Origin of the sequence: Mesorhizobium sp. M1143 (assembly GCF_040318435.1) — a bacterium.
Lineage (GTDB): Bacteria > Pseudomonadota > Alphaproteobacteria > Rhizobiales > Rhizobiaceae > Mesorhizobium.
Genome location: NZ_JAMYMJ010000045.1, coordinates 1 through 47,638 on the forward strand (window position 1 = coordinate 1; position 47,638 = coordinate 47,638).

The following is a 47,638-nucleotide window of genomic DNA, read 5'->3' on the forward strand; positions in this document are numbered from 1 at the left end:
CCATTTGCAGCACGAAAGCCATGACCGGCTGCAGGCAAGCGGGCGGCGGCTTGCCGACCGCGCCGGGGCGCGGGCAAATTTCACCGGCGCCGATGTCGACGTGGTCGCCATGGCGGCGGTGCGCGCGACGCGCGAAGGCACGGTCAAGCAAGGCCGCGAAACCCTGCCGGTGATCATCGGCACGCCGCTGAAGGGCGAGAAGATCAACGGCGAAACCTTTGATGGTAATGCCGAAACCGCCATATTTCCCGGGGACTTGCCGGAGAAAATTGACGCGGTTTTCGACGTTTCCGAAGCCGACCACCGGCAGAGCAGCGACGATCCGGCGATCCGTTTCGTGCGCTTTCGCCCGCCAAAGCTCGAACGCACCGCTGAAGGCGTCACGCTGTCGCTGCCGCATATCAGGCTCGACCGCGCCTTGCAGTTCCTGATCGGAGACCATCTGGCATGACCGCGCCCCGCAGACCGGCAGCTTTCCGCATCGAGCCGGAGGCCGAACCGAAGCAGGAAACGCGCCGCCACCATGCCGAGCCGCCGGCACGCAAGTCGCGCGCCGTCGTCCTGCCGGCCGAGATCGATGTCTTCAACGAACCCGACATTGTCGCCGCCGAACCGCCGCCGGCGACCGCGCCGCGCAGGCGCTCGCTGTTTGCCAGCCTGTTTTTCGGCGCGGTCGGCGTGCTGGTTTCGCTCGCCGTCGGCCTGTGGACCGACCAACTCATCCGCGACCTGTTCGAGCGCGCAGAGTGGCTGGGGTGGCTGGCAGCGGGAATGGCCGCAATTGCCGTGTTGGCGCTCGCGGTCGTGCTGGTGCGGGAATTCCTGGCTATTGCCCGGCTGGCCGAGGTCGAAAAACTGCAAAAGCGGGCGCTCGATGCCGTGGCGCGCGACGATCCGAAGGCTGCAAGGGCCGTCGTCGAAGAGCTTTCGGCCTTTGTCGCTGCGAAACCCGAAACCGCGGCCGGCAGGCGCTCCCTGGCCGAATTGCGCGGCGAGATCATCGACGGCGGCAATCTGGTGCGACTGGCCGAGGCCGAGATTCTCGGGCCGCTCGATGCGAGAGCCAAGGTGATGATCCTCGAAGCAGCCAAACGCGTGTCGCTGGTCACCGCCGTCAGCCCCCGCGCACTCGTAGACGTTGCCTATGTCGTGTTCGAGGCCGGGCGCCTGATCCGCCGCTTGTCCGAACTCTACGGCGGCAGGCCGGGCACGCTGGGCTTTTTCCGGCTGGCGCGCAGCGTTCTTGCCCATCTGGCGGTGACCGGCTCGATCGCCGTCGGCGACAGCTTCGTCCAGCAGATCGTCGGCCATGGCCTTGCCGCCCGGCTGTCGGCGAAACTCGGCGAAGGCGTGGTAAACGGCATGATGACGGCGCGTATTGGCATTGCTGCCATGGAGACGGCGCGGCCCCTGCCCTTCATTGCCGGCAGGCGGCCGGGTATGGGCGATTTCCTGTCGGCGCTGACCTCGTTTGCGGCCAAAAAAGAGAATGAAGCACCCGCCTCAAGCAAGTGAACGCCCTCTCGCGGTCACCAAGCATTAACCAATCTTGTTCATGGTCGTCCAACAACAGCCTCCTTGTTGCCGGGTGTCGTCTATGAAAAGCGTAATCTTGTCCTGCGTCCTGCCCCTGGTCGCGCTTGCAGCACCTCTGGGCCCGACCGGGAAAGCCTTTGCAGCCGAGCCCGACAAGCAGTTCTTCCGCACCGTTGAAGGCAAATGGGTCGGCCCGGGCGAAATCATCGCCGGCAAATACAAGGGCACGAAGTTCACCTGCAGCTTCGACGGCTCGACGCCGGACAACAAGACCGGCATGACGCTCGATGGCGACTGCCGCGTCGGTGTCTTCACCCAGAAAATGTCGGCGACCGTCGAGCGCAAGGGCCGCGACTACAAGGGCAATTTCATGGGCGGCGCCGCGGGGTCGGGCCTGGACATCATCGGCGGCAATGTGGTCGATGCCCGCAAAGTCGTCTTCACCATCAACCGCAACCAATTGCGCGGCGTCATGCAGGCCCGCATTCCCGACGACAATTCGATGACGGTGACTATCGCCGTGCGCGTCGACCAGCAACTGGTGCCGGTCATCGGTATGAGCCTCAAGCGCGTCGACGCCGTCGAAGTCGGCTCCATCGCCAAAAACTGACTCTCAAGCGGTTCCCCGAAAAAAGCGCGGAACGGGGTTGCACTGCGCGATAGCTGAGCGATTCCGCTCAGCTCGATGTCGGGAAGTGACAGGCCACCTTGCGGCCAGGTTGGCGCTCCTCAAGCACGGGCCGCTCGGGGCGGCACCTTTCTGCCGCGACCGGACATGTGGCGCGCAACCGACGAAGTCAGCGTCTCCGATGGCCCAAGCCACAGCAAGGCCGACGTGTCAGGGGTCCTGTGCGTGCCGGCGGTCCTCCGTGTCAGCGCGATGCGCTTTAAGAACACCAGCAAAAAAGGCGGCGGCTACTCGAGCCACCGCCTTTCTCAATTTCCGAACGAAGAATCAGCCCTTGATGGCGGCCGTCAGCTCGTCATAGGCCTTGCAGGCGTCGGCCGGCGTGGTGGCGCCCTGATATTTGGTCGTCACAGCCTGCACCTTGGCGGTCAGGTCGGCGGCCTTGGTCGGATCCTTGGTGATCGCTTCCTGCAGCGCGGCGGTCATTTCCTGCGCCTTCTTGGCCGCGATTTCCTGCGTGCATTCAGGCGCCTTCGAACAGGCCGATGCGGCAAGCATGGCGACACCCACGCCGACGAGCAAAAACTTCTTCATGTCAGTCATTCTCCTCACGAAGGCAGAACTTGATCGTCGCTGCCTTCCAACGGCCGAAGCCTGGCGTCCCATAGCCGCCGATTGCGGCAAAACGCAACGTGTGCGGCGCATAAACTTGTGCAGCGCTGCTGCAACGGCGCGGACGGCCTGATTGAGGCCGCCCGTGTCAGACGAAGCAAGGTTTCAGCCACGAGGCTGCAGCAGCGCCAGTGCGGCCGTCGCCGCGGCAAGGACGGCGGTTAGGGTCAAAGGCCCCGTAGCGCCATAGGTGTCCACGACATAACCGCCGACAACCGCACCGACGGTGATGGCAACCTGGAAGGAAGTGACCATCAGGCTGCCTGCTGCTTCCAGCGCATCAGGCGCCGCGCGGGACATATTGGTCGGCAGCACAACCGGCGCCATGCCGAAGGCGAAGCCCCACAGCGTAACAAAGCCGAAGGCAACGCCGGTTTGCGCGCCCCAAAGCACCAAAGCGAGTGCCGAAAACGCCATCAACGCGGCGGTAACTGCGAGGGCCATGTGGATGTTGGTGTCGGCCAGGCGGCCACCGGCAATATTGCCGATCACAGCGGCGATGCCGAACCCGAGCAGCGCCAGGGCAATCGGCCCGGTTGTGAGGAGCGTCACCTGTTCGAGGAAGGGGCGCACATAGACCGAGCCGGCAAAATGCCCGGTCATCAGCAGAACAATGGCAAGCATGCCGAGTTGGATGCCACGCCGCCGTGTCAGCCGAAAGACGTCTGCAAGGCTGTTGCTTGCCGCCGCAGGCAAGGTCGGCAGGCTGAGAAGCTGCAGCAGCATGGCAAGCGCGGCCAGCCCCGCCGTCATGGCCATCGCGCTGCGCCATCCCAGCCAGTCGCTGATCAACGCACCCATCGACGGCGCGGCGATGGTGGCGAGCGAGACGCCGAGGGTGACGATCGCCATGCCTCGACCTGTCGCATTGGCGCCGACCAGCCTCGACACGACGGCAACCGAAAGTGCCCAGAAAGCGCTGAGAGCAATCCCCAGCCCGGCCCGGCCCAGCAACAACAGCCAGAAATTGGGCGCCAGCGCCGCAAGAATATTGGAACCGACCGCCAAGGCCATGAGGCCAACCAGCACCGCCTTGCGGTTCAATCGGCCGATGAGAACATTGCTCAACATGGCCGTCACGGCGCCAACGGAAGCGGTGGCGGTGACGACCTGTCCGGCAGTTCCCTCGCTGATGCCGAGATCGCGCGCCATCGGCGTCAACAGACCTGCCGGCAAGAACTCGGCTGACACCAGGGCAAAGCTGGTGGCCGCCAATGATAGGACCGCAAACCATGTGGCCGCGCTCCACGCGGCTGGTGCATCGGCATCAAGGCCGATGGCGGCGTCTTCAAGCTGTAGTGTTGTGTCAGTCACGGAAAGATCTCCACAGTTGGAGATCTTAGATAGGCGAGTCCGTCCGGATGTTATGTACCTTAAAATCCGAAATTCATATCCATTCGTCCGGGAATTGTGCGACGCACAACGCCTGGCGAGACATTGGTGATGCGCTTGAACGCGCGGGCGAAGGACGCCTCGGAATCATAGCCCAGACGGGTAGCGACTTCGGCAACCGACAAGCCGTTTTGGCCCAGTAACTCGCGGGCAAGCTGCATTCGCAGGCGGGCGAGATAATGTGCGGCACCCTCCCCCAATACCGCGCTGAAGCGCTCGGCGAAAATCGAACGCGATTGGCCTGCCACGCCGGCGAGGCTTCCCAGCGTCCAGTTGTGGCCGGGGTCGCGGTGCATGGCCGCCAGAGCGCGGCCTATATGGGGGTCGCGGATGGCTGCGAGCCAACCGGTGGTCGAGGCGCCGTTGCAATTGACCCAGCAGCGTATGAGCCTGGCTGTCAGCAAATCCGCCATACGCGACAGGATGGTGGCGCTGCCCATCTGCGGTTGCGCGGCCTCCACCGTCATGGCCGCCAGCAAAGGGCCGACCATCGGGTCATTGCCGGCCACGTCGCAACCCTTGATGAGAGGCGGCATCAACGTGACCAACGGATTGAGCGCATAGGAGCCGAGAGACATGGAGCCGCAGAAAAGGGTGCTTGTCGCGCCCGTTCCCTGCCGTATCACTTCGCAAACGTTGCCGCCCAACTTGATCACCTGGCAGCCCTCGAGCGAGTCGCCCACCACGTCCGGCGCACTCGCCAGCCGATGGGCGATGCCTTGCGGCAGCAGCACCAGATCGCCATCGCGCAACTCCTGCCAGCCTTGCGCTTCGGTGTGAATCCAACATGGACCCTGGCCGACAAAGTGAAAACGAAGCAGTTGTTGTTGCGGAAAGTCTATGCTCCATGGGTGCCGGAGTTCGCAGCGGCCATAGTTGACGCCACTCAAGCGAAAGTCTTGCAGAACTTCGCTGAGCGCATCCATCGGGATATGTGGCAGCGGCGACGGCCGGGACGAATAATCAGGCATTTGTCAGATATAAATACCGGCCGTCCGACAGGCAAGCGCAGACTGTTGTTCCACCGGGGAATCGCTGCCGCGGCACCCTACCCATCCTGGCAGGCTTCCCGCCCTTGCCTCCCGCTCCCAGTGCATGCAAGGAGTGCTGTCGGACACAGGGACAAGAGGCATGGCAGCGGAAGCATCGGGCAGCGATCTCATTCAGGTGGTGGCGCTGCTTGCCGCAGGCGTCGTCGCCGTTCCGATCTTCAAACGCATGGGGCTGGGCTCGATCCTCGGCTATCTCGCCGCGGGCGTGGTCATCGGCCCGTTCGGTATTGGCATTTTTTCCGAATCGGAAGCCATCCTGCATGTCGCCGAACTCGGCGTGGTCATGTTCCTGTTTATCATCGGGCTGGAGATGCAGCCGTCGCGGCTATGGGGCCTGCGCCGCGAGATTTTCGGCCTCGGCGCGCTGCAGGTCGGCGTCTGCGCATTGCTGCTTACCGGTGTTGGTCTCGCCGGCGGCTTTCCGATCGCGCAATCCTTCGTTGCCGGTGCCGGCTTCGTGCTGACCTCGACGGCGATCGTCATGCAGCTTCTGGAAGAGCGTGGCGAGATGGCCAGCCCCAAGGGCCAGCGCATCGTATCCATCCTGCTGCTCGAGGATCTGGCAATCGTGCCGCTTCTGGCGCTGGTCGCCTTCCTGGCGCCGGGCGGCGCCGAGATGACCCTGCAGCAGAGGCTGGCCGAAATCGGCATCGGTCTTGGCGCCATCGTCGGGCTGGTGGTGGCCGGCCGCTATCTGCTCAATCCGTTCTTCCGCATCCTGGCCGACGCCAAGGCGCGCGAGGTGATGACGGCGGCAGCACTTCTGGTCGTGCTGGGGTCGGCGCTGGTCATGCAGCTTTCCGGCCTGTCGATGGCGATGGGCGCGTTCCTGGCCGGCGTGCTGTTGTCGGAATCGACTTTCCGCCACCAGCTGGAGGCCGACGTCGAGCCATTCCGCGGCATCCTGCTTGGCCTGTTCTTCCTCGCCGTCGGCATGTCGCTCGACCTGCATGTGGTGGCCGACAACTGGCGGCTGATCGCCGTCTATGTCGTCGCCTACATGGCGATGAATGCGCTCGGCATCTACCTCGTCGCCCGCTTGCTGAACAGCGGTCATCGTGAAGCGCTGGAACGCGCCGTGATCATGGCGCAAGGCGGCGAATTCGCCTTCGTCCTCTATTCGGCCGCGGCGGCGGTTGGCATCATCGACAGCCGGGCCAACGCAACGCTGACCGCGATCATCATCATCTCCATGGTGCTGACGCCGCTGGCCATCATTGCGCTCAAATATGTGACGCCGCGCGACGAGCAGTCGCTTGAAGGCGTCGACATCGCCGACGGCCTTACCGGCAGTGTGCTGGTCATCGGCTTCGGCCGTTTCGGCCAGATCGCCAGCCAGCCGCTTTTGTTGCGCGGCATCGACGTGTCGATCATCGACAATGATGTCGAAATGATCCAGGCGGCCGCCGATTTCGGCTTCAAGGTCTATTATGGCGACGGCACGCGGCTCGACATTCTGCGCGCCGCAGGTGCAGGCCGCGCCCGCGCCGTGCTGATCTGCGTCGACAAGCCGGACGCCGCCGTGCGCATGGCGGAACTGATCAAGGCGGAGTTCCCGCTGCTGACTGTCCTGGCGCGTGCCTTCGATCGCGGCACCGCGCTGTCGCTCATCCGCGCCGGGGTCGACTTCCAGCTGCGCGAGACCTTCGAATCGGCCCTGGTCTTCGGCGGTTCCGCGCTCGAGGTTTTGGGCGTCGAGCCGGAAGATGTCGCCGATGTCATCGAGGATGTGCGACGGCGCGACAATGCCCGACTGGAGACGCAGCTGGCCGAAGGCGTCCGCGCCGGGCAACGTTTCCTCAGGGGCAATACCGGCACGCCGATCCCGACGCCGCTGACGCAACCGCGCCGGCCCGGCCAGGCTCTGAACGAAGAGACGGCCGGCGTGCTGCACAAGCCGGAGCCCGCCGATCAGGGGGAAAGCTGATGACCGCATTGGATGAGCGCGCGCTCGCCGTCACAAAATTCTGGCGCGAGGCCGGCGAAGACGCGTGGTTCGAGAAGAACGACGCCTTCGACGCGAATTTCCGCAGCAGGTTTCTCGACCTGCACTTTGCCGCCGCGCGGCGCGAGTGCGACGCATGGTCGGAGCATGCCGAGGGTTCGCTGGCGCTGATGATCCTGCTCGACCAGTTTCCGCGCAACTGCTTTCGCGGCTCAGGCCATATGTACGCCACCGATCCGCTGGCGCGGTATTTTGCCGCCAAGGCGATCGCTGCCGGCCACGACCTTGCGCTGGAAGAAAACCTGCGCGTCTTCCTGTACCTGCCCTACGAACATTCGGAACTGCCCGCCGACCAGGACAGATCGGTCGAGCTCACCACCGCCAGGGCGCCGGAGTATGTGAAATACGCCATCGAGCATCGCGACATCATCGAGCGTTTCGGCCGCTTTCCGCACAGGAACAAGATGCTTGGCCGCGAGACGACGGCGGACGAACAGGCATTTCTCGATGGCGGCGGATTTTCCGGTTAACCCAGCCACCAGTCGCGGCCGGATGCCAGTCGCTCTATGCCTGATGTATCGACGGCGCTGAGCCGCGCGCTCACGCTCCTGCCGCCCACCGCCAGATCCGGCGCGATCTCGGCCAGGGGCGCCAGAACGAAGGCGCGCTCCAGCATCCGGGGATGCGGCACTTCCAGCCCGGTTTCGTGGATGATGCGGTCGCCGAACACCAATATGTCGATGTCGATCAGGCGCGGACCCCAGCGCTCCTCGCGCACCCGCTTCAGCTTGCGCTCGGCCTCGAGGCAGAGGTCGAGCAGCGCCCTTGGCGCCAGCGCGGTCGAGATTTCGGCAGCGGCGTTGAGGAAATCCGGCTGGTCGAGCTTGCCCCAGGGCGGCGTGCGATAGAGCGAGGAGACGGCGATGACACGCGTGTTCTCGTCGGCGTCCAGCAGGCGCAGCGCCGTGGCCATCGAGGCCGAGGGATCGCCGAGATTGCCACCAAGGCTGAGATAGACCGTGTTTTTGCTACTCTGGCCAGACAACGGTCACCTCGACGTAATCGAGCACGCCGGGCACCGGTGCGTTGGGCTTGCGCACGGTGATCTCGGCCTTCCTGATCTGCGGAAACCGTGAAGTCAGCGCCTTCGCCACTTCGAGCGCCAGCGCCTCGATCAGGAAACGGCGATGTCCAGTGACGATCTTTTCAATCACCGTGAAGGCGATGCCGTAATTGACGGTGTCCTCGATGGAATCATCCTCCAGTGGGCGGCTGGGCTCGACCGTCAACTCGGCATCGACATAAAAACGCTGGCCAAGCGCCTCTTCCTCGTCCAGCACGCCGTGCCGGGCAAAGAAGGCGCAGTTCTTCATGCGGATGACGTACATTTCTTAGTGTCCTGGCATTTCTTGGTGTCCTGGGCTCAGCGTCCTGGCTTTTCACGCGCCAGCATAGCATCGGCGACGGCCAGTGCGTCCATGTTGATTGCGACATCGTGAACGCGAAACAGATCGGCGCCCTTCAGCCTCAGGATGACACTGGTGGCTGCCGTCCCGGCGGCGCGCGCGCCGGCTTCGCGGCCGGTGACGGTGCCGATGAAGCGTTTTCTGGAGGTGCCGGCCATCAAGGGAAAACCGAGCTCCTTAAGCTCGGAAAACCGCGCCATCAGGTCGAGGTTTTCCTCAGCCGTCTCCTTGGCGAAGCCGAAGCCGGCATCGAGTACGATATGATCGTCCGCAACGCCGCTGCGCCTGGCGATTTCCAGCGAAGCCTTGAGGAACAAAAACTGGTCGGCGATGACGTCGGGCAGTTTTTGCCGCTCGCGCCCGGTATGCATGATGACCAGTCCGGCGCCGGTCTCGGCGGCGACGCGGGCGATGCCCGGTTCGCGCTGCAAGCCCCAGACATCATTGACGATATGCGCACCGGCGGCGACGGCGAGGCGCGCGGTTTCCTCGCGATAGGTGTCGACCGATACCAGGGCTTCGCCTGAAACGGCGAGTGCTGCGATCACCGGCAGGATGCGGCCCTGCTCTTCTTCAGCAGTTACGGGCGATGCGCCAGGGCGCGTGGATTCCCCGCCGATGTCGATGACGGCGGCCCCCTCTTCGACCATGCGGTGCGCCTGAGCCACAGCCTGATCAGGCGTGATGAACAGCCCGCCGTCGGAAAAACTGTCCGGCGTGACGTTGAGAATGCCGACCACAATGGCTTTCTCGCCAAGGTCAAGATGGCACTTATGCGCCAGTTGCCATCGCCTTGTCGTCATTGTCCTTCAACCATGTGTCTCATTGGCATGTGGCTCATTGGCATGTGGCTCATCGAGCGCTTGCAATCCATCAACGATGCGTGATCGGTGGAAGATCAATTCCGTTGCGCCGGCAACGGCCGTAAAGCAAGGTGAGTGAAGAGGCAACATGATGAAACGACCCCTGCTCTGCGCCCTGATGCTGGCTTTGACCGTCCTGCCGGCGAATGCTGCCAATCTGGTGAAGACTTACAGCTATTTTGCCATCGGCGGCAGCACGCTCGATGACATCGAGACGCAATTGTCGAAGCATGGACCCGAGGTGAAAAGCACCGGGATGCGGCATCCAGGCGCCACCCAGATGGCGTTCACCACCCGCATCAGCTACGCGCAAACCGCAGACACCTGCCGCATCGCCAAGGCCGCCGTTACCGTCAAGGTCAAGGTCATCCTTCCGGAGTGGCGCAGGCCGCGCAAGGCCGATCCCGATGTCAGGCTGTTCTGGGACACGCTGTCGGCCGACATCAAGCGCCATGAGGAGCGTCATGTCGAGATCGCCAAGAACCACGGCCGTCTGCTCGAAGACGCGCTGAACGCGAGCTTTGCGCAAAAGACCTGCGCCGGGGCCAAGGCGAAGGCGGCGCAGATCACCGCGGCCGAACTCGCCAGGCATGACCAGGACCAATTGCGCTTCGACCGCGTGGAAGGCGTGAATTTCGAAAGCCGCATCCTGCGGCTGCTGCGCTACCGCATGCAGCGCGTCGAGAACGGCCAGCTTCCGCCCGGCTGAAACACGGACTGATACCAAGCCAATTCTGCCGAAACATGAGGCCAGCCCCAGAAAATTTTCGGGCATAGGTCGAAATCGGCCTATACGGGACGACATATGTCAGGCTCGCAAGATATGTCAGGCTGGCAAGGCGCGAGCTTCGAAACACCAGATCAAGACCAATTGAGGCGGCGTGTAGCGGAGCGGCCATTTGGCGCCGCGCAATCGCTCTCGAACGTTATGGATGAACTGATATGGACCAGGCTGTCGACAAGCCGGACGGGGTGGCGCCCGCCGCGCCGCTGACGGAAAGCGAGAAGAACGTCATCATCGCCGGCATCCTTTTGTCGATGCTGCTGGCGGCGCTCGACCAGACAATCGTCGCGCCGGCCATGCCGACCATCGGCCGTTCGCTCGGCCATGCCGACTACCTGCCGTGGATCGTGACCGGCTATCTCCTGACGGCGACGGCCATGGCGCCGCTCTACGGCAAGATTTCCGACGTCTATGGCCGCCGGCCGACCGTCTATGCGGCGATCCTGATCTTCCTTCTGGGATCGCTGGTCAGCGCCATGGCCCCCAACATGTTCGTGTTGGTTGTCGGCCGGGCGATCCAGGGTGCGGGCGGCGGCGGCCTGTTCGCCCTGGCGCAGATCGTCATCGGCGACCTGGTGCCGCCGCGCGAACGCGCGCGTTATGCCGCCTGGATTTCGGGCACCTGGGCGGTCGCCAGCATCGCCGGGCCTTTGCTCGGCGGCGGATTTGCCGAACATCTGCATTGGTCGCTGATCTTCTGGATCAATATCCCGCTCGGCATCTTGGCCATGGCCATCATCAACAAGCCGCTGCGCAAACTGCCGGTCGCCGCAAAGCGGCATCGCATCGACGCGCTGGGCGCGCTGCTTCTGGTGGTGGCGACGGCATTGCTGCTTTTGGCCCTCAACTGGGGCGGCAGCGCCTATCCATGGGCCTCGCGCGAGATCGTCGGCCTGCTGGCCTGTTCGGCGGTCTTCTGGGGTGCGTTCGCGCTCAGGCTGATGCGTGCGGCCGAGCCGCTGATTTCGCTTGAAGTGCTGAGCAATCCGATCGTGCTTGCCGGCACGGCGTCGATGTTCCTGCTGCAGGCCGCCAATATCGGCCTGTCGGTGTACCTGCCGGTCTATCTGCAGTCGATCATCGGCCTGTCGGTCAGCCAGTCGGGCCTTGCCATGCTCGGCCTGCTGCTCGGAACGGTCGCCGGCGCGACGTTCAGCGGCCGCACGATACCGCGCTTCTTCCACTACAAGCGTATCGCCATGGTCGGCGTTCTCTTCGCCATTATCTGTCTTGGCGTGCTCAGCCTGGTCGCCGGCCGCGCCTCGCTGCTGGTGGTCGAGCTCTTGACCATCTGCATCGGCCTTGGAAGCGGCACCACCTTCCCGGTCGCCACCGTATCGGTGCAGAACGCCGTCGATCGCGCGCATCTCGGCGTTGCCACCGGCGTGCTGACCTTCCTGCGTTCGCTGGGCAGCGCGCTCGGCGTCGCCATGCTTGGCGCCGTCGCGCTCGGCTATGGCCTGCCGCTTGCCGGCGAAGGCGCGCCGGCTGCCGGACAGATCGTCTCGGCGACGCCCTTCATGATGATCTTCCTTGCCGCGGCCGTTACGCTCGTGCTGGCGCTGATGACGCTGGCGCTGATGCCGGAGAAGTCACTGCGCGGCCGCGACGAGGCCGAGGCGCCGGTCGTTCTGGTGGAGTGATCCGGAAAGCGCTGTAGGACCTACTCCACGACGCCGAGCTTCTTCTGCAGGCTGGTCGACGACGTCGTGTACTGGAAGACGATGCGCTCACCGGGGCTGATGATGCGCTTGGCGGCCTGCGCCATCAGCGCCACCTCGTGAAAACCCGACAGGATCAGCTTCAGCTTGCCTGGGTACCAGTTGATGTCGCCGACGGCAAAGATGCCTGGCACCGAAGTCTGGAATTTCTCGGTATCGACCGGGATGAGGTTCTCATGAAGGTTGAGCCCCCATTCGGCGATCGGGCCGAGCTTCATGGTCAGGCCGAAGAACGGCAGCATGCGCGTGCACGGCACCTCGATGTCGCCGTCAGGCCCGCCCTTGATGATAGCAGAGGCCAGCTCGCCGTCGGCGCCGGTCAGGCCGCTCACCTGGCCGACCCGGAACTCCAGCTGCTTCATCTCCTGCATGGCATACATCTTGTTGACGCTGTCGGGCGCCGCCCTGAATTCCGCGCGCCGGTGGACCAGTGTCACGCTTTTTGCCACCGGCTGCAGGTTCAGCGTCCAGTCGAGTGCGGAATCGCCGCCGCCGACGATGACGAGGTCGTGGCCGCGGAATTCCTCCATACGGCGCACCGAATAGAAGACGCTCCTGCCCTCATAGGCCTCGATGCCGGGAATGGGCGGCCGTTTGGGCTGGAACGAGCCGCCACCGGCGGCGATCACCACCACCTTGGCTTCGAACACCTCGTTCTCGTCGGTGGTGACCCGAAATGAGCCGTCGTCAAGCTTTTCCAGGCTGGAGACCATGCGGTTGAAGGTAAAATCCGGCTTGAACGGGTGAATCTGCTCGAGCAGTCTGTCGACCAGGCCTTGCGCCGAGATCGATGGCCAGCCTGGAATGTCGTAGATCGGCTTTTCCGGATAGAGTTCGGCGCATTGGCCGCCCGGTCGGTCGAGGATGTCGATCAGATGGCACTTCATGTCGAAGAGGCCAAGTTCGAACACGGCGAACAGGCCGACCGGACCCGCCCCGACGATGAGTGCGTCCGTCTTGATTACATCGGTCATGCCAGGCGAGCCTCATTGTCAGACTGGGGCGAAACTGGCGCGAGACTGCATGAGCATTGGCCCGCTGCCAAGCGGCGGCGGGAAAAATCAGATGGTACGGGAGATCAACCCTGGCGAGCCGGCACGCGCACGACCAGGCCGTCAAGCGCGTCGCGCACCTTGATTTGGCAGGACAGCCGCGAGTTCGGCTGGACGTCATAGGCGAAGTCCAGCATGTCCTCTTCCATCGCCTCCGGCTCGCCGACCTCGGCCGTCCAGGCTTCGTCGACATAGACATGGCAGGTCGCGCAGGCGCAGGCGCCGCCGCATTCTGCCTCGATGCCCGGCACCGCGCTACGGATCGCATTCTCCATGACGGTCGAGCCGTTTTCGGCCTCGACATCGAAAGGAGTGCCGTCATGGGCAATGAAGGTCAGCTTGGTCATTTATCACCTGAAGGGAGTCCCAGCCGAGATAATCACTCCACCGGACAAGTCAACTGCGGCGCGAAAGCGCCGCTTTGTGACGTTTTTTCGGAAAGCTGGCCAAAGCACGCCCTGGCCCCGTCGATTCATCCCGGTGGCCGCTGCCGAGCGGCAGCCATTACCGGCTGATGGCGGCGATGAAATCGCGCACTTCCTCGATCAGGGTGCCGAGGCGCTTGAGGATGCGCGCATCTTCCGGCTGCTGTTCGATCGAGGTGGCGCAGTCGGCGATGGCAAAGGCGCCGACCCCGCGCGCCGAACCTTTCAGCCCATGCGCCAGAAGCAGTCGCTCCCTGACATCGGCATCGACTATTCTGTCGCGGACGGAAAGCGCCTGCTGTACGAACAGCGCCAATACCTCCTGTTCGAGGGCGCGATCGCCCATAGTCTGACGGGCCAGATGGGCCAGATCCACTGGGCGCGAACGGGCCGGTCCCGACGCATCGCCGCCCGGCATTGAGAAGGCAATGCCGCTTTCACCGCGTACCAATTTGAAACTCCTTGTGCCGATCGCCGAAAAAACTAGGCGATTTCCGTCGCCAACGCGTTAATGAATGGGCTGGAAAATTGTTGCCGTTGAGGCGGTTAGATCACGTTGTCGTTAACCTTATATTTAAAGTTTTACGTATCTCGCGGAATGCATGTTTTCTTTACCCCTGTGTGTCATTACGATACGAAGGTCCATTTTCAGCCTCCTGCGTGGGATAAGACGAGCCAGAATCAGGCAAAAATAAGAAGTCCCTCGGCAGCTAGTACAGGGTAGCGAAGGCATGGCGAAGAAACCAACGACGACCAGAACTCTCGACAGCGACGTAGCCAGGGAACTCGAAAAGGCACTAGACCTCGATCTCAGCGGAGACGGCAGCGGCGATCTCGATATCGCGGCGTCGATGGAAGATCTGGAAGCGCAGATATCGCAGGCCGCGGACGAACTGGCGCGCGAAGGCCGCCCCCAGAAGCCCGCCCCCGCTCAAAACGCGCCCGTCCAACAAAACCAGAGTGCGAAGCCGGCAGCCAAGCCCGCCGAGCTGCGCCCGGTCGAATCGCGCAACAGCGCGCAGCCAGCCGGCTTCAAGCCGGCAAACGATGACCGCCAGAAAGATTACAAGACGCTGCTGCACAGCCTCAACCGGCGCGCGTCTAGCACGATCTATTGGGTCGTGGCGTTCGTGTCGCTGGCCTGGATCGCCGGCGCCGGCGGCCTCGCCAATCTGCTGTTTGGCCCCAGCATCTGGAAAATTCGTACGTTCGATCAAATCCTGGCCCGCCCTGAACTGATCGGCCTGGCGATCGCGGCAATCATACCGGTCGTCCTGTTTTGGGCCTTCGCGGCGATGATCCGCCGCGCGCAGGAAATGCGCATTGCCGCGCAATCGATGACGGAGGTGGCTTTCCGCTTGGCGGAGCCGGAAAACCTCGCCCAAGACCGCGTGATGATGATCGGCCAGGCCGTTCGCCGTGAAGTGGCGGCGATGGGCGAAGGCATCGAGCGCACGCTGGCGCGCGCCGTCGAGCTCGAAACTCTGGTCCACAGCGAGGTCAACCAGATCGAACGCTCCTATTCGGAGAATGAATCGCGCATCCGGTCGCTGGTCGACGGGCTGGGCAGCGAGCGCGAAGCCGTCGTCACTCATGCCGAGCGCGTGCGCGCCTCGATCACCGGCGCGCATGAAACGCTGAAGGACGAGATCGGCGCCGCCTCCGACATTATTCGCGACTCTATCCTCAACGCGTCGACCAAGCTGTCGATGACGATCACGAATTCCGGCGACACACTGATCGACCGCATCAATGAAAGCTCGATGTCGATCTTCGATTCCGTCGAAACCCGGCTGGATTCAATCACCGACAGGCTGTCGACGTCGGGCGAAGCCTTTGCTTCGCTGCTCGACACCCGCATCGCCAAGCTGACGGACACCACAGACGGCCTGACCCGGTCGCTGACCGACCTGCTCGACGACCGCACCACCGGTATGGTGTCGCTGCTCGGCGGCGCCGCCCGCACCCTGAGCTCGGAATTCGAGTCCAGCCTGAACGGCATCGAGCGGACGCTGGCCGAGCGCGGCCAGGCGCTGATCAGCGAATTTCAGACCCGCGCCGAAGCACTCGATACCGGCACGCAGAAGCTCAACGCCGCGCTCGAGGCGCGCGCCCGCCAGATCAACGAAACGCTGGTCGAGCGCGCCCGCGAGATCGCCCACACCTTTGCCGAGAGCAAGGATCATTTGTCGGCCATGATCGATCAGGGCAAGACCCAGATCGGCGCCGACATGGCCGACATCGTCTCGTCGACCTCGTCGATGCTCGAAGCCCGCGCCAGCGATTTCGCCGGCCGGATGGAAGCCGCCCGCCATGTCGTGTCGCGCTCATTCGACACCGACATCCAGCGTCTTGCCGATGCCCGTGTCGGCATCGAGGACGCCGTCGAAAACCACAGCCGCAAGCTGTCCGAAAGCCGCGAACGCATGGCGGCTGCCATGCAGGCGGACCTGGCGAAGTTCGCCGAGGGCCGCGCCGGCATCGATGCGGCCGTAACGAACCAGGTGCAGAAGCTGGCCGAAGGCCGCAACCTGATCTCGCGCGCCCTGGAAGAGGATCTGCGCAAGGTCAACGAGTCGCGCGCCGCCATCGACGCGTCGCTGGGCAGCCATCTCGAGCGGCTTGAAGAAGGCCGCAACCGGCTCAACCAGGCTTTGCATGAAGACTCCGGAAAACTTGTGCAAGCCCGTACGATCATTGACGAAATGGTCGCCGGGCATGTCGGTAAGCTGGCCGAAGGCCGCAACATTCTGTCGCGCGCCCTGGAAGCCGATCTCGGCAAGCTCGCCGACAGCCGCGCCTCGATTGACGGGCTGGTCGCCGGCCAGGTTGAAAAGATCGCCGAAGGCCGCGCCATCCTGACCAAGGCGCTCGAAAACGACATTATCGGCATCAAGGGCGTGATCGAGAGCCACTCTGCGAAACTGGCCGAGGATCGCACCGAACTCAGCAAGGCGCTGGAGAACGACCTGTCCGGCATCAGAGGCCTGCTCTCCGACCATTCGAGCCGGCTTGCCGACGATCGTGGCCTGTTGTCACAGACGCTCGAGGCCGACCTCGCCAAGCTCGCCGAGAGCCGGTCGAGCATCGACGGGCTGGTCGCCGGCCAGGTCGAGAAGCTGGCCGAGGGCCGCGATATCCTCAAGCGCGCGCTCGAAGCCGACCTCAACACCATCAAGGGCGCCATCGCGGGTCATTCCGACAAGGTGGCGGAAGAGCGCGGTCAGCTTTCCAGGGCACTGGAGGCCGATCTGCAGAATGTGAACAGCCTGATCGCCGACCACTCGAACCGGCTTGTTCAGGATCGTTCGACGCTATCCCAGGCGCTTAAGGATGACCTTCAGAATGTGAACAGCCTGATCACCGACCACTCGAGCCGGCTTGTCCAGGATCGTTCGACGCTATCCCAGGCGCTTCAGGACGATTTGCACAATGTCAGCGGCATCATGGCCGATCATCAAAACAGGCTCGTCCAGGACCGTTCGGCGCTCTCAAAGGCACTGGAAGACGACATCGCCAAGCTGGCGGAGAGCCGCTCCAACATCGATGGGCTGGTCGCCGGACAGGTCGAGAAGCTCGCCGAGGGCCGAGACATCCTCACACGGGCGCTCGAAGCCGATCTCAATGCGATCAGGAGCGCCATTGCCGACCAGTCGCAGAAGCTGAGCGAAAACCGTGGCGAGTTCGCACGGGTGCTGGAAGCGGATTTGGAAAATGTCAACAGCCTGATCGAGGGTCACAGCGACAAGCTCGTCCGGGATCGCGCGACGCTGTCGAAGGCTCTCGAGGACGACCTCGCCAAGCTGGCCGAGAGCCGGTCGAGCATCGACGGACTGGTCGCAGGCCAGGTCGAGAAGCTGGCCGAGGGCCGAGACATCCTGAAACGTGCGCTGGAAGCCGACCTGCAGAAGCTGTCGGCAAGCCGCGGTGAGGTTGACGACATCATCGCCGGCCATGTCGGCAAGCTGGCCGAAGGCCGCAACATGTTGACCCAGGCGCTGGAAGACGATCTGGCAAAGCTCGCCGACATACGCAAGGACGTCGACCGCTCTCTGTCGGGCCATATCGACCAGATTGCCGGCAGAAGCACCGATATCTCGGCGGCAATCGCTGCCGATGTCGAGAAAATCGAGCAGGCCTTCAGCAAGCAGACCGGCATCATCGAAGAGCGCGCCGGAACCATGGAGCGCGCGTTGTCGGTGGGTGTCGACAATGTCCGCAGCGTGCTTGAAAAGAGCGCCGTCTTCGTTGCCGGCGCGCTCCGTGAGAAGGTGATGGAAGTCACCAGCGCGCTGCACGAACAGGCCGGTGCTGCCTTCAGCGACGCCGACCGCAAGATCGCCGAGCGTGCCGAGCAGACCTCGGCCGCCCTTTTGGCCCGGGCCGAGGACATCGCCCGGACCTTCGAGGACGCGGATCGCCGTCTGCACGCCCGTGCCGAGGACACATCGAGCGCCCTGATTGCGCGCGCAGAGGATACGACGAACGCCTTGCTTGCCCGCGCCGAGGACACAACGAGCGTGCTGCTTGCCCGGCATGACGAGACGTCGAACTCGCTGCTCGCCCGCGCCGAAGAAACGGCCGGACGGCTGGCTGCCCGCGCCGGCGAGATCGCCGGCACGTTCGACGCCGCCGACCAGAAGCTGGTCGCCCGCGCGGTCGAGACGGCGCAGTCGTTGGCCGACCGCGCCGGCGACATCCTGCGTAACTTCGAGGGCGCCGACCAGCGGCTGAGCATGCGCATCGGCGAATCCGCCGAAGCGCTGGCCGCCCGCGCCTCGGACCTTGGCCGCATCTTCGACGCCGCCGACCAGCAGCTGATCTCGCGCATTGCCGAGGGTTCGGACGCGCTGTCGGCACGCGCCACCGAGATCAGCCGCATCTTCGACGAGGCCGATCACCGCCTGGTGTCGCGCATCGCCGACTCCACGTCGACGATCGGCGAGCATGCCAACAACATCGTCGGTGCCTTCGCCAGCACCGAGCAGCGTGTTGCCGAACGCGCACGCCAGACCGGCCAGGAACTTGCCGTCCACGCCCGCGAGATGGAGCAGGCTCTTGCCGGCGCCGACGAGCGGCTGGCCGCGAGCGTTGCGTCCGCAGCTTCGCGCGTCGAGGAACAGGTCGCCAGCGTCGAGAACCGCCTTCTTTATACGACGGAGACGATGGGCCAGAAGCTCAACGAGCAGGTTTCCAGCGCAGAAGCTCAGCTGATCTCGCGCGCCAACACGATTGCGGAGACTTTTACCGCGGTCGGCCAGCACATCGGCCAAAGCACCAACGACGCTGCCAAGACAATCGGCACCAATACCCGCGAGCTCAACACGATGCTGGCGGCGCGTTCGGCCGAGATGGCGAAGATCCTGGACGAAACCGCGCGGCCGCTGGTCGAGCGCTTCGCCCAGGGCGGCTCGGAACTGCAAAAGAGCATGGAAGAGGTCACCGAACGCGCGACCGAGAAGCTGCGCAGCGAAAATGCCGCCCTCGTCAACGCGCTCGCCAGCCGCACCGCCGAAACGCTGTCGGCCGTCGAAGGCGCGCGCTCGTCGCTCGCCGATAGCGTCGCCGACCTCATCGGCCGCATGAGCGTCTCCAGCTCGCAGCTTGGTGAGCTGATCGAACAGGCGGCGATCAACCTCGGCCAGGTTGACGAACGTCTGAGCGGCAGCACGCAAAGCTTCGCGGCAACCACCGAAAAGGCCGCGCAGACCTTCGCCAGCTCGGCACGCCTGGTCGATTCGAACACGACGCGGCTTACCGAATTGTCGTCGTCGACCCTGCGCGAAGTGGCCTCGATCGCCACCAAGTTCGACGAGCACAGCCGCTTGCTGTCCTCGGCTTCGGATCTGTTGAGCTCGGCGCAGAGCAATCTGGAGCACACGCTTGAGCGGCAATCGTCGCTCGAAGATCTCGCCGTCGGCCTAGTCAAGAAGTCGGAAGACCTCGAGAAGGTGATGCGTTCGTTCGAAAACCTTGTCGGCCAGACGATGCAGAATGCCGAAGGCAAGACGCTGGCATCAGCCGACAAGATCCGCATCGCCATAACGGAAGTGGTCGATTCGGCAACCAGCCGGTTCGCCGATGCGACCGAGGAGATGCGGCGCACCGCAAGCTCGATCAAGAGCGAGCTCGACCTCACCCGCGCCGAGCTCAAGAAGGGCGTCATCGAGATGCCGGAAGAGGCCAAGGAATCGACCTCGGCGATCCGCCGTGCCGTTGCCGAGCAGATCAACGCGCTCAAGGAACTTTCGGATATCGTTGCGAAATCGGGACGCGGCGGCGACAATGCCGAACCGCGCGCCCTGCGCCCGGCGCCGCAGGCGCCAGTGCAGCGCCCGGCCGAGCCGGTACGCCGCCCGCCGCCGGCGCCACAGCCGGAGCGCCCTGCTCCGCAGGCGCCGCTCGGCGGCCTGCGTGGCACGCTCGATATCGAACGCCCTGCCGAAGCACCGCGCCAGCGCGACGCCAACGCCCGCACGCCGCAAGGCGGCTGGGTGCGCGATCTCCTGACCGGGGCATCGCGCGAGGAGGAAGTCGCCAGGCCGGCAGCGCCCGCGGAAGCACCGCGCGCAACTCCCGTCCAGCGCTCGCCGCTGCATGTCATGGAGTCGCTCAACTCGCTCTCGGTCGATATTGCCCGGGCGATCGACCACGACGCCTCGATCGAGCTGTGGAACCGCTACCGGCGCGGCGAGCGTGACGTGTTCACGCGCCGCCTCTACACGCTCAAGGGCCAGCAGACCTTTGACGAAATCCGCCGCAAATATCAGGCCGAGGCGGAGTTCCGCGCCGCCGTCGACCGCTACTGCGACGATTTCGAGAAGCTGCTCAAGGACGTCTCGCGCAACGACCGCGACAACATCATGGCGCAGACCTACCTGACGTCGGACACCGGCAAGGTCTACACCATGCTGGCCCATGCGAGCGGCCGTTTGCACTGATTGAGGCGACACCACAGACACAGAAAAGGCGGGAAGTTCCCGCCTTTTTCTTTGTGCAAAATCGTCGGTCTGCGCTGCCCCTCATCCGCCTGCCGGCACCTTCTCCCGTATAGCGAGGGTGAAGGGAGATGGCATCAGCCTCGCCGCCCATACTGCGACGGTGACAATTGGCGAAATCATTGGCGATGGCGTTCTTTCTCACTATACGGGGAGAAATGCCCGGCAGCGCAATGAGGGGCAGCGCGAACCTGCGATATTTGGTCGAGTGCTGGTTTAACGCGACGAACGATCGTTCGAAGCCTCGACCGGCTCAGATCACCGAATCCGTCCAGCCCACGATATCCTTCGCCGCCTCGCCGAAGGCGCTGTCGAGCGCGTTGACATAGGCCGGATTGCCGCCGCCGGAGACGGGAGCGGATGCGGTGAAGCTCTTCGAGGCGCGCACCTCGCCGTTGCGGTCGTTCAGGATGCGCACGAAGAGATTGACCTCGGCATGCTCGCCACCATTGACGCGGACTTCGAAGGAGCGGATCTCGACGATCACCTGGTAGTCGATCGCCAGCCCCTCGCCCGGCTTGCCGACGCCGGCAAAGCTTCCGGAGCGCTGGAAGGTTTCGGCGAGCCTCGCCTGCACGATCAGCGGCAGCCGGTCGGCCCATTGCGCGCCCTTGAGATACTGGATCGAGCGGTCTGACGGCTTGATGACGATGTTCTGGCTGTCCAGCGCCTTGAGCGCGGAGGGCTGGGCGATCAGGATCTGGCGGCGGCTGTGGCCATGGGCGTCGATCGACGGGGCGGACAGCTCGAACGTATCGAGCGGCGCCGGCTTGCCTCCCAATGCCGCGCAACCAGCCAGCGTCAAGCCAAGCAAAACGACTGCCGATCTATACCCACCCAACCCGAACGTCACGCGTGATCCCCACTGTCCCCGGATCGTATGATGAATCCGCATCCGCGATCCATGTAATTGCTGCGGGCGGGCACGGAAGTCAACGCCGTGCCCTGCCATCGAACTGCCGGACCTCGCCGTCGCCGCCCGACAGGATGCGCTGCGGGTTGCGGCTGAGATCGGTCACCGCCTCTTCGATGCGGCTGATCGAACGCCGGCTGTCCTGGACCAGCGCCTCGACATTCGACAGGCCCTGGCCCGAGAAGCGCGCGATGTTGTCGGTGATCGTGCCAAGCCGGGCGTTCAGCGTGTCGGCGACCTGCTTGAACGACTTCAGCGTGTCCCTGGCATCGGCCATGACGCCGTCGGCCTGGCCCGAACCGAGCAGCGTATCGACCCTTTTCAGGATGCCGTCGACGCGCACCGAGGCATCGTTGAGGCGCGACGCAAGCTGTTTGGCGTCCTTGATCGTCTCGTCGATGTCGTCGGCCCGGTCGGCGAACTTGTCGGTCACCTTGGCGATGTCGGCGGCGGCCTTGTTGGCATTTTCGCTGGCCTTCTGAATGTTGGCGAGCGCCACGCGCACCTGCGCCGGATCGATGCCGTCGAGCACATTGTCGACCTTTGCCAGCGTGCCTTGCGTGCGCGTGGCGAAATCGTTGACCGAGCCGACCGCGGTATCGACGTTCTTGATCACTCCGTCGAGCTGTCCGCTGGTCTCCTTCAGATTGGCGGTGACGGCGTCCACATTGGCGACGATGCTCTTGATCTTGTCCTTGTCGACGGCATTGAGCAGGCCTTCGGCAGCCTTCAGCGTGCCGTCGAGCTTGCCGGAAACACCCTTCAGCTCATCCGACACCGCGCTGACGGCGGTCAGGAACTTGTCGATGCCGTCGGCATTCCTGGCCAGCGCATCGGAAAATGTCTGGGCGTTCTTGACGGTCTGGGTCAGCGGCCCGCGCACATCCCTGGTGAAACCTTCTAGGTCGGAAAGCACCTTGTCGGCGCGGGTGAAGATGTTCTGCGCCGTCTGCAGAAGGTTGGTGACCGCTGACGGATTGGCGATGATCTCGGCCGTCCTGCCTTCCTTTGCCGCCTCTTCCAGCAGGTTCGGTTCCTTGGGATCGGCGCCCTTCAATTCGATGTTGACCTGGCCGGCAAGGCTGGCGATGCCGATATCGGCCTGCGTCGATTTGGTGAGCGGCGTTGTCTGGTCGATCTCGGTCGTAGCAATGGCGGCATTGGGGTCATTGCGGTCGAAATAGACGCGCTTGACCACCCCGACCTTGACGCCGTTGAACAGCACCAGACTGCCGGGGCCGAGGCCGGAGGCCGAACCCTGAATGCGCACGCGCAGCTCCGCCGTCTCGCCGCGATCACCGATCTGGGCGGTCCAATAGACGAACCCGAACGCCGCCAGGATCGCAGCCAGGGTGAAAATGCCGACAATTACGTAGTTGGCTCTGGTTTCCATTGCCCCACTTATGTCTATGCGCGCGCGGCAAGATCAAGTTGCCGAGCGCGTTTTCCGCGGAAATAGGATTTGACCCACGGTTCTTCGCTTTTCAGCATGTCGTCGATCGTGCCTTCGACCAGGATTTTCTTGTTGCCGAGCACCGCCACGCGGTCGCAAGCGGTAAACAGCGTGTCGAGATCGTGCGTCACCATATAGACCGTCAGATCCATCGTATCGCACAACTTCACCACCAATTCGTCGAATTCGGACGCGCTGATCGGGTCGAGGCCGGACGTCGGCTCGTCGAGGAAGACGATGTCGGGGTCGAGCGCCAGCGCCCGCGCCAAGGCGGCGCGCTTGATCATGCCGCCCGAAAGCTCCGAGGGAAATTTTTGCGCGGCGTCCGGCGGCAGGCCGACCAGTTCGATCTTGAGCAAGGCCAGCTCGTCCATCAGTTTCTTCGGCAGATCGAGATATTCGCGCATCGGCACCTGCACGTTTTCCTGCACGGTCAACGCCGAAAAGAGGGCGCCGTGCTGGAAAAGCACGCCAAGGCGCATGTCGATGCGCAACCGCTCGATGTCGCTGGCCTTTTCGAGGTCGAGACCAAACAGCTTGATCGTGCCGGACTGCTTGTGCAGCAGGCCGAGAATCGTGCGCAGCAGCACCGATTTGCCGGCGCCCGAGGCGCCGACGAAACCGAGGATTTCGCCGCGCTTGATGTCGAGCGCCAGTTTGTCGAGGATCAGCTTGTCGTCCAAGGCAACGGTGATATCGCGCACCGACAGCACGATATCGTCTTCTTCCATTCCCTGCACAGCCTTGGTCGCCTTTGAGTTTCTGCGCATCATGTCAGAACTCGATCGATGCGTAGAAGATGGCAAAAAGGCCATCGAGGATGATGACAACGAAGATCGATTTCACAACCGAGGCGGTGACGTGCAGACCCAGCGATTCGGCGCTGCCGCCGACCTTCATGCCTTCTACGGAAGCAATGGTGCCGATGATCATGGCCATGAACGGCGCCTTGATCAGCCCGGCGAAGATGGTGCTGATATCGATCGCGCCGCGCAGCCGGTCGATGAAGGCCGTCGGCGCAATACCGGAATAAAGCCAGGCGGCTAGGATGCCGCCGCCAAGAGCGGCAAAATTGGCGACGATGGTGAGACAGGGCAGCGCGATCACCAGCGCCACCAGGCGCGGAAACACCAGCACGCCGATCGGGTTGAGGCCGATGACCTTCAGCGCGTCGACCTCCTCGCGCATCTTCATCGAGCCGATCTCGGCGGTGATGGCGCTGCCGGAGCGGCCGGCGATCATGATGGCGGTCATCAGCACGCCGAGTTCGCGCAGGATCAGCACGCCGACCAGATCGACAACGAAAATGTTGGCGCCGAAATAATTGAGCTGGTAGGCGCCCTGCTGGGCGACGATGGCGCCGACGATCGCCGACATCAGCACCACCACGGGGATGGCGCCGACCCCCATGCGATCGATCTGGTTGAAGATCGCCGCCGGATTGATGGCATGGCCGCGCCCGAGCTTCATCTGGGCGCCGCCGATGGTGGCGCCGAGGATGTTCATCGAGGCGAGGAAATCGTCGCGCATCTCATAGATGCGGCGGCCGACCGCCTCCAGCCCGCGGAGGATGATGTTGGGGCGCCGGACGCCGCGCGATTCGGGCTCGCGCCGGACAGCTTCGCCAACGGCGCCGAGCAGGATCGAGGCGACATCGCTTTGCCCCTGCATCTTGATCTCGACACCCTTCTTTTCGAAGACGCTGACCAGGCGATCGATCAGCCAGGCGCCGGCGGTGTCCATCTTCTCGATGTGGGAAAGATCCAAAGCGAGCGTCTGGAAGCCTTTGCGCTGCTCGATCTTGCGCATCTCGGCGTCGATCAGCGCCACTGTCGTTGTCGTCCAGATTCCAGAGAAAGCGCAGCCGAGGACGCCGCCCTCCTCGCCGACCGCAACGCGGGGCTGGTGGTCGGCCTCCTTGGCGGCGTTGCCGCTTGCGTCGCGTTTGCCGATGGTCAACATGGCGTCCTGTTTAGCCTGACGGGTCGTACCTGTCGATTTGCCGACGACGCGTTGTCGCATAGCCGGAGCAGAAAATTATGGCGCGTGTCATTTCGGTTGAGGCCGAGCGTTTTCCCATTGCCGGCACCTTCACCATCTCGCGCGGGTCGAAGACCGAAGCCGAAGTCATTACCTGCACGATCAGCGATGGGGACAATCGCGGATGGGGCGAATGCGTCCCCTACAAGCGCTATGGCGAGACCATGGAGGGGGTGCGCGACGCCATCAAGGCCATGCGCCGGCAGATAGAAGGCGGCATCAGCCACAAGGAACTGCTTGATGCGATGCCGGCGGGTGCTGCCCGCAACGCCATCGATTGCGCCTTGTGGGACCTGGAGGCCAAGATCAGCGGCGTTGCGGTCGCGGACGCCATCCACGCTGTGCCCTTGTCGGCGCTGGAGACGGCCTACACGCTGTCGCTGGGCGAGCCGGAGGCAATGGCGGCGCAAGCCCGCGCCAATGCCGGGCGGCCGCTGCTCAAGGTCAAGATTGGCGGCGACAACGACATGGCCCGCATCCGCGCCGTGACCGAAGCGGCGCCCGACAGCCGCATCATCCTCGACGCCAATGAAGGCTGGACCGATGCCAACATCATCGAGAATCTCGCTTTCGCCGCCGAACACGGCATAGCCCTGATCGAACAGCCGCTTCCCGCCGGCCATGATGCCATCCTGCGCCACATCGCGCATCCGCTGCCGATCTGCGCAGACGAAAGCGTCCACGAGGCGAAGGACCTCGAAGCGCTTGTCGGCCTCTATGACGCCGTCAACATCAAGCTCGATAAATCCGGCGGTCTGACCGCCGCCCTTACCCTTCGCAACCGCGCCCGGGAGCTGGGATTCGGCGTGATGGTCGGCTGCATGGTCGGCACGTCGCTGGCGATGGCGCCGGCAGTGCTTTTGGCGCAAGGCGCCGACTTCGTCGACCTCGACGGTCCGCTGCTGCTTGCCCGCGACCGCCAGCCCGGCCTCGTGTACCAGGGGTCGCTGGTGTCACCGCCTGACAGGATGCTGTGGGGCTGAACGCGCGGCGAGCCCGATCAGCGCCAGGCCGACGATGGCGATCGGGATCATCGCCAGGAAGCCGTCGACGCCGTAGCGCTCGTAAAGCGGGCCGGACGCCAGCGTCACCGCCGCCATGAAGAAGCCGTTGAAGAAATAGGCAATGCCTTGCGCCGCACCCGTGCGTTCTTCCGAAACCGTTTCGCCGATCATCTTCTGCAGGCCGATCAACACCATCGCCACCGACACCGAATGCAGGGTCTGGACGCCGAAGAAACCGGCAACGCCAAGCCCGAGTGGCCAGATCAACGGAAAGGCGATCCAGCGCACGATGGAGCCGACGCCGGCGATCAGCATCACCTTGACGACTGAGACGGAGGCAAAAATACGGTTGAAAAACACGAACATGCAGACCTCGGCCACCACGCCCCAGGCCCACAGCAGGCCAACGACGGAATCGCTGATGCCGACCGATTTCCAGTAGATTGAGACAAAGCCGTAGAGGAAGGCATGGCTGGCGGTGATGATGCCGACGCCGAGGGTGAAATACAGGAAATACGGATTGAGAAGGCTCGGCGCCTGATGCTGGATGTCGGCGGCCGAAAGCGGCGAAGCCCGGCGCGGGCGGCCAAGCCGCGGCGCCAGCAATCCGGCGACGAGCGCGGCAGACAATGCCGCAAAGATGATTACCGGCACGGCCTGCGGGCTCGTCCAGGCCAGGATAAAGCCGCCTGCGACGTTGGCGCAGAGATAGGAGATCGAGCCCCATTTGCGCATCGCGGTGTAGTTCGAGCCGAAGCGGCGCACGCCCGACAGCGCGAGCGAATCGGCGATCGGCGAATGCGGCGTCCACACCACCGTCAGCGCCAGCGATACGGCAAGCACCGCCGCATAGGTGGGAGTGAGGAAATAGCCGGCGGAAAGCACCATCGTCGCGGCCACCAGCGCAATATAGACATCGGCCCTGTCCTTCGCCCGGTCCGCCAGCGCGGTCAGCAGCGGCGTCGTCACCACGCGCAGGAACATCGGCGCCGCCAGGATGATGGCGATCTGCTCGGCGTGGAAACCCTGGGCATGCAGCCACAGCGGGAAATAAGGCACATGCGTTCCCAGCGACACGAATAATGTCGCGAAGATCAGACTCATGCGCAGTTCGAAATGGCGCGGCTTGACGAGTTGTTCGGGCGAGAGCGGCGGCAGCGACATGAATCGATCCAATTACGCTGCACAAAGGGCTGCAACGCACATCGATCCCTTAACATGCGCGAAAGCGGTCCGAAACTGCCTGGACCAGTCGATTAACAGGAGGGTTATGCCGCTTCGACGACCCTGTCTTCGATGAGCAGCGGGATGAACGGCTCGTCCGGTGCTTCGGGCAGCACCAGCGCCCAGTGGATGATCTCCATCTTGCCGTCGAAATGTTCGACCACCGCCGTGCAGCTCTCCACCCAGTCGCCGGTGTTGATGTACTGCACATCCTCATAAGTCTCGATCGCGGCGTGATGGATGTGGCCGCAGATGACGCCGTCAACGTGCGAGCGGCGGGCCTCCTCGGTCAGCACGGTCTGGAACGAGCCGATGAAGTTGACCGCCTTCTTGACCTTGACCTTGGCCCAGGACGAGAACGACCAGTAGGGAAGCCCAAGCAGGTGGCGCAGCCTCGTCACCGCGCGGTTGACCAGCATCGCCGCGTCATAGGCGTAATCGCCGAGATAGGCCAGCCAGCGTGCATTGTGGACGACGGTGTCGAACTGGTCGCCATGGATGACCAGCAGGCGCCTGCCATCGGCGGTTTCGTGGATGGCGCGGTCGGCAACGACGATGCCGCCGAAATGCACGCCTTGGAACTGGCGCGCGAATTCGTCGTGATTGCCGGCGATATAGGTGATCGAGGTGCCCTTGCGCGCCTTGCGCAGCAGTTTCTGGACGACGTCATTGTGGCTCTGCGGCCAATGCCAGCTGCGCCGCAGACGCCAGCCGTCGACGATGTCTCCGACGAGATAGATGATATCGGCGTCGTGATACCGCAGGAAATCGATCAGGAACTCGGCCTTGGCCGCCTTCGATCCGAGATGCAGGTCGGATATGAACATGCTGCGGAAAGTGCGGGTTTCTGTACCGGACATCAGATCGTCACCGTTGCTTTCGCGCAGGCTATGCCCCGATTCATGCAACAACCGTATGACGGTTGCGATTGGGCCAGCCAAAGGGCTAGCGTGCCGCGCCATTCACAGGAGAAAATCGTCATGGATCTGGGCATCAAGGGCAAGAAGGCCATCGTCTGCGCATCGAGCAAAGGGCTGGGCCGCGGCTGCGCCATGGCGCTGGCCGAGGCCGGCTGCGATCTCGTCGTCAACGGCCGCAATGCCGAGCTGCTGGCAAAAACCGCAGCCGAACTGCGCGAACGCTACGGCGTGAAGGTGACCGAGATCGTCGGCGACGTCTCGAAACCCGACGTGCAGAACGCGCTCCTTGCCGCCTGCCCCGACCCGGATATCCTGGTCAACAACAATGGCGGCCCGCCCTTGCGCGATTTCCGCGAACTCGACCGCGCAAAGATCCTCGAAGGCGTGACGCAGAACATGGTGACGCCGATCGAACTGGTGCAGGCCGTGATCGACGGCATGGCCAAGCGCGGCTTCGGCCGCATCGTCAACATCACCTCGCTGTCGGTCTACGTCCCGATTCCCGGCCTCGATCTGTCGTCCGGCGCGCGAGCCGGGCTGACTTCGTTCCTCGCCGGCGTGGCACGAACGGTGATCGACCGCAACGTCACCATCAACAGCCTGCTGCCGGGCAAGCTCGACACCGACCGGCTGCGCGGCCCGCATGAGGCCGGCACGATGGAAGACCCGGCAGCGGCCGCAGCGCGCAAGACCCGCATCAGCGCCGACGTTCCGGCCAAGCGGCTCGGCACGCCGGAAGAGTTCGGCCAGATCTGCGCCTTTCTGTGCTCGGTCCATGCCGGTTATCTCACCGGCCAGAACATCCCGGTCGATGGCGGCCTCTATGTCAGCGCGTTCTGAAGGGCTCGATGGATAATCGGCAGGATTTCAGCGCAATCATCTGAAATAGTTCGATCTTTCCGGACCGGGTTGTTTTAGCCGCCCTTGCGTCATTTGGCGTCGCGAAAAACCATTTTTGCGTGCTAAAAGGCTGCAAAGCAGGTTTGAGGGAGCGGCCGCATGGAAGGCGAGAACAAGAAAACGGCACGTTCGGACCTCGACGAAGCCGCCCTCTACTTCCACAAGCATCCAAGGCCGGGAAAGCTCGAGATTCAGGCAACCAAGCCGCTCGGCAACCAGCGCGATCTGGCGCTGGCCTATTCGCCGGGTGTTGCCGCGCCCTGCCTCGAAATCCGCGACAATCCGGCAACCGCGGCCGATTATACAGCGCGCGCCAATCTGGTCGGCGTCGTCTCCAACGGCTCGGCCGTGCTCGGGCTCGGCAATATCGGCCCGCTCGCCTCCAAGCCGGTGATGGAAGGCAAGGCGGTGCTGTTCAAGAAATTCGCCGGCATCGACGTCTTCGACATCGAGATCGACGCGCCGGGCATAGAGCGCATGGTCGAGACGATCTCGGCGCTGGAGCCGACTTTCGGCGGCATCAATCTCGAGGACATCAAGGCGCCCGAATGCTTCGAGGTCGAGGCGCAGTTGAAGGCCCGCATGGGCATTCCCGTCTTCCATGACGACCAGCATGGCACCGCCATCATCGTCGCCGCCGCCGTGCTCAACGGGCTGGAATTCGCCGGCAAGACCATTTCCGACATCAAGATCGTCACCTCAGGCGCCGGTGCGGCAGCGCTCGCCTGCCTCAACCTGTTGGTCTCGCTTGGCGCCAAGGTAGAGAACATCTGGGTCACCGACCGCTTCGGCGTCGCCTACAAGGGCCGCACCGACGAGATGGATCGCTGGAAAGACCCCTATGTGAAGGACACCGAGGCGCGCACGCTGGCCGATGTGATCCCTGGCGCCGACGTTTTTCTCGGCCTGTCGGCCGCCGGCGTGCTGAAGCCGGAATTGCTTGATCATATGGCGCCTAAGCCGTTGATCCTGGCGCTGGCCAACCCCAATCCCGAGATCATGCCGGAGGTCGCGCGCGCCGCCCGTCCCGACGCGATGATCTGCACCGGCCGTTCCGATTTTCCCAATCAGGTCAACAACGTGCTTTGTTTTCCTTACATCTTCCGCGGTGCGCTGGACTGCGGCGCCAGCGCCATCAACGAGGAGATGAAGATGGCCGCGGTCAGGGCAATTGCTGCCCTTGCCCGCGAGGAACCATCCGACGTCGCCGCCCGCGCCTATTCCGGCGAGACGCCGATCTTCGGACCCGACTTCCTTATCCCCTCGCCCTTCGATCCCCGCCTGATCCTGCGCATCGCGCCGGCGGTGGCCAAGGCTGCCTGCGACACCGGCGTCGCGACCCGGCCGATCACCGACTTCGCCGCCTATATCGACCAGCTCAACCGCTTCGTCTTCCGCTCCGGCCTAGTGATGAAGCCGGTGTTTTCCTCGGCCAAGGCGTCGACCGCCAAGCGCGTCATCTATGCCGACGGCGAGGACGAGCGCGTGCTGCGCGCAGCCCAGGTGGTGCTGGAGGAAGGCATTGCCGAGCCGATCCTGATCGGCCGCCCGCATGTCATCGAGGTCAGGCTGAAGCGCTACGGCCTGCGTATCAAGCCGGGCGTCGATTTCGGCCTGATCAACCCGGAAGACGATCCGCGCTACCGCCATTATGTCGACCTGTTGATCGAGCTTGCCGGCCGGCGCGGCGTGACGACGGAGGCCGCGCGCACCATGGTGCGCACCGACAATACGGTGATTGCGGCACTGGCGCTGAAGCGCGGCGATGCCGACGCCATGATCTGCGGCCTCGAGGGCCGTTTCGAGCGGCATCTGCGCAATGTGACGCTGGTCATCGGACCACGCGCGGGCGTCAAGGACCGCGACCTGTCGACGCTGTCGATGCTGATCTCGCAGCGCGGCATCATCTTCCTCACCGACACCCATGTCTCGGTCGACCCGACGGCCGAGGAAATCGCCGAAATGACCATATTGGCGGCGGAGGAAATCCAGCGCTTCGGCATCGAGCCGAAGGCAGCGCTGCTGTCGCATTCGGATTTCGGCTCGCGTGATTCTCCCAGCGCGCTGAAGATGCGGCAGGCAGCGGCGATCCTGGCGCGCGTTGCGCCCGACCTGCAATGCGACGGCGAGATGCATGCCGATTCAGCCCTGTCGGAGCATCTGCGCCAGCGCGTCTATCCGCATTCGCGGCTGAAGGGCGAAGCCAATCTCCTGGTGTTCCCCAACCTCGACTCCGCCAACATCACGCTGACCGCGCTGCGCACGATGATGGACGCGCTGCATGTCGGGCCGATCCTGCTTGGCACCGACAAGCCGGCGCATATTTTGACGCCGTCGGTGACCTCGCGCGGCGTCGTCAACATGACGGCGCTTGCGGTGGTCGAGGCGGCGCACAAGGCACAGGCGGTGGTTCATTTCAACTGACGCCGTCAGGCAGGCACGAAACGGTAATGCCCGGTCTGCGTGAAGGCAAACAACGTGTCCTCCTCGCGGGCGCCCGCCCCGATATTGTGGATGACCAGCGCTCGTTCCGGCACGTCCGCCGAGCGTTCGGATGAGACGATGACGATGTGCGGCAGGTTGCCGGGCAGCATCTGGGTGACGATATCGCCCGGCTGAAAGTCGGGAGGATACTCGCTGGCGGGCAAGGAAACTCCGTTGCGCCCGAAAAAAGCGGCAAGATTGCCGACCCGTCGGTGGTCGATGTTGCGGTCGGTCGCTTTCAGGCCCCAGGTCTTGGGATAGGCGGCGAAATTGGCGGCCATATCCTCATGCACCAGTTTCTGCAGGTCGAGATTGAAGGCGCGGCGATAGGCGCGCACGATGACATCCGTGCACACGCCCCTATCCGGCGCGACGTCGCCGCCGGGATAGCCGAGGCGGACATAGGCCGGGTCGTAGAAGGTGGTGACGCCGATCTGCTCACGCGCGGCTTCGACCAATTTGCTGCGCCAGTCCGGAGCGGCTGGATTTTCCTGCGCCAAGGCTGCGGGCGCCGCCAGGCACAGGAGGCCGAACTGCAGTGCGGTTCGACGGGTAATCGCGGTCATGCCAGCTCCCCGGGGCATTGCTGGATCGTGGGATAATTCCGGGGCGATTGCGCCTTTTTCATGCAGCGGTGAGATCGCACAGTTGCCGCCCTATCCAAACGCCTCCTGCAACGCCTCTATGGGCTAAGACCATCTTTGGTTGTAGATTGAGGGAACGGTTAACCGCGAATCCGGTAGACAGGCAGGCAAGCGGGGTTCGGGCAATGACGGGCGGACGATGGAGGCTGAAGCACCTGGCTGCGCTGCTCGGCGCGCTTGTGCTTTCGGCCGTCGCCACCACTGAACCGCAGGCCGCCTCCCGCGTTTGCCGTCAACTGGAAGCCGAGCTTGCTTCTTCATCGAATGGCGGCGGCAATTCCAGCATGGTGCGGAAGTATGACAAGGCCATCTCCCGCCAGTTCGAACAGCTATCAAAGGTGCGCGGTCGTGCGAGCGATGCGAATTGCGGGTTTTCGCTGTTTTCGCGCAATGTCAGCCAATGTGCTGCGCTGAACAGCAGCATCGATCGCATGAACGCCAATCTCGATGCGTTGCAAGCCAAGCGCGCGCAGCTTGCCGGCGGCGGCTCGCGGGGCGACCGCGGCCGCATCCTGGCCGCGCTCGACGCCAATGGCTGCCGCGACGAGCCCGCGCCGCGCCGGGAGCCGCTGCAGGAAGCCAGCCGCGAACCCGACGACGGCAATCTGTTCGACCAGCTTTTTGGCGGCAACCGGCAGATCGACACGCTCGATCAGCCCGATGATCCCGGCGAGGAGCGCAATGTGCGCCGCGTCCTCAACCAGCCCGGCGTGCCGGATTTCCCGACGGTTGGCGGCGAGTTTCATACGAGCTGCGTGCGCACCTGCGACGGCTATTTCTTCCCGATGTCGAACTCGGCTTCGCTCGGCGATTTCGAGCGCGACCAGAAGAATTGCGAATCGAGCTGCCCCGGCACCGAAATGCAGGTGTTCTATTCGCGCGGCATGGAAGACGATTCGGCCAACATGACGTCGTCGGTGACCGGCAGGCCCTACAGCGAGTTGCCGACCGCCTATCTCTACAAACAGCCCAACATGTCGCGGCCGCTGGCTTGTGGCTGCAATGCGCAGGCCGGAAATTTCGAGATCATCGGCGGCAACCCGCCACCGCCCGAGCAATCGCAGCCTGATACCGAGACAACGCCATTCATTCCGGTGCCGGCGGCCAAACCCGATCCGGGCGCGGATCCGGAGACGCTGGCGAACGTACAAGGCGGGCTCGACCGCGCCGCCATCAAGCGCCTTGCCGTCAAGCCGGTGGTGTCGCCGGTGTCGCTGATCCCGCCGGACCAGCGCAAGGTCAGGGTCGTCGGGCCAGCGTTCCTTCCCGACCCAGAAGCGGCAATAGATCTGCAAGCTCCGGCCCGGAAGCAAGTCCGGTAAGCGCCAACCTGAGCGGCATGAACAGCGCCTTGCCCTTGCGGCCGCTGGCTTCCCTGATCCTGGCCGTCCAGTCTTTCCAGACCGTGCCGGTCCACGGCTCTTCCGGCAGCAGGTCGAAGGCCTCCTGCAGGAAGTCGCGATCCTCGTCGGAAAATTCCGGCGCCGGCCGCGGGCCGTCGGCAAGGATACGCCACCAGCCGACCGCGTCGCTCAGCCGGTCGAGATTGCCGCGCACCGCCAGCCAGAACGGCTCGGCCTTGTCGCCGGAGATGCCGAGCACGATCAGCCGATCCCGCGCCTCGGAAAACGGCATGTGGTGCATGAGCGCACGATTGAGCACGAACAGCTCGTCCGGGTCGAATTTGGCCGCCGATTTCGACGTGGCGGCGGGATCGAAGCGCGCGGCCAGTGCCGGCATGTCATGCACCGCTGCGACATTTTCCGAGGTGCCGACAAGGACGGCCAGCGAAGCCACAGCCATCGGTTCGATGCCCTCCTCGCGCAGGCTTTCGATCGACAGCGCACCGCTGCGCTTCGACAGGCCCTCGCCCGAGGCCGTGGTCAAGAGATTGTGGTGGCCGAAGACAGGCGGCTCGGCGCCCAATGCCTTGAACAGCGCGATCTGCACGCCGGTGTTGGTGACGTGGTCGTCGCCGCGGATGACATGACTGACCCCCATCTCGATGTCGTCGACGACCGAAGGCAGCGTGTAGAGATAAGTGCCGTCCTCGCGCCGCAGCACCGGATCGGACAGTGAGGCCAGATCGACGGTTTCCTCGCCGCGCACCAGATCGTTCCAGTGCACTTCGGTGCGTTCGGGCTGCAGCGGATCGCTGGTGAAATTCGGCAGCAGAAAGCGCCAGTGCGGCCGGCGGCCATCGGAGCGGTATTCGGCGATCTGCTGCTGCGAAAGCGCCAGCGCCTCGCGGCCATAGACCGGCGGCAGGCCGCGCGTGCGGCGCACCTTGCGGCGCAGGTCGAGTTCTTCGGGGGTCTCGTAGCAGGGATAGACAACGCCGGCTCTCTGCAGCCGCTCCACCGCCGCGTCGTAAGTTTCGAAGCGCCGCGACTGGTATTCGGTGGCGTCGGGAAAAATCCCCAGCCAGTGCAGGTCGTAGAGGATGGCGTCGGAAAATTCCTGCCTCGAGCGGGCAATGTCTGTGTCGTCGAAGCGCTGAATGAAACGGCCCTTGTTGTTCATGGCAAACAGCCAGTTGAACAAGGCGGTGCGGGCATTGCCGATATGAATGCGGCCGGTTGGTGAGGGGGCAAAACGGACGGTAACTGTCATGGGCGGGGCGTAACGGATGCTCTTGGAATTGACAAGACGCGCCCCCGCGCGACGCCAAAGACATAATGCACGCCAGCTAAAATGAAAAGGCTGTGAGCCAGAATCCGGCCGGGCCTGTCTCGGGTGAACCGCTCACCAGCGGTCCACGCCGGCAGAATCGGGCTTTCCTCAGCCGCTTTTTGTCCCCGTTATCCACATATGTGACACACAAGATGTTGGGGTCACAAAAGCTACGCAAACGAATCCTTGACGACGCAAACCGAGTCGCCTTTTATGTGCCATGTGCTCTTGTTGAGGGCGCGACCGGAGAGTTTCGAGCCCGGTCATTTTCCCGGATTTTGTGCGTTTTGGCCATGATTTCCGCCTGTTTACGAGGCTGGCGGAAGCGTTGGATCGTGGGGGCTTCGGGAGCGAAAAGGGAGATTTGTCGGACTGGAATAAATTGTCTGTTAACACTATATTTAGTGTTTGCAGGCAGGTTCGACGCTAGATAGTGTGAATTTCCCTCGGTCGAGGGAATCGAGGAAAAATTCAGTTTTGAGGGACCCGCAGGGTTCGGCGCAGAGTTGGAACAGCGGCATCGTAAGAAGCTCGACCAGCAAGGCGACGAAGACTGCCACAAGGAGAGCCGGTGTTTTCGAACGCCGGCAGACGGCGGACATGCGCGTTTCGCATTGGGGGCAGAAATCCCCGGGGAAAAGCGCTATATATAGACAAAAGGGACCGGACCAATGCGCATCGAGCGTCGTTTCACCAAGCCAGGCCAATCAGCTTACGCGGAGATCGAATTCCGCAAGGCGCTTTCGGAGATCAAGAATCCGGACGGCTCGGTGGTGTTCCGCTTGGACAATATCGATGTGCCGGCGCAGTTCTCGCAGGTTGCCGCCGACATCCTGGCGCAGAAGTATTTCCGCAAGGCCGGCGTGCCCGCGCGCCTGAAGAAGGTCGAGGAGAACGACGTCCCCTCCTTCCTGTGGCGCTCCGTCGCCGACGAGGCCGAGCTTGCCAAGCTGCCGGAAGCCGAGCGCTACGGTTCCGAAATCGACGCCCGCCAGGTCTTCGACCGGCTGGCCGGCACCTGGACCTATTGGGGCTACAAGGGCGGCTACTTCAAGTCGGAAGAAGACGCGAGCGCCTTCCGCGACGAACTCGCCTATATGCTCGCCACCCAGCGCGTTGCGCCGAACTCGCCGCAATGGTTCAACACCGGTCTGCACTGGGCCTACGGCATCGATGGTCCGAGCCAGGGCCACTATTATGTCGACCCGTTTACCGGCAAGCTGACCAAGTCGAAGTCCTCCTACGAGCATCCGCAGCCGCATGCCTGTTTCATCCAGGGCGTGCAGGACGATCTCGTCAACGAAGGCGGCATCATGGACCTGTGGGTGCGCGAAGCGCGCCTGTTCAAATACGGCTCGGGCACCGGCTCCAATTTCTCCATGCTGCGCGGCGAAGGCGAAAAGCTGTCGGGCGGCGGCCGTTCGTCCGGCCTGATGAGCTTCCTCAAGATCGGCGACCGCGCGGCGGGCGCAATCAAGTCGGGCGGCACCACGCGTCGTGCGGCCAAGATGGTCATTGTCGACGCCGACCATCCCGATATCGAGGAATTCATCGACTGGAAGGTCAATGAAGAGCAGAAGGTGGCGTCGCTGGTCACCGGCTCCAAGATCGTGAAAAAACATCTCGAAGCGATCATGAAGGCCTGCATCAATTGCGAAGGCCATGATGACGATTGCTTCGACCCGTCGATCAACACCGCGCTGAAGCGCGAGATCAAGGCGGCCAAGAAGTCGGCCGTGCCGGAGAACTACATCTACCGCGTCATCCAGTTCGCCAAGCAGGGCTACACCGCGATGTCGTTCAAGACCTACGACACCGACTGGGATTCCGACGCCTACCTCACCGTTTCCGGCCAGAACTCCAACAATTCGGTGTCGCTGAAGGACAACTTCCTGCGCGCCGTCGAGGACGACGCCGACTGGCATCTGACCGCCCGCAAGGACGGCAAGGTGCTGAAGACGCTGAAGGCACGCGACCTCTGGGAAAAGATCGGCTACGCCGCCTGGGCTTCGGCCGATCCGGGCCTGCATTTCAACACGACGATGAACGACTGGCACACCTGCGCTTCGGCCGGTGCGATCCGGGCCTCCAACCCGTGCTCGGAATACATGTTCCTCGACGACACGGCCTGCAACCTGGCCTCGATCAACCTGCTGCCTTACCGCAATGCCGACGGCACGATCGACATCGCCGCCTATGAGCACACGGTGCGGCTGTGGACCGTCGTCCTCGAAATCTCGGTGATGATGGCGCAGTTCCCGTCGAAGGAGATCGCCAAGCAGTCCTACGAATACCGCACGCTCGGCCTCGGCTATGCCAACATTGGCGGCCTGCTGATGACGTCCGGCATCCCCTATGATTCCGACGAGGGCCGCGCCATCTGCGCAGCGCTCACCGCCATCATGACCGGCACTGCCTATGCCACCTCGGCCGAGATGGCCGGCGAGCTCGGCGCCTTCGCCGATTACGACCGCAATGCGCAGAACATGCTGCGCGTCATGCGCAACCATCGCCGTGCCGCCTATGGCGAAAAGCAGGGCTACGAGAAGCTCGCCGTCAATCCGGTGCCGCTGGTCGCGTCCGACCTGAAGCAGCAGGAACTGGCCGCGCACGCCAAGGCTGCCTGGGACCGCGCCATCGAACTCGGCGAGGAGCATGGCTACCGCAACGCGCAGGCGACCGTGATTGCGCCGACCGGCACGATCGGTCTCGTCATGGATTGCGATACCACCGGCATCGAGCCCGACTTCGCGCTGGTGAAGTTCAAGAAGCTTGCCGGCGGCGGCTATTTCAAGATCATCAACCGCGCCGTGCCGGAAGCGCTGCGCACACTGGGTTACTCAGAAAGCCAGATCGCCGAGATCGAGGCCTATGCGGTCGGTCACGGCAACATGAACCAGGCGCCGGCGGTCAACCCCGGCTCGCTCAAGGCGAAGGGCTTCACCGACGACAAGATCGCGGCGCTCAATGCAGCACTGAAGTCGGCCTTCGACATCAAGTTCGTCTTCAACCAGTGGACGCTCGGCGCCGACTGGGTGAAGGAGACGTTCGGCTTCACCGACGAGCAGCTCAACGACTTCTCGTTCGAGATGCTGCCGGCGCTCGGCTTCTCCAGGAAGGACATCGAAGCCGCCAACATCCATGTCTGCGGTGCGATGACGCTGGAAGGCGCGCCCTTCCTCAAGGCCGAGCATCTCGCGGTGTTCGACTGCGCCAGCCCGTGCGGCAAGATCGGCAAGCGCTCGCTGTCCATCAACAGCCACATCCAGATGATGGCGGCGGCACAGCCTTTCATCTCCGGCGCCATCTCCAAGACCATCAACATGCCCAACGATGCGACGGTGGAAGACGCCAAGGGCGCCTACATGCTGTCGTGGAAGCTGGCGCTGAAGGCCAACGCGCTCTATCGCGACGGCTCGAAGCTGTCGCAGCCGCTCAATTCGTCGCTGCTCGCCGACAGCGAGGACGACGAGGACGATGCGGTCGAGCAGTTGATCGCGGCGCCCGCTTCACAGCGTGCCGTGCAGGTCACCGAGAAGATCGTCGAGCGCGTCATCGAACGCCTCTACCGCGATCGTGAAAAACTGCCGAATCGCCGCAAGGGCTACACCCAGAAGGCAGTCGTCGGCGGCCACAAGGTCTACCTGCGCACGGGCGAATTCGACGACGGCCGCATCGGCGAGATCTTCATCGACATGCACAAAGAAGGCGCCGCTTTCCGGGCGATGATGAACAACTTCGCCATCGCCATCTCGCTTGGCTTGCAATATGGCGTGCCGCTCGAGGAATTTGTCGAGGCCTTCACCTTCACCAAATTCGAGCCGGCCGGCATGGTGCAGGGCAACGACGCGATCAAGAATGCGACGTCGATCCTCGACTACGTGTTCCGCGAACTCGCCGTGTCCTACCTCGGCCGCCACGACCTCGCCCATGTCGACCAGTCGGATTTCGACAAGACGGCGCTCGGACGCGGCATCAACGAAGGCAAGGCGACGCCGTTCTCGAAGGGCCTTACCCGCGGCGCCTCGCCGGTCAAGTTGGTGTCTGGCCTAGGTGGCGAACCCAAGGGTTTTGCCGGATCACCTGCCGCGGCCCCTGCCCGGGTCACCCCAACTGCGTTCTCAGGCTCCAATGTGCTGGCGCTTAAACCAGCAAGCGACGAAGCCATCGCCTACAAGCGCGACTATGAGGAGCGAGCCAAGGAATTGGTCGAAGATATTGTTTCCGAGGAGGCAGCCGACCCCACCGGTTTGTTCACCGACGAAGCAGCGAAAGAAGCGGCCGAGGCAAAGGCGCTTGCCTCCACGCGGCGTCAGCAATCCTTGATGCAAGGCTACACCGGCAACGAATGCTCGGAATGCCACAACTTCACCATGGTGCGGAACGGAACCTGCGAGAAGTGCGATACTTGTGGATCGACGAGCGGGTGCAGCTGAGAACTCATGCCGCCTCGGCTTACAGTCCGCGAAGTCATTCGCCTGCTGGAGACCGACGGTTGGTATCTGGTTGCAACCAAGGGCAGCCATCGCCAATATAAGCACAAAACCAAAGCCGGCCGCGTCACCGTGGCCGGCAAACCGTCTGAAGAGGTTGCGCCAGGAACACTGAACAGCATCCTCAAGCAGTCCGGTTTGAAGGAGTGACTATATGCGTTACGCGGTGGTGATTGAAAAAGCAGGCAACAATTTCTCTGCCTATGTGCCGGACCTACCCGGCTGCATCGCAACTGGTGCTACCGTGCCAGAAGTAGAAATCGAAATTCGCGACGCTATACGCTTTCACATCGAGGGCTTGCGTGCCGATGGGCTGGAGGTGCCCAAAGGAATCAGTCTCGCGGAATACGTAGAGGCATAAGCGGTAGCCCTTCAGGACAACATCCTATCCCGGCACCCGCAGCGTTTGATCGTCGAACAGCGGCTCGTCCTGCCCCGCCCGAACGAACAGCACCCTCCGCCCCTCACCCGCCGGCGCCTCGAAATACTGAATACCATCCGGCATTTCGCCCCAGTCGCCGCAGGGCGGTTCGGGAACTTCGTCATTGGCAAGCGCTTTCAGCTCTTTGGAATAGGCGGCGTCGGGGCTGAATGTGTAGCGTTTGACGCCGGTGGGCACGGTGCCCTCGGTGTAGGGCGTCAGCACGCAGCGGGCGCTGACTGATTTGTCGGTCTTTTCCAGCAACAGGCGCAACACCGCGGCCTCGGCGGTTTCGCCTGATTTGATGTCGAACACCTCGATCAGCGGATCGGGCGCGCTGCCATCGCTGTATTTGATGGCGAGTGCGTTGTCGACGAATTCGAAATGGATCTGGCGGAAGCCGAAATCGCAGCGCTGCACCCAGGCGGCCAGCCCAATCGTCTTGTCGGCCAGCTTTTCCCAGACGCATTTGTCGATCGGCGGGCGGGATGGCGCCGGCTCGTCCGCCCGCGCTGCGGCTGATATCGTCGCCGAGGCAAACAGCGTGCATATCCAGACAATCGGTCTCATGGCGCTATTCATCGCTGCATCCTGTCAATGTGAAGGCGTCCCACGCCGAGCCGTCCGGATTGGCATTGGCGAAATCGGCAAATTCGGTGAAGCCCGCGCCGAAATCGGGCAGCAACAGCCTTTCGGCGCCGGTGTCGCTTCGCGTGAATTCAGCTGCTCGGCTCCGCCTCCGGTCAAGGCATAGACCTGGCCAGTCCATATCCGGCACATCCCGCTGCCGTCCTCCAGCCCCGCTTCGCGGTCGTCGTCGGTGCAGGCATGGCGGATGGTGCCGAGCGGAAACGAATTTTTGCCATTGGTCCAGGTGATGTCGGCCGGCAAGCGCGTGTCGGTGTTGGGCACGGTCACCGAAAACACTTCGGCCGTCAGTGCCGCCGGCTCATTGTTCAGCGGCCGGAATTGCATCACCGCGCCCGAACGCGGCTCGCGGTAGGTGGCATGGCTGAGCAGACATTCTTTTGCGCTCGCTGCCTGCACGGCGCCGAGCAGAGCCAGGCAAACGACGGCCAGCCTGCGGACGATCATTGGATGTCTTGTCATGAAAGTGGGCGCCTCAGATAAAACCGACCAGCCAAGCCGCGCCGCCCAGAAACGCGGCCGAACAGACCCACAGCAGCCAAAGCCCGCGCACCCTGCATTCGAGCACTGCCGAGGCGGGGTTGGCTGGGTCGTAATGCACGTCGACCTTGCCGCCCTCGGCATAGCTGCGCGCCTGGCTGCTGACGAGGCCGGGCATTGAAGCGGTGACCGTGGCGCCGAAGGTGACGCGGTCTGAGGTGTAGTGCTGGCCTGCGACGCCGTAGCTGTACACGATGCGGGATTTGAAAACGGTGCTCCAGCGTCGGTGGCCGCTGTAGTTTCGTAGCGCCTGCAGACCGGAGGAATCGATGCGGCCGGGCGCGACCGGCCATTTTGCCGCCTGCTCGGCAAGCGACTTCTGGACGAAGGCCATGCGCAGGATCATCAGGCCCATGAACAGCAGCAGCGCTCCGGCGCCGAGGTTCTGCGGCTTGGGCAGGTGCGGCCGGATCGCCTCCAGCACGCCACCGAGCGAAAACACCAGCACCACCGTGCCGATCACCAGCCCGGCCGAGAGCTTGACCATGAACTTGAAGGCGCCGTCCGGCAGGGTGCGTTCGATCACGGCCTTGCCCGGATCGGCCGGATTGTAGAAGACGGTCACTTCAGCGCCGGTGGGAAACTGCGCCAGGGTTTCGGTGACTTCGAAATTCCCCAGATTCTCCTTCACGCTGTAGCGCGAGCTTTGAAATTTCTTTTTACCGACCTTGTATTCGAAGGTGATCGCCGGAAAATTGCGCATCTCGGTGGTGTCGCTGCTGTCCGAGCCGACGCCCGACCTTCTGACTTCACGCGCCTCGACGCGCGACGAGATGATCTTGCCCGGCGCCGGCAGCCAGTGGCTCATCGCCTGCACCTCGCGCCATTTGACGAAAGTGATGAACGACAGACCGCCCGCGATCGCGCAGGCAAATCCGACAATCAGAAATTTGAGCTCTACGTCCACCGCGTCCCCCAGGAGTGTCGGAAGCTGCGAATAGATAGCACGGCGAAGGCAATGTCTTGATTATTCGCGAAGGACGAACCGCCCTTCCTCGGGTATCGAAGCCCCCTCAACTTTGTTAAGAGTCGCCCAAACTGTTAGGAGCCATGAGACCAGGATGACAGCACTGCGCGTTCTCTCGGATGCCTTCATTCCGGAACTCCCGAACCACTACAAAGGCAAGGTCCGCGAGAATTACGATCTGCCGGATGGCCGCCGCATCATCATCGCCACCGACCGGCTGAGCGCCTTCGATGTGATCCTGACCGCAATACCTCTCAAGGGAGAGCTGCTGACGCAGACGGCGCGCTACTGGTTCGAGGAAACGGCGGACATCTGCCAAAACCATGTGCTCGATTATCCCGACCCCAATGTCGTTGTCGGCACCAGGCTCGACATTCTGCCGGTGGAAATCGTTGTTCGCGACTATCTCGCCGGCACCACCAGCACTTCGGTGCTGACGAAATACAAGAACGGCGAACGCGATATGTACGGCATCCGCCTGCCGGACGGGCTGCGCGACAATGAGAAGCTGCCGCAGGCCATCATCACGCCGACCAGCAAGGCGCTCGATGGCGGTCATGACGAGCCCTTGACGCGCGACGAGATCCTGACGCGCGGCCTGTTATCGGAAGAGCAATGGGACACAGTCTCGCGCTATGCGCTGGCGCTGTTTGCGCGCGGCAAAGCGTTGGCCGCGAAGCGCGGCCTGATCCTGGTCGACACCAAATATGAGTTCGGCACGAACAAGGATGGCACCATCATCCTTGCCGATGAAATCCATACGCCCGACTCAAGCCGCTACTGGCTTGCGGCAACCTATGAAGAGCGTTTCAAGGCAGGCGAGCGGCCGCAAAGTTTCGACAAGGACTTTATTCGCGCCTGGGTGACCGCGCGCTGCGATCCCTACAAGGATCGTATTCCGAAAATCCCCGCCGAGCTCATCGAGCAGACATCGCGGGTTTACACGCAGGCCTTTGAGACCATCACCGGCAAGACCTTCACCGCCGATATCTCGGGAAAGACGGTGCTGGACCGCATTCGCGAGAACCTGCGACCTTATTTCTGACGGCGGCTGGCGGCCGCCGGTCAACTTGCCGAGGTCGCGGACACGGACGGTTCTGGCGGAGCGCGCCACGTGCCGAGATATGATCCGCACAGGATGAGCGCGAAAGCCGCTACAATGCCGATATCGAGCGGCTCTGAAAGGACGAGCACGCCGGCTGCCACGGAGACGGCGGGCGCCACATAGGTTATGACGACCGCCCGTTCGGGGCCGATCTCCCGCACCAGCAGAAAATAGGTGGCGAAGGCGATCGCCGTGCAAAACACGCCAAGACCGAGGATTGCGCCAACCACCGTTGTCGACGGCATGGCCGCCGGCCAGGCCAACGCTGCCGGCACGGCGTAGATCAGCGCGGCCCCTGCCAGACAGACTGCCGTCAGCGAGGTTGCCGGCACATCGTTCAGCCAGCGCGACGCGATGATCGAACCCGAGGCATAGCAGGCCGCGGCCATGAGAATCTCGACGACCGCGAGAAATCCGCCACCCAAGGTCGGCAGCGCCAGCACGAAGACACCGGCAAAACCGAGGAAAAGACCGGTCCAGCGGCGTATCCCCAGCCGCTCATCCGAGCCCATCAGCTTTGAGAGCGCGACGGTTACCGCCGGCGTCATGGCAATCAGCAGTCCGGCGGTGGAACTGTCGATGCTGACTTCGCCATGGGTGATCAGCCCCCATGGCAGGATCATCTCGACCAGACAGAATGCGGCGACCGCCGGCCAATGTGTCTTCAGCCATCCGAAACTGCGCTGGACAAGGACGAAGGGCAGCAGCGCCAGGGCGCCGACGGCTGTTCGGGCAAAGACCAGGAAGGGCACCGACACCTCGGCAACCGCCAGCTTGATCAACAAATAGGGAATGCCCCACAGGAGGCTGAGCAGCACGAACAAAAACAGTCCGCGGCGCGTCATGACGGCCTCACAGCCAGAAAGGTGGTCCACTCTTCGCGATCGCGGCCGACGTTGAATTCGTCTCCGACAAGAACCAGCCCGGCGTTTTCAAGGCGGGCCGCGAAGTCGTCCCTGCGCCAGTAGACCGTATGATATTCGCCGCTCTTCTCGCCATCGCCAATGCGCATCGAGACGAGGAAGGCGCCGCCCGGCCGCAACGACCCGGCAATCTTGGCAAGCACCTGGTCGGCCTGCTCGCGCGGCACGTGGATCAGGACGCACAATGCGAGCACCGCGTCGTAGGGGCCGCCGAGATCGTCGGTGATGAGATCGAGAAACTCACCATGCTTGCCGCGTGCGGCCTGCAACTCGAGAAACCGCTTCGTTGCGTCTGTGCGCCGAACCTGGACACCGAGCCCTTCGACGAAGTCCGCATCGTATCCGGGCCCCGAACCGACTTCCAGAATCCGGCCACCTTTGCCGGCGATCTTCACCAGGCGCTTCAGCCATTTCTGTTCTCTTTGGTTCGGAACGTGCCGCACCAGAGCGTCGTAGCGTTCGGCATAGTCCTCATAGGCGTTGATCGTTTGGCGGCTCTTCGCCAGATCCTCGGATGGCACAGTCATCTTTCCCTCCCCTGGTCAAAGAGCTTGCTTAGCCAATGGTGCCGGGAGGCACGCGTCCGTCAAGCATACCGATATCCCTGAGGAAATGATCCGACAGCGAGCGGCGGTCGAGCAAGCCGCGCTTGCGAGGCCTGAACGGCGCGGTGAAGAGGTCGAGCACCGGGCGGCGAAGCGTGTTGTAGAGAGCGATGGTGGTGGTCATTGCCGTATCCTCAGGGTTTGATCCGATGAATGCAGCATGCCGTTTTCCGGGCTTGGTTTCCAATCGAACGTCGCGTAGTATGCATCAGCGGGATTGATGCGTCATGAGCTGGGAACTACCACCATTAGGAGCCATCAGGGTCTTTGAAGCCGCGGCCCGGCTGGGCAGTTTCACCAAGGCAGCCGAAGAACTCGGCATGACCCAATCAGCTGCCAGCTATCAGATAAAGGTGCTGGAAGAACGTGCCGGAACGCCGCTTTTCATAAGAAAAACAAGGCAGATCGCGCTGACCGAGGCCGGACAGCAGCTGGCGCCGCACGCAACAGGCGCGTTCTCGACCCTGGCCGACGCATGGGTCGCCACCAAGGGTGGAGCGACCGGCGTGCTGTCGGTGACGACCATGGAAACCTTCGCATCGAACTGGCTGGCCGTATGGCTTGGAACATTCCAGCTGATGCATCCCGATCTTGCCGTGAAGGTGAATACATCGCACGGGCTGGTCGATTTCACGCGCGGCGACATGGATGTCGGCATTCGCACCGGCAGTGGAAAATGGCCGGGCCTGACGGCTCACTATCTGTTCAAGGCGGACTATACGCCGATGCTCAGCCCGAGACTCGCCGAAAGCGTCGGCGGCATCCACCGCCCCGAGGATCTCTACCAAGTGCCGCTATGCTGTGCCGACGATCCCTGGTGGGAAATCTGGTTCAAGGCTGCCGGCGTGCCGTTCGAGCCCGATCGCGTCATCGCTGGCCCGAAGCTGGGTACGCAGGCCTATGATGCGATGGCGGCGCTGACCGACAAGGGCGCCGCGATCCTCACCAGAAACCTTTACAGCGCCCTGTTGGAAAAGGGCCAGTTGATACAGCCATTCGGCGTGCTTGGATCGGACGGCGACGGCTATTGGCTGGTGCATCTGGAGAGCCGCCGCAACGCGCCCAAAATCAAGGTGTTTCGCGACTGGGTGCTGGCGCAGACGGCAGAGATACGCGAACGCGAAAAGCGCGACAGCCCTCTAGGCACCGCGATAAAACTCGCCCCCGCCTCAACCCTCAGTCCTTGAAGGTCAACCCGTATCTTGCAACCTGTTCCTTCGGCATATCCGCAAGCGCCTGGCGCGTGGTGTAGCCGCCATAGATCACCTTGCCGTTCTTGATCATCCAGTCCTCGACGTCGGCCTCGGTCACCGTCATCCTGTCGCCCATCTTGTACTTGTTGCCATTGACCGGGACGTCGGCGAGCAGGCCGATATAGGAGCCGTCGCTGTAGCCGACCAGCTGCAGCCAGATATGCTCGGTGGCGCCGTTCTGGGTCAGCGGGAATTTTACCGTGTAGGTGCCGGGTGTGCCGGCGTCCATCAATTCGTGGAAGCGCTTGAGGGTCGAGCGGCCGCTGTCCTTGGCGGCCTGCATCGCCTTGTCCTCGGTGGAATAGGACACGACGTTCTGCTTCGACTCGGCCAGCGAAGTGCCACTTCCGCCCGGCATGTGGCCGAGCGAGCTGAAAAACCCGTAGCCGACAGCGGCGGCAAGAGCGACAGCCACAACTGGATTGCGCATGGACCCCTCCGAAACCCGATCACGGGCACGTTACCGGAAGGCTGTTGCGATACCGCTAAAGGACACAGTGAGCGGATCGTTAGCGAGACGCTGAAAATTCAACCCAAGGCGCAGCGGCAGGCAGCGCAGGCGCACCGGCACCGGCCTGACGTTCAGTCGGCGTCGGCGACGGTCGTCTGCCCGCCTGCCCATGCCCGCCAGGCGCGCTCGTCGCCATGGAAGACGTTGAGGTCGATGCGGCCGGTCACGCCGTGCGACAGGCCGGAGCCGGAGTACTGCCAGAACAGCCATTTGCGGCCGGGATAGACTTTTGAGGGATGCCGCGCCACGGCGCGCAGCCAGAACGGATAATCGAGAAACGCACCCTTGAGATTGTCGCGATAGAAATCCGGTGCGGTGTAGATGATGGGCCGCTGGCCGTAATGGCGCTCCAGCTTGTCCATGAACACCTTCATCTTTTCCAGCACGGTGGCCCGCGACGGCCGCCGCTTGCAGGAAGATTCGCCGTTCCACTCGACATCGATTACCGGTGGCAGCGCGCCTTCGACCCTCGGCACATTGCGGATGAACCAGTCGGCCTGCTCGCCCGCGGTGCGGCACCAGTAGAAGAAATGATAGGCGCCGCGCTTCAGCCCGGCGGCGTCGGCATTGCGCCAGTTCTTCATGAACAGCGGATCGAGATGGTCGCCGCCATCGGTCGCCTTGATGTAGGCGAAGTTGGCGCCCTGGGCGCGCAGCTTGCCCCAGTTGACATTGCCCTGCCAGCGCGAGACGTCGACGCCGTGGACGGCAAGGTAGCGTGGCGAAGCCTTGCCGAAATTGATCGGCTTGGCGTCGCGAAAACCGTAGCGGGTGACTGGCGAGGCCAGCATGGCCGGCGCAGCGCGCGTCAACCGCTTCGGCGCAGACATCAGAGCGGCGGGCTCGAGCTGTGGTCTGGTGCTCCCCTGCGGCGTGCCCGCGACGATGGCCTCTTCTTCCTCGACCATGGAAAAGGGCGGCGCATTGTCGGCCACAGCGTTGTCGGCCACCATTTCGGACCGCATCGGCGCGAGGTCGGCGGTCTCCGCCGGAGCCGCTGTGACCGGCGCGCTCGGACGCACAACCGAACTGGTCGTCTCGTTCGACGGCTGCAAGCCATCGACGCCCGCTGTGGACGAACAGCCGGCAAGCCACAGCGATGCCAACATGAAACTGACGACGCCTGAAATCCGCATCTGGACCTGTACGCAAAACACAACAGACCGAAGGCAAACAGACGCCGCCGGACAAACCGGCCTCGATTACTAACGAGAAATTACCAACAAAGTTTGAATCAAGTTGTTAGGAATTGGCCCTCTTGTCTTCTCCCCCTGTGGGAGAAGGTGGATCGCCCCGTGCCCCCTCAACGGATGCGGGGTGTTCAAGCGGAGTGAGGCGTTGGCGTTCCCTGGAACACCCCTCAACCTGGATCTTATAAACATA

42 protein-coding genes are annotated in these 47,638 nt (G+C 63.3%); 17 read left to right on the forward strand and 25 right to left on the reverse strand.

The window, feature by feature from the left end; all coding sequences use genetic code 11:
- The 3 genes from NKH35_RS24140 to NKH35_RS24150 form a co-directional block, all read left to right on the forward strand.
- A partial coding sequence (locus NKH35_RS24140; RefSeq protein ID WP_352916656.1) for a YcjX family protein occupies window positions 1-451 on the forward strand: 451 nt, incomplete at its 5' end.
- Window positions 448-1,515: a YcjF family protein gene (locus NKH35_RS24145; RefSeq protein WP_023734303.1), complete on the forward strand. Its 1,068-nt coding sequence runs from the start codon at window positions 448-450 to the stop codon at window positions 1,513-1,515. The genes NKH35_RS24140 and NKH35_RS24145, both read left to right, overlap by 4 nt.
- Window positions 1,516-1,597: 82 nt before the next feature.
- Complete coding sequence (locus NKH35_RS24150) at window positions 1,598-2,146, forward strand: hypothetical protein (protein WP_023673495.1); 549 nt, start codon at window positions 1,598-1,600, stop codon at window positions 2,144-2,146.
- Between the two features lie 345 nt (window positions 2,147-2,491).
- Here NKH35_RS24150 and NKH35_RS24155 read toward each other — a convergent pair whose 3' ends face one another.
- The 3 genes from NKH35_RS24155 to NKH35_RS24165 all read right to left on the reverse strand — a co-directional run bounded on the left by NKH35_RS24155 (window position 2,492) and on the right by NKH35_RS24165 (window position 5,199).
- Window positions 2,492-2,758, reverse strand: coding sequence for a hypothetical protein (locus NKH35_RS24155; RefSeq protein ID WP_023673496.1), 267 nt, complete (start codon window positions 2,756-2,758; stop codon window positions 2,492-2,494).
- Between the two features lie 183 nt (window positions 2,759-2,941).
- Window positions 2,942-4,150: an MFS transporter gene (locus NKH35_RS24160; RefSeq protein WP_023734302.1), complete on the reverse strand. Its 1,209-nt coding sequence runs from the start codon at window positions 4,148-4,150 to the stop codon at window positions 2,942-2,944.
- Window positions 4,151-4,209: 59 nt separating this feature from the next.
- Window positions 4,210-5,199, reverse strand: coding sequence for an AraC family transcriptional regulator (locus tag NKH35_RS24165; RefSeq protein WP_023734301.1), 990 nt, complete (start codon window positions 5,197-5,199; stop codon window positions 4,210-4,212).
- A gap of 160 nt (window positions 5,200-5,359) precedes the next feature.
- On the opposite strand from NKH35_RS24165, the gene NKH35_RS24170 reads away from it, so the two are divergent.
- Window positions 5,360-7,207, forward strand: a complete 1,848-nt coding sequence (locus NKH35_RS24170) for a monovalent cation:proton antiporter-2 (CPA2) family protein (RefSeq protein WP_023734300.1) — start codon at window positions 5,360-5,362, stop codon at window positions 7,205-7,207.
- Window positions 7,207-7,755, forward strand: coding sequence for a DUF924 family protein (locus NKH35_RS24175; RefSeq protein ID WP_031204189.1), 549 nt, complete (start codon window positions 7,207-7,209; stop codon window positions 7,753-7,755). The genes NKH35_RS24170 and NKH35_RS24175 overlap by 1 nt, the downstream gene beginning before the upstream one ends.
- On the opposite strand, the gene folK is transcribed toward NKH35_RS24175, so the two are convergent.
- From folK to folP, 3 genes are read right to left on the reverse strand one after another with little or no spacing between them, the layout of a single operon-like run.
- Window positions 7,752-8,270 carry a 2-amino-4-hydroxy-6-hydroxymethyldihydropteridine diphosphokinase gene (folK, locus tag NKH35_RS24180; RefSeq protein WP_023734298.1) on the reverse strand — a complete coding sequence of 173 codons (519 nt, stop codon included), beginning with the start codon at window positions 8,268-8,270 and terminating at the stop codon, window positions 7,752-7,754. The genes NKH35_RS24175 and folK overlap by 4 nt on opposite strands.
- Entirely contained in the window at window positions 8,254-8,613 is a 360-nt protein-coding gene (gene folB, locus NKH35_RS24185) for a dihydroneopterin aldolase (RefSeq protein ID WP_023673502.1), read from the reverse strand. The genes folK and folB overlap by 17 nt, the downstream gene beginning before the upstream one ends.
- A gap of 35 nt (window positions 8,614-8,648) precedes the next feature.
- On the reverse strand, window positions 8,649-9,494 hold the full coding sequence (gene folP / locus NKH35_RS24190; RefSeq protein WP_023734297.1) for a dihydropteroate synthase: 846 nt from the start codon (window positions 9,492-9,494) through the stop codon (window positions 8,649-8,651).
- Between the two features lie 148 nt (window positions 9,495-9,642).
- Here folP and NKH35_RS24195 point away from each other — a divergent pair, with 148 nt between their 5' ends.
- Window positions 9,643-10,263 carry a DUF922 domain-containing Zn-dependent protease gene (locus NKH35_RS24195; protein WP_023728091.1) on the forward strand — a complete coding sequence of 207 codons (621 nt, stop codon included), beginning with the start codon at window positions 9,643-9,645 and terminating at the stop codon, window positions 10,261-10,263.
- Between the two features lie 233 nt (window positions 10,264-10,496).
- The gene (locus NKH35_RS24200; protein ID WP_023734296.1) at window positions 10,497-11,981 is read left to right on the forward strand and encodes an MDR family MFS transporter; all 1,485 of its coding nucleotides are present in this window, start codon (window positions 10,497-10,499) and stop codon (window positions 11,979-11,981) included.
- A 20-nt stretch (window positions 11,982-12,001) separates the two neighbouring features.
- On the opposite strand, the gene NKH35_RS24205 is transcribed toward NKH35_RS24200, so the two are convergent.
- From NKH35_RS24205 to NKH35_RS24215, 3 genes are all read right to left on the reverse strand, one after another.
- Window positions 12,002-13,033: an NAD(P)/FAD-dependent oxidoreductase gene (locus NKH35_RS24205; RefSeq protein WP_023734295.1), complete on the reverse strand. Its 1,032-nt coding sequence runs from the start codon at window positions 13,031-13,033 to the stop codon at window positions 12,002-12,004.
- A 104-nt stretch (window positions 13,034-13,137) separates the two neighbouring features.
- Window positions 13,138-13,458 (reverse strand): 2Fe-2S iron-sulfur cluster-binding protein, encoded by a 321-nt coding sequence (locus tag NKH35_RS24210; protein WP_023673507.1) that lies wholly within the window; start codon window positions 13,456-13,458, stop codon window positions 13,138-13,140.
- 157 nt (window positions 13,459-13,615) lie between these two features.
- Window positions 13,616-13,954: an Hpt domain-containing protein gene (locus tag NKH35_RS24215; RefSeq protein ID WP_023688665.1), complete on the reverse strand. Its 339-nt coding sequence runs from the start codon at window positions 13,952-13,954 to the stop codon at window positions 13,616-13,618.
- A 313-nt stretch (window positions 13,955-14,267) separates the two neighbouring features.
- On the opposite strand from NKH35_RS24215, the gene NKH35_RS24220 reads away from it, so the two are divergent.
- Entirely contained in the window at window positions 14,268-20,477 is a 6,210-nt protein-coding gene (locus NKH35_RS24220) for a kinesin (RefSeq protein ID WP_352916659.1), read from the forward strand.
- 310 nt (window positions 20,478-20,787) lie between these two features.
- Here the strand turns inward: NKH35_RS24220 and NKH35_RS24225 are convergent, their stop codons facing one another.
- The 4 genes from NKH35_RS24225 to NKH35_RS24240 are packed head-to-tail and all read right to left on the reverse strand — an operon-like array spanning window position 20,788 to window position 24,862.
- Window positions 20,788-21,429: an ABC-type transport auxiliary lipoprotein family protein gene (locus NKH35_RS24225; protein ID WP_460221573.1), complete on the reverse strand. Its 642-nt coding sequence runs from the start codon at window positions 21,427-21,429 to the stop codon at window positions 20,788-20,790.
- 37 nt (window positions 21,430-21,466) lie between these two features.
- Window positions 21,467-22,840, reverse strand: coding sequence for an MlaD family protein (locus NKH35_RS24230; RefSeq protein ID WP_023806495.1), 1,374 nt, complete (start codon window positions 22,838-22,840; stop codon window positions 21,467-21,469).
- 14 nt (window positions 22,841-22,854) lie between these two features.
- Window positions 22,855-23,673 (reverse strand): ABC transporter ATP-binding protein, encoded by an 819-nt coding sequence (locus tag NKH35_RS24235; protein ID WP_502906995.1) that lies wholly within the window; start codon window positions 23,671-23,673, stop codon window positions 22,855-22,857.
- Between the two features lies 1 nt (window position 23,674).
- Window positions 23,675-24,862 (reverse strand): MlaE family ABC transporter permease, encoded by a 1,188-nt coding sequence (locus tag NKH35_RS24240; protein ID WP_023708615.1) that lies wholly within the window; start codon window positions 24,860-24,862, stop codon window positions 23,675-23,677.
- 77 nt (window positions 24,863-24,939) lie between these two features.
- Between NKH35_RS24240 and dgcA the strand changes: the two genes are divergently transcribed.
- Window positions 24,940-25,923 carry an N-acetyl-D-Glu racemase DgcA gene (dgcA, locus tag NKH35_RS24245; protein WP_352916660.1) on the forward strand — a complete coding sequence of 328 codons (984 nt, stop codon included), beginning with the start codon at window positions 24,940-24,942 and terminating at the stop codon, window positions 25,921-25,923.
- Here dgcA and NKH35_RS24250 read toward each other — a convergent pair.
- Window positions 25,894-27,108, reverse strand: a complete 1,215-nt coding sequence (locus NKH35_RS24250) for an MFS transporter (protein WP_023726894.1) — start codon at window positions 27,106-27,108, stop codon at window positions 25,894-25,896. The genes dgcA and NKH35_RS24250 overlap by 30 nt on opposite strands.
- A gap of 104 nt (window positions 27,109-27,212) precedes the next feature.
- Window positions 27,213-28,028 carry a UDP-2,3-diacylglucosamine diphosphatase gene (locus NKH35_RS24255; RefSeq protein WP_023715971.1) on the reverse strand — a complete coding sequence of 272 codons (816 nt, stop codon included), beginning with the start codon at window positions 28,026-28,028 and terminating at the stop codon, window positions 27,213-27,215.
- Between the two features lie 120 nt (window positions 28,029-28,148).
- Here NKH35_RS24255 and NKH35_RS24260 point away from each other — a divergent pair, with 120 nt between their 5' ends.
- Together NKH35_RS24260 and NKH35_RS24265 are read left to right on the forward strand one after the other, a co-directional pair.
- On the forward strand, window positions 28,149-28,928 hold the full coding sequence (locus NKH35_RS24260) for an SDR family oxidoreductase (protein ID WP_023699356.1): 780 nt from the start codon (window positions 28,149-28,151) through the stop codon (window positions 28,926-28,928).
- A 159-nt stretch (window positions 28,929-29,087) separates the two neighbouring features.
- Window positions 29,088-31,412 (forward strand): NADP-dependent malic enzyme, encoded by a 2,325-nt coding sequence (locus tag NKH35_RS24265; protein ID WP_023694169.1) that lies wholly within the window; start codon window positions 29,088-29,090, stop codon window positions 31,410-31,412.
- Window positions 31,413-31,417: 5 nt separating this feature from the next.
- Here NKH35_RS24265 and NKH35_RS24270 read toward each other — a convergent pair whose 3' ends face one another.
- Complete coding sequence (locus NKH35_RS24270; RefSeq protein ID WP_352916661.1) at window positions 31,418-32,038, reverse strand: DUF1287 domain-containing protein; 621 nt, start codon at window positions 32,036-32,038, stop codon at window positions 31,418-31,420.
- 203 nt (window positions 32,039-32,241) lie between these two features.
- Here NKH35_RS24270 and NKH35_RS24275 point away from each other — a divergent pair, with 203 nt between their 5' ends.
- On the forward strand, window positions 32,242-33,438 hold the full coding sequence (locus NKH35_RS24275; protein WP_352916662.1) for a DUF2865 domain-containing protein: 1,197 nt from the start codon (window positions 32,242-32,244) through the stop codon (window positions 33,436-33,438).
- Here NKH35_RS24275 and gltX read toward each other — a convergent pair.
- Window positions 33,356-34,729, reverse strand: coding sequence for a glutamate--tRNA ligase (gene gltX, locus NKH35_RS24280; protein WP_352916663.1), 1,374 nt, complete (start codon window positions 34,727-34,729; stop codon window positions 33,356-33,358). The genes NKH35_RS24275 and gltX overlap by 83 nt on opposite strands.
- Window positions 34,730-35,460: 731 nt before the next feature.
- Between gltX and NKH35_RS24285 the strand changes: the two genes are divergently transcribed.
- The 3 genes from NKH35_RS24285 to NKH35_RS24295 are packed head-to-tail and all read left to right on the forward strand — an operon-like array spanning window position 35,461 to window position 39,643.
- The gene (locus NKH35_RS24285; RefSeq protein ID WP_023711452.1) at window positions 35,461-39,225 is read left to right on the forward strand and encodes a vitamin B12-dependent ribonucleotide reductase; all 3,765 of its coding nucleotides are present in this window, start codon (window positions 35,461-35,463) and stop codon (window positions 39,223-39,225) included.
- 6 nt (window positions 39,226-39,231) lie between these two features.
- The gene (locus NKH35_RS24290) at window positions 39,232-39,432 is read left to right on the forward strand and encodes a type II toxin-antitoxin system HicA family toxin (RefSeq protein ID WP_023669047.1); all 201 of its coding nucleotides are present in this window, start codon (window positions 39,232-39,234) and stop codon (window positions 39,430-39,432) included.
- A gap of 4 nt (window positions 39,433-39,436) precedes the next feature.
- Complete coding sequence (locus tag NKH35_RS24295) at window positions 39,437-39,643, forward strand: type II toxin-antitoxin system HicB family antitoxin (protein WP_023669048.1); 207 nt, start codon at window positions 39,437-39,439, stop codon at window positions 39,641-39,643.
- Window positions 39,644-39,667: 24 nt separating this feature from the next.
- Here NKH35_RS24295 and NKH35_RS24300 read toward each other — a convergent pair whose 3' ends face one another.
- From NKH35_RS24300 to NKH35_RS24310, 3 genes are read right to left on the reverse strand one after another with little or no spacing between them, the layout of a single operon-like run.
- Window positions 39,668-40,273, reverse strand: coding sequence for a hypothetical protein (locus tag NKH35_RS24300; protein WP_245272086.1), 606 nt, complete (start codon window positions 40,271-40,273; stop codon window positions 39,668-39,670).
- A gap of 24 nt (window positions 40,274-40,297) precedes the next feature.
- Window positions 40,298-40,813, reverse strand: a complete 516-nt coding sequence (locus NKH35_RS24305) for a hypothetical protein (RefSeq protein ID WP_245272087.1) — start codon at window positions 40,811-40,813, stop codon at window positions 40,298-40,300.
- Between the two features lie 13 nt (window positions 40,814-40,826).
- Window positions 40,827-41,798: a DUF3592 domain-containing protein gene (locus NKH35_RS24310; RefSeq protein WP_023669050.1), complete on the reverse strand. Its 972-nt coding sequence runs from the start codon at window positions 41,796-41,798 to the stop codon at window positions 40,827-40,829.
- A gap of 163 nt (window positions 41,799-41,961) precedes the next feature.
- Between NKH35_RS24310 and NKH35_RS24315 the strand changes: the two genes are divergently transcribed.
- A complete protein-coding gene (locus tag NKH35_RS24315; protein ID WP_023669051.1) occupies window positions 41,962-42,903 on the forward strand; it encodes a phosphoribosylaminoimidazolesuccinocarboxamide synthase in 942 nt (313 codons plus the stop codon).
- Between the two features lie 20 nt (window positions 42,904-42,923).
- Here the strand turns inward: NKH35_RS24315 and NKH35_RS24320 are convergent, their stop codons facing one another.
- Genes NKH35_RS24320 through NKH35_RS24330 form a run of 3 tightly spaced genes read right to left on the reverse strand, consistent with a single transcriptional unit; the run spans window position 42,924 to window position 44,615 of the window.
- Window positions 42,924-43,808 (reverse strand): DMT family transporter, encoded by an 885-nt coding sequence (locus NKH35_RS24320; RefSeq protein ID WP_023669052.1) that lies wholly within the window; start codon window positions 43,806-43,808, stop codon window positions 42,924-42,926.
- Window positions 43,805-44,413: a class I SAM-dependent DNA methyltransferase gene (locus tag NKH35_RS24325; RefSeq protein ID WP_023669053.1), complete on the reverse strand. Its 609-nt coding sequence runs from the start codon at window positions 44,411-44,413 to the stop codon at window positions 43,805-43,807. The genes NKH35_RS24320 and NKH35_RS24325 overlap by 4 nt, the downstream gene beginning before the upstream one ends.
- A gap of 28 nt (window positions 44,414-44,441) precedes the next feature.
- Window positions 44,442-44,615 carry a hypothetical protein gene (locus tag NKH35_RS24330; RefSeq protein ID WP_023669054.1) on the reverse strand — a complete coding sequence of 58 codons (174 nt, stop codon included), beginning with the start codon at window positions 44,613-44,615 and terminating at the stop codon, window positions 44,442-44,444.
- A gap of 103 nt (window positions 44,616-44,718) precedes the next feature.
- On the opposite strand from NKH35_RS24330, the gene NKH35_RS24335 reads away from it, so the two are divergent.
- On the forward strand, window positions 44,719-45,678 hold the full coding sequence (locus tag NKH35_RS24335) for a LysR family transcriptional regulator (protein ID WP_023669055.1): 960 nt from the start codon (window positions 44,719-44,721) through the stop codon (window positions 45,676-45,678).
- On the opposite strand, the gene NKH35_RS24340 is transcribed toward NKH35_RS24335, so the two are convergent.
- Window positions 45,668-46,174, reverse strand: a complete 507-nt coding sequence (locus tag NKH35_RS24340; RefSeq protein WP_023669056.1) for a DUF2314 domain-containing protein — start codon at window positions 46,172-46,174, stop codon at window positions 45,668-45,670. The genes NKH35_RS24335 and NKH35_RS24340 overlap by 11 nt on opposite strands.
- Before the next feature lie 152 nt (window positions 46,175-46,326).
- Window positions 46,327-47,391 (reverse strand): glycoside hydrolase family 25 protein, encoded by a 1,065-nt coding sequence (locus NKH35_RS24345; RefSeq protein WP_352520272.1) that lies wholly within the window; start codon window positions 47,389-47,391, stop codon window positions 46,327-46,329.
- Window positions 47,392-47,638 lie beyond the last annotated feature (247 nt).

What these genes read in the sequence shown, in the direction of transcription:
- gltX (WP_352916663.1), bottom strand. Translation starts at nt 34,729, where the DNA reads ATGACAGTTACCGTCCGTTTTGCCCCCTCACCAACCGGCCGCATTCAT.
- NKH35_RS24265 (WP_023694169.1), top strand. Translation starts at nt 29,088, where the DNA reads ATGGAAGGCGAGAACAAGAAAACGGCACGTTCGGACCTCGACGAAGCC.
- dgcA (WP_352916660.1), top strand. Translation starts at nt 24,940, where the DNA reads ATGGCGCGTGTCATTTCGGTTGAGGCCGAGCGTTTTCCCATTGCCGGC.
- NKH35_RS24335 (WP_023669055.1), top strand. Translation starts at nt 44,719, where the DNA reads ATGAGCTGGGAACTACCACCATTAGGAGCCATCAGGGTCTTTGAAGCC.
- NKH35_RS24285 (WP_023711452.1), top strand. Translation starts at nt 35,461, where the DNA reads ATGCGCATCGAGCGTCGTTTCACCAAGCCAGGCCAATCAGCTTACGCG.
- NKH35_RS24320 (WP_023669052.1), bottom strand. Translation starts at nt 43,808, where the DNA reads ATGACGCGCCGCGGACTGTTTTTGTTCGTGCTGCTCAGCCTCCTGTGG.
- NKH35_RS24270 (WP_352916661.1), bottom strand. Translation starts at nt 32,038, where the DNA reads ATGACCGCGATTACCCGTCGAACCGCACTGCAGTTCGGCCTCCTGTGC.
- NKH35_RS24290 (WP_023669047.1), top strand. Translation starts at nt 39,232, where the DNA reads ATGCCGCCTCGGCTTACAGTCCGCGAAGTCATTCGCCTGCTGGAGACC.
- NKH35_RS24220 (WP_352916659.1), top strand. Translation starts at nt 14,268, where the DNA reads ATGGCGAAGAAACCAACGACGACCAGAACTCTCGACAGCGACGTAGCC.
- NKH35_RS24300 (WP_245272086.1), bottom strand. Translation starts at nt 40,273, where the DNA reads ATGAGACCGATTGTCTGGATATGCACGCTGTTTGCCTCGGCGACGATA.
- NKH35_RS24340 (WP_023669056.1), bottom strand. Translation starts at nt 46,174, where the DNA reads ATGCGCAATCCAGTTGTGGCTGTCGCTCTTGCCGCCGCTGTCGGCTAC.
- NKH35_RS24195 (WP_023728091.1), top strand. Translation starts at nt 9,643, where the DNA reads ATGATGAAACGACCCCTGCTCTGCGCCCTGATGCTGGCTTTGACCGTC.
- NKH35_RS24240 (WP_023708615.1), bottom strand. Translation starts at nt 24,862, where the DNA reads ATGTTGACCATCGGCAAACGCGACGCAAGCGGCAACGCCGCCAAGGAG.
- NKH35_RS24305 (WP_245272087.1), bottom strand. Translation starts at nt 40,813, where the DNA reads ATGACAAGACATCCAATGATCGTCCGCAGGCTGGCCGTCGTTTGCCTG.
- NKH35_RS24145 (WP_023734303.1), top strand. Translation starts at nt 448, where the DNA reads ATGACCGCGCCCCGCAGACCGGCAGCTTTCCGCATCGAGCCGGAGGCC.
- NKH35_RS24170 (WP_023734300.1), top strand. Translation starts at nt 5,360, where the DNA reads ATGGCAGCGGAAGCATCGGGCAGCGATCTCATTCAGGTGGTGGCGCTG.
- NKH35_RS24235 (WP_502906995.1), bottom strand. Translation starts at nt 23,673, where the DNA reads ATGATGCGCAGAAACTCAAAGGCGACCAAGGCTGTGCAGGGAATGGAA.
- NKH35_RS24215 (WP_023688665.1), bottom strand. Translation starts at nt 13,954, where the DNA reads ATGCCGGGCGGCGATGCGTCGGGACCGGCCCGTTCGCGCCCAGTGGAT.
- NKH35_RS24225 (WP_460221573.1), bottom strand. Translation starts at nt 21,429, where the DNA reads ATGCGGATTCATCATACGATCCGGGGACAGTGGGGATCACGCGTGACG.
- NKH35_RS24275 (WP_352916662.1), top strand. Translation starts at nt 32,242, where the DNA reads ATGACGGGCGGACGATGGAGGCTGAAGCACCTGGCTGCGCTGCTCGGC.
- NKH35_RS24255 (WP_023715971.1), bottom strand. Translation starts at nt 28,028, where the DNA reads ATGTCCGGTACAGAAACCCGCACTTTCCGCAGCATGTTCATATCCGAC.
- NKH35_RS24295 (WP_023669048.1), top strand. Translation starts at nt 39,437, where the DNA reads ATGCGTTACGCGGTGGTGATTGAAAAAGCAGGCAACAATTTCTCTGCC.
- NKH35_RS24155 (WP_023673496.1), bottom strand. Translation starts at nt 2,758, where the DNA reads ATGAAGAAGTTTTTGCTCGTCGGCGTGGGTGTCGCCATGCTTGCCGCA.
- NKH35_RS24210 (WP_023673507.1), bottom strand. Translation starts at nt 13,458, where the DNA reads ATGACCAAGCTGACCTTCATTGCCCATGACGGCACTCCTTTCGATGTC.
- NKH35_RS24150 (WP_023673495.1), top strand. Translation starts at nt 1,598, where the DNA reads ATGAAAAGCGTAATCTTGTCCTGCGTCCTGCCCCTGGTCGCGCTTGCA.
- NKH35_RS24330 (WP_023669054.1), bottom strand. Translation starts at nt 44,615, where the DNA reads ATGACCACCACCATCGCTCTCTACAACACGCTTCGCCGCCCGGTGCTC.
- NKH35_RS24175 (WP_031204189.1), top strand. Translation starts at nt 7,207, where the DNA reads ATGACCGCATTGGATGAGCGCGCGCTCGCCGTCACAAAATTCTGGCGC.
- NKH35_RS24325 (WP_023669053.1), bottom strand. Translation starts at nt 44,413, where the DNA reads ATGACTGTGCCATCCGAGGATCTGGCGAAGAGCCGCCAAACGATCAAC.
- NKH35_RS24200 (WP_023734296.1), top strand. Translation starts at nt 10,497, where the DNA reads ATGGACCAGGCTGTCGACAAGCCGGACGGGGTGGCGCCCGCCGCGCCG.
- folP (WP_023734297.1), bottom strand. Translation starts at nt 9,494, where the DNA reads ATGACGACAAGGCGATGGCAACTGGCGCATAAGTGCCATCTTGACCTT.
- NKH35_RS24165 (WP_023734301.1), bottom strand. Translation starts at nt 5,199, where the DNA reads ATGCCTGATTATTCGTCCCGGCCGTCGCCGCTGCCACATATCCCGATG.
- folB (WP_023673502.1), bottom strand. Translation starts at nt 8,613, where the DNA reads ATGTACGTCATCCGCATGAAGAACTGCGCCTTCTTTGCCCGGCACGGC.
- NKH35_RS24260 (WP_023699356.1), top strand. Translation starts at nt 28,149, where the DNA reads ATGGATCTGGGCATCAAGGGCAAGAAGGCCATCGTCTGCGCATCGAGC.
- NKH35_RS24205 (WP_023734295.1), bottom strand. Translation starts at nt 13,033, where the DNA reads ATGACCGATGTAATCAAGACGGACGCACTCATCGTCGGGGCGGGTCCG.
- NKH35_RS24250 (WP_023726894.1), bottom strand. Translation starts at nt 27,108, where the DNA reads ATGTCGCTGCCGCCGCTCTCGCCCGAACAACTCGTCAAGCCGCGCCAT.
- NKH35_RS24230 (WP_023806495.1), bottom strand. Translation starts at nt 22,840, where the DNA reads ATGGAAACCAGAGCCAACTACGTAATTGTCGGCATTTTCACCCTGGCT.
- NKH35_RS24345 (WP_352520272.1), bottom strand. Translation starts at nt 47,391, where the DNA reads ATGCGGATTTCAGGCGTCGTCAGTTTCATGTTGGCATCGCTGTGGCTT.